We start from the raw sequence: 55,098 nt of genomic DNA on the forward strand, positions 1-55,098 counted from the left end.
CCTCCACAACTACCGCATCAAGGAGACCACCGTCCCCGTCGCGATGGGCGACGGCCGGGAGCCGTGCGCCGCGTGCCTGCCCGGCCTGCGCGCCGCGCTGTACCGCGGCAACTCCGAGCACGACTACGGCCACGAGCCGGTCGCCCTGGGCTCGGTGATCCACGAGAACTGGTCGCGGTTGAGCGCCTGCCGCACCTGCCGCGCTCGCACCACCGGACTGGTCTGCGCCCGCTGCATGGAGTTCGACGCTAACGGCATGTGGAACATCCCGGCGCACCCGGTGCACTGGCCGTGCGCCTCCGCGGTCGTCCTCGGCCTCGCCCGCCGCCCGGGCCCCGAAGGGAGCACCAGTGCAGACCCTCAGTGACCTCGTCCACGCCCTCCTCGACGGCTACGCGATCAGCGACGGCCACGAGCCCGGGCCCGGACTCCTGCGCCGCCTCGACGACATCGCCCTGCGCACCGCGCAGCCCCACGAGCCCGCCGGCCGTACCGCGCCCGGGTCCCGGCCGCCGACCCCGCTGGAAGCCGTGTTCTGGAGCACGCGCATCAAGACCGAGGCGGTCGGCCTCGACCGGGGCCTGCGCAACTCCGCGTACGCCCAGCACTGGGAGAAGGCGCTGCGCGCCATCCCGCACAACGCCGAAGCCGCCGACCAGGCCGGGCACGCCACCAGCCTCGTCGGCACCTGGGTGTCCACCGCCGAGACCGTCCTCGGCCTGCGCTCCCCGAGCGAGGAGTTCCGCGGCGTGCTGTGCCTGGTGTGCGACGGCGGCCCCGACCGGCAGCCGACGATCTACGGCCGCGCCGACGGCGACCGGCCCCGCGCCTGGTGCGTCAACATCCACTGCGCCGACGAAGAGACCGGCCGGCCGGCCCGCTACGAAGGCCCGCGCCTGGTCCTGCTCAGCGAGAACCGCATTCCCCAGGAGGACACCGCCATGACCCGCGACACCCCCGCGCCCGCCGCCCAGCTGCTGCGCCTGCTCCACCAGAGCGAAACCCTCGCCGGCGGCGTCGGCGGCGTCGCCCACCGACTCAAGCAGGCCGGCCACCCCCGCGCCGCCGAACTCGCCGCCGACGCCACCGAAGCCGTCGAGCAGGTCGTCACCCAGATCCTCAAGGACCTGGAGGACCTGGAAAACGAAGCCCGCGCGGCCGGGACCGGGCGATGACCATCAACGCGCTGCGCGCCCTCCTCGACGAGGAGCAGCCGCACGCCACCCGCCCGCCGGCGCCCCGCCAGCCCCGCAGCAAGCCCACCGCCAAGGAGAACCACGTGCACGACCCGGCCCCGCCTCCCGCCCCGAAGCCCGCACCGCCCGACGACCCGCAGGAGCAGGACACGCCCGTGTGGGCGCTCCTCGCCTGGGGCGACGAACACGTCGCCCCCGAGGTCCGGGACCAGGCCGCCGATGCCCGCACCGCCATCACCGCCCTCCGCGCCCGCAGGGACGCCGAGCAGGAGCTGACGGCCATCGCCGTCGAGACCGAGACGCTGGAGCAGCGTCTTGCCGAACTCCGCGCGCGGGAGGCCGAGCTGGCGCCGCCCAAGACCAAGCGGAAGAAGCAGCCGCTCGGCTACCCGCCGGCCGACGTCCGCGCCTGGGCCGCGGAGCAGGGTATCGAGGTCTCCCCGGTCGGCCGCGTGCCCAAGGCGATCGTCGAGCAGTGGCGGGCGGCCACCGGCGTGAGGCCTGGGCTGGGGACTGCGCGCCAGTGATCACCGCGACCGACCTGTTCTGCGGCGCCGGCGGTTCCACCACCGGAGCGCTGCAGATCCCCGGCGTGCGTGTCGTGCTGGCAGCCAACCACTCCCGGCACGCCATCGACACCCACCAGAGCAACCACCCCGACACGGACCACGACTGCGCCGACATCTCCCAGGTCGTCCCGTCCCGATACCCGACGACGGACATCCTGTGGGCGTCCCCCGAGTGCACCAACCACACCCGGGCCAAGGGGAAGAAGCGCGGTCACGGTGAGTTCAGCGGCGGCCTGTTCGCCACCGACGGCACCGACGAAGCTGCTATCCGGTCCCGGGCCACCATGCACGACGTCGCGCGGTTCGCCGAGCACCACCGCTACCGGGCGATCGTCGTCGAGAATGTGCCCGACGCCCGCTGGTGGGGCCCGGACGAAGCGCCCGGCTTCGCCTTCGACAACTGGGTGCGCAGCGTCGCCCTGTGGGGCCCGTACGAGCACCGGATCATCTACCTCGACTCCGCCCACGCCCAGGCTGCCGGCCCCGGCTCGCGCTCGCGGCGCCCGCGCATGTACGTGATCTTCTGGCGCAAGGGCGACCGCGCTCCCGACTTCGACAAGTGGCTGCGCCCGTACGGCACGTGCCCCCAGCACGGCCGGACACGGCTGATGCAGTCCTGGAAGAAGACGAAGACGTGCAGCCCCGAGCGGCCGTGGGGCGTGTACGGCATCAAGACCGGCCAGTACACCTACCGCTGCCCGCACGTCGAGTGCCGGAACACGGTCGTCGAGCCGCACACGCGGGCCGCCGCCGAGGCGATCGACTGGACGCTGCCCGCCGAGACCATCGGCGGCCGCCGCCGGCCGCTGGTCGCCAACACGATGCGGAAGATCCGCGACGGCTGGGCGAAGTACCAGCGCACCCTGCTAGTGCCGTGCGGCGGCACGTGGAACACCACCGCCTACCCGGTCGACCGGCTCATGCGGACCCGCACGACGACCGAGTCCGAAGGCGTCCTCATCCCGCCCTTCATGGTCGAGCTGCGGGGCGGCGGTTCCACCCACCGGCCCGCCAGCCGGCCGATGTCGACGCTCACCACCGGGGGCATCAACCACGGCGTCGTGTACGCCGACCCGGCCGCGCACGAGCTGTTGCCGTACTACGGCAACAGCAAGACGCAGCCCGTCACCGCCCCGATGCCCACGCTCACGACCCACGACCGGCACGGCCTGGTCGGCTACGCCACCAGCGTCGAGGAGTGCCGCTACCGGATGCTCACCGTCCGTGAGAACGCGAACGCCATGGAGTTCCCCGGGCACTACGTCTTCCTCGGGGATCGCGATCAGCAGATCGAGATGATCGGGAACGCCGTCACGCCGAACGCCGCACGAGACCTCGTCGGCATGGTCGTGGAATCCCTGACGGGCGAGGACATCAGCCGGCACGAGGCGGTGGCCTGAGAGATGCCCTGTACGCACAGCCGCTGCCCACGTCACCCCTCCGTCACGTCCGCGTTCTTGGCTGCGTCCGCTGCCTCGGGCAGCCGGCGCGCTTCGAGCACAACCTCACGGTCCGGGCGCTGGGGGAGCTTCGGACCAGGCGGCCCGGGGCGGGCGCTCGGGAAGCTCCGCCCCCGGCTCGCCGAGCCACCACGCGATCATGGCTGTGATGGTCGCGCCTCGCGACGTGGCTGCAGCCTTGGTTGCTGTGTAGAGGGCCTGCCACGTAGGCGTGGCGATGCGCACCTGCCGTGGTTTGGCGTACGGGCTGCGGTACTCCGTGCTGGCGTCGCCGCGCACCCGGGTCGTGGACTGCTCGACGTTGTACCGGGGCTTCTCGGTGACGATGGCGTCGGTCTCGGCTCGCTCTGCCGCCGCCCGGTCAGGGTGCCACTCGATTTCGTGGCGCACGACCTCGTGCCACCACGTCTTCTCGCGGGAGTGGACCCGGAGCCTGACCTTCGGCTCGACCGTGATGCCGACGTACAGCAGCACGTCGCCAGACGTGAAGAGCCGGTACAGCGCAGTGGGCTTCGTCGGGTCCACTCGGGGCATGTCTTCCTCCGGTCAGCCGGAGGACGTGCCCCCGGGCTTCTTCTTGGGCTTGATCGATCGGACGGTCGGTTTCCGCCTCGGCGGGACGCCGTACTCGCGGGCGATCCCGCGGACGGTCTCTGCGGACCAGGGCAGGTGGTCGGCGACGACGTCGTTCGTGACGTCGTACGCCTTGAGGTCGGCGGCGACTGCTTCTCGCAGTGCCCGCCGGCGCTCCTCGACCTCGGTGAGTGCTTCCTCGAAGGCGGTGAGGGCTGCGGCGAGCTGCGGGCTGGGGGAGTAGTCGCTCATGGCCGCATGTTCCCACAGCTCGCTTGGCCAAGGTGCTTGGGGAGGGGATCGCATCGGGCCTCTCATGCCTCCCAAGGTAGCAAGCCCGTTTGGGCAAATCCAGTTGTCCAACTTGACTTGTCCAAGTTCGTTTGGATAAAATGGAGGTGTTCCGAAGGGCACAGAAGGAGGGGCGCCATGGAGGGCGGGCAGCGGAAGTTCACGGTCGCTGAGTTCCTGGTCGCGGGCGGGCTGCCCTTGGACTGGAAGTACCGGAGCCTCTTCGGCCGTGCCGCTGCCGCCGTCTACCGCGGCCAGTACGGGCGCGACCCGGAGCGGGTCACCGAAGCGGTCGACGGCGTGGCCCGCACGGTCTTCGCCTACCGGCCCTCGGAGCTGCACGTGCTGGAGGCCGGGTGGCTCGCCTTCCCGCAGACCGCCCACCTGCCAGTCCCGACCCTGGAGGCCGCCATGTCCGTGACGTTCACCGCCGATGGCCACGGCGAGCCGGTGAACATGGCCAACGCCAACGCGGCCGTGGTGCTGGACGTCCTCGGCCTCACCGAGTCGTGCGGCGACGAGGACCCGGAGCAGTTCCTCGGCCGGGTGCTGGTCGCCGTGGCGATCACGCCCGACGACGAGGGCCGCCCGGCGGAGACGCGGGGCCGGTTCACCGACTGCGGGCGGCCGGTCGGCTACCTGCAGCGGCGTCTGGCCGACCTGCGGGGGCTGGCGGAGCACGCCCTCAGGTCGGGCCTGCGGGTCACCTGGGGCTGACACCCCGCTACCCGGCCGGGCACCTGGGGCCCGGCCGGGGGAGCGGCGCCGCTGGAGACGGCGGCGCACGGGCCCGGCGGCCGCTTCCACCATCCCGGCCGCCGGGCCACCCACCACCCACCCACGACACACGGACGAGACGGACAGATCCCGAGGGGGAGCAGAGAGATGGACCAGGGAACACGGCAGCCGGAGCGGGGCGTGGACGTGAACGCTGCGTTCGCGGGGGAGAAGGCCGCGCAGATCGCGGCCGTCGAGGACAAGGCGGCGCGCAGCCGCGAGTGGCTGGACGGGCAGCTGGCGTCCGGCGCTGTGGGGAAGCTCGGCGGCGGCTGGTACGAGTACCTCACCGGCTGGGACCGCGGCGAGCGGTTCCGCGTCGAGCTGGACGCGGCGGGCCAGATCGCGGCGATCGTGAACCAGCACGGTCTGGACGTGGACACCACGGGCCGCGTGGCGCTGTACGCGTCGTCCCCGGCGTGGCACGGCCTGGGGCAGATCATCCCGGGCGGCACCACCGACGTCGACAAGGTGCTGGCCATGTCCGGGCTGGACTTCACCGTCACCACCGTGCCCGCGATGTACGAGTGGCTCGGTGAGCTGCGCCGACACGACGGCCGGTTCACGACCGTGCGGGAGGACACCGGCGAGGCCCTCGGGTCGGTCGGCAAGAAGTACGTCCCGATCCAGAACGCGGACGGCTTCGGCTTCCTTCAGGAGCTGGTCGGCGAGACGGACGTGGTGTGGGAGTCCGCCGGGGCGCTGCGCGGCGGGCGCCGGGTGTTCGTGTCGATCCGCCTGCCGCAGACCGTCACGGTCGACGCCGACGGCATCAACGACGAGATCGTCCCGTACGTGGCGATCTTCAACGACCACACCGGCGGCGGCGGGTTCACCTGCGTCGTCACCCCGTGGCGGCCCGTGTGCGCCAACACCGAGCGGTTCGCCGTCCGTGACGCGCACACGAGCTGGACCGTCCGCCACACCCGCGGAGCCACCGCGGCGATCCGCGAGGCCCGCCGCACCCTCGGCCTGTCCGTGCGCTACTTCGAGCAGTTCACCGCCGAGGAGAACGCCCTCGCCCGCACCGACATCGCCGTCGCCGACTTCCACGCCGTGCTCGGCGCACTGTGGCCGCTGGAGGAGGACGCCACCGACAAGGTGAAGGCCAACCACGCCGAGCGCACCGAGCAGCTCGACGCGATGTTCCGCGCCGAGGCCGGGCGCCTCGGGCGCACCGCCTACGCCGCCGAGCGGACGATCACGGACTTCCTCGACCACCGCACCCGCGTCGTGCCCCGGAACCTCACCGAGGACCTGGCCCGCGCGCAGCGCGCGCTGGAGGGCGGCTACGACGACGAGAAGTCGAGTGCCCACCGCCGCCTGATGCTGCTGACCACCCGCTAGCCCACCGACCGGCGGCCGGGCACCCCGCCCGGCCGCCGTGCCCGACAGCACCGGACAAGGACCCCGATGACCAACCACACCCTCTCCCGCCACCGCTGGCGCGACCCGCGCACCGGCCGCTTCGAGCGGATCTACTTCCTCAGCCACGAGGACCCGGACGGGACGGTCCACACCCGCCGGATGCCCGGCCGCGGCGTCGAAATCTTCGGCCGCACCCTCGCGGCCAAGGCCGCGCGCGGCGAGGCGTACAACATCGCGGTCACCGACACGGCGGGCGGCGACGTCACCTTCGACTTCACCTGCTTCCAGTCCTGACCCCACCGACCGGCGGCCGGGCAACCCGCTCTGCCCGGCCGCCACGGGCCCGCCCCGCCCCGAACGCCCCTCCCGGGCGCGGGCGGGCCCACCCCCTCGCCTGAGTAGCTCAGCGGCAGAGCAGCCCTCTTATAAGGGGCCGGTCGCGCGTTCGAATCGCGCCTCAGGCACGCCGACCAGGAGACCAGCAGAACTGACAGGAGTACCAGCCGTGACCAACCCCGATCTGCGCCACATCGCCGTCGTCCTCGACCGCTCCGGCTCCATGCACAGCGTCAGGTCCGACACCGAGGGAGGGCTGAAAGCGTTCCTCGACGCTCAGCGTGAGGCGCCCGGCCAGACGACCGTCAGCCTGTACACCTTCGACGACCGGTACGAGGTCGTGTACGAGAACAAGCCGCTGGCCGAGGTGCCCGCGTTCACGCTGGAGCCGCGGGGGATGACCGCGCTGCTGGACGCGGTGGGCCGCACCGTCACGGCCGTCGGTGAGCAGCTGGACGCGAAGCCCGCGGACGAGCGGCCGGGTGAGGTGGTCGTCGTCATCCTCACCGACGGGCACGAGAACAAGTCCCGCGAGTGGACCCGTGAGCAGGTTAAGGCGCTCACCCGCCGGAAGGAGAAGGAACACGGCTGGACGTTCGTCTTCCTCGGCGCCGATCAGGACGCTTTCGCCGCCGCCGGCGGCATCGGCATCGGCGAGTCCACGACCCTCTCGTACTCCGGGACGCGCACCAAGGCGGCGGTGACGAACGCGGGCCGCATGGTCTCCCGCGGCACCGCCACCGGCGTCTACGCCTTCACCGACGACGAGCGCGACGAGAGCGACGAGACCACCTGACCCCGCAGACCGCTGGAAGGCGCGGCGGCGGCAACCGCGCGCGGCCTCACGGCCCGGTAACCCCGGGGGTCACCCCGGCGGGATCCCGAGCGTAGACCCGCCCCGCCCCTTCCAGCCCCGGCCCGGCGGCCGGGCACGCGACCCGAGCCGCTCCGGACGGCTCACCGACTCGCTCCCGCGCCGCCGGGCCACCTCGACACCTTCAAGGAGTACCCCATGAACGACACCGCCGGTATCGACAACCCCAGCGGGCTGAGCGACTACGACTGGCTCGAACTGTTGGCCTTCCACTGGAAGATCGGCAGCGAGGGCTTCACGTACGCGGCCGAGGAGTACCCGCCCCGGTTCGAGAACCCGGAGCTGCAGGCTCAGACGGGGTCGCTGGACCGGCTCCGCGGCCTCCACGGCGACCACGAGGCCGCGATCGGGCGGTGGCTCGACCACGTCGGCATGCAGCGCGCGGTCGACCTGCACAACGCCCACCTCGACGAGGTGCGCAAGCGCGAGAAGGACGCCTGCCTGTTCGGTATCCGCTGCACCGACGGCCACGTGATCCACCTGGAGACCCGCGAGGCCCGCGAGCGGTGGGCCGCCAGCCTGAAGGCCGGCGCCGGCGAGCCCGGCCGCCGCACACCGGCCGCGCTGCTGGAGCGCAGCGAGCCGGGCGGCGCCTGGACCGAAACCCCCGTCTGAGAACCCTGGAGAACCAACCATGTCCCGTGAAGTGCGCCGCGTGCCGCTGACGTTCGACTGGCCGCTGCGGCAGGTGTGGCAGGGCTACCTGATGCCCGAACGCCTCCGCGAAGACCCCTGCCCGGACTGCGAGCGGGGCTACACGGCCGCCGCAGAGTGGCTCCACACCGTCGCCGGCCGCCTGGGCATGGTCGCCGAGGACATCGGCGAGCAGCGGCGCGGCCGGCCCATGCACCCGTGGCTGGCCGAGGACGGCTACCCGCCCCTCAACCGCACCCACCGGGTGGCCCGCCCCACGGAGGACATCCTCGACCTGGTGGCCGGCCTCACCGGCGAGGACCGTGAACGGCCGACGCACTGGCTGGGCAGTACCGGTGGCGGCCGCATCGCCGTGAAGATCGTCAAGGCGGCGGGGCTCGATCCCGAGGTCTGGGGTATCTGCCCCACCTGCCAGGGCCACGGCACTGTGGAGAAGTATCCGGGGCAGCGCGCCGAGGCAGACGCCTGGGAGTGGACCGAGCCGCCCGAGGGCGACGGGTTCCAGCTGTGGGAGACCGTCTCCGAAGGCTCCCCGATCTCCCCGGTGTTCCCGGCCCCGGAAGGGCTCGCGAGCTGGATGTCCTCCCCGGCCTACACCTGGGGCGCCGTGAAGACGGACGCCGATCGGCCCACCTACGAGGCCGCTCTGCGGTTCATCGACGCCGGATGGGCACCCACCTTCGTGTCCACCCCGACGACCGGAGTCGTCTCCGGGGTGGAGTGGGTCGGCAACCGCGAGGACGGTGAGACCCGGTGAGCGCCCGCCAGCCCGAGCCCGGCCGGCTGAACGACATCATCGTCGGCGGCAAGCCACTGCTGGAGCACGACGTGCTCCGCCGCATTCGATTCGCCATCTTCGACCCGGGAGCGGTCACCCCGCGCGGTGACGACTACGCCGAGCAGCTGCACGCCTGGCAGGCCCGCGCGATCGCCGCCGTACTCCCGGAGATCGCGGCGTCGCCCTCCGCCGTGCTGGACAGGGCGGAGATGCACCTGCGGCGCCTGTGCCCCGAGCACGGCGACCTGAAGACCCGGTTCGCCGACTGCAACTGCGATGCAGCCGCCGCCGTGTGGCGCATGTCGGACGAGGCGCGCATCACCGCCGCCCTGCCGCCGGGGGGTGAGCCCGAACCTCCTCGGAGTGACCGGTCGCGGTGGCAGGCCATCGCCGACGCGCTCAACGCGGTCGCCGCCCTCGGCATCGACCTCGACGGCACCATCACTGACCACCTGATGTGGTCCGTGATCTGGGACCGGGAGGCGGAGCGGTGGGTGGTCGACGCCGCCGACGAGCGTGACGCGCAGACGGGCGGCGAGTCCGGCACGGCGCCGCTGTGCCGCTGCGGGCACGGCAAGGCGTACCACGACGCGAAGTACAGCGACCCGCAGTGCCGCCTCTGCCCCGAGGACGGCGAGCGCATGTGGCGCCACCCCTACATCCCCGCGGGCGGTGCCTCGTGAACGCCCGCCGGACCTTCGAGCGCGAGATCGGCCAGGAGCGCCCCGCGCACCGCGTCCCTGAGGGCTGGCAGATCCGCACGATGCCGGACGAGTTCGGCCGCGAGCCGGTGTGGCTGACGGTGACGGACATCCTGCGCGTGTACGCGCCGATGGACTTCGTCCGCTTCACGTTCGACGACGGCACGAACGCCACGGTCGGACCGCACACCCCGGTGTTCTGCCGTACCACCACCGAGGTCAAGCGCGCCGCGCAGACGGGCGGCGAGTCCGGCACGGCGCCGCTGTGCCGCTGCGGGCACCCCGAGGGCGCGCACGTCGAGCAGTGCTCGCTGTGCACCGCCGACTGGTTCCACGCCTACACCCCCGCGGACGACGCCGGCAGCATCGACGACGCCCGCCAGTGGGCGCAGGCCCTCGGTATCGAACTTGACGAGCGGCGTGTCCTCTCCGGTCTGGAGACTGTGCACGGGGCGTGCGACGTAGACGGCGTGACTGTGGAGCTGGACGGGTACCGGCCGCGCACCCAGGACGAGCGGCAGGCCGCCGGGGGTGACGGCTGTGGGTGACCGCATGATGCGTGACCGCCGGTTCACCGCGATCGTCCGTACCGGACTGGTGCTGCCGAGGCCGACGGGGACGGGCGGCACGTGGCGACCGCACACGGACGCCGAGCGGCACCTGCTCACCCAGGCGCAGCAGCTGGACGCCGCGCGCAGGTGGCTGGTGGAAGAGGTCGCCCGGCTGCGGCAGGTGATGCGCGATCTGGGCATCTCCGACGGCGCCGGGCGCCCGCAGGTGTCCCAGTTGCACGGGACGGACCTGCCCCAGCTGGAGCTGAAGGTACTGGCCGGCGCCGCGGCGGGAGAGCCGACGCCCGAGACCGCGACGCGCCTGCACCTGAGCGAGGACGGCGTCAAGAACGCCCGCCGCCGGATCGCGAAGCGCCTGGGCGCGCGGAACACCAGCCACGCGATCGCGCTCGCCGTGGGCGCCGGGCTGATCACCGTGCCGCCGGCCGGAGGTGAAGACCGGTGAGCGGCCGGACGGCGATCCTCGCCGCGGGCCTGGCGTGGCTGTACGAGACCGAGCAGCCGGACGACGCGATCCTCCAGCACCACGGCGAGACCCTCAGCCGCCCCGACAGCAACCGCTGGTACGGCTTCTGCCCCGCGGGCTGGGACGGCCGCGTCGTCATCTCGACCCACGTCGGCAAGGTGGAGTGGACCGGCGAGGGCGGCGGCCGCCGCCCGGCCAACCCCCTCGGGCCCGGCGAGCTGGACGCCATCACGGCCGAGCTGGCCGGCCTCGGGGCCGAGGTCGTGTCGACGTGGAACGGGCACCCGGGCACCACCGGCAGCCTCGCCCTCGCCCGGCCCGCGCACCCGACGCTCCTCGCCGCCGTCGACCGCTACCGGCGCGGCTGCCCCAACCACACCGGCCCGCTGTGCTCCTGGGACGGCTGCCCCTGGTACCCGACCGGCAACGCCCGCGTCGCGCACCTCAAGGACATCGCCGCCGGCGCCGCCGGCGCGCGGGTGGGGGATTAGCCGTGCCGTCGCCGACCGGCGCGCCGCCTGGCGGCCCAGCTCGCGCCGCGCCCGTACGCCCGTCGAGCAGCTGCCCGTCATCGCCATGCCCGGCCGCTGCTGGTGCGGCGAGCCCACCGACCCGACCACCAACAGCCACCCCTGGCCCGGCCAGGAGCACGGCGCCCCGCACCCCAAGGAGATGACGGACTGATGGGCAACGGATCACACCTCAAGGCCGAACCGCGGCCGGCCGCCGACCGCGACGAGCCCGCCCGGACGCACCTCGTGTGCCCGTGGTGCCACCCCGCCGTACCGCCACCGCTCGGCACACCGGCCGTGTGCGGCGAGAAGGTCCTCGGCGTCGTGCCCGACGAACGTGCCGTGGCCTGCGGCACCTGCCAGGAGATCGAGGAGCGGCCTGTCTGGCCGTGCGGGCACGGCTGGGCTCTGACCGGGCTGGAGGGCTGATGGGCATCTCTGCCGCCCCCGTCGCGCGCTGGAACTCCGACAAGAAGACCCTCATCCTCGGCGGCTCCCGCCACTACACCGACCGCGACCGGATCTGGCAGAAGCTGCACGGCCAGGTCCGCTACGAGGGCCCGTTCGTACTGCGGCACGGCTCCTGCCCGGGCGGCGCCGACGAGCACGCCCACGCCTGGTGCGCGGCGTACGCCGCTTCGCTCGGCGTCATCGAGGACCCGCGGCCCGCCGACTGGGACAACTGCGGCCCGGAGTGCCCGCCCCCGGGCACCCGCCCCCACCGCCGCCGGAAGAAGCCCGGCGACATCTTCCACCCCGGCAGCCTCGACACCTACTGCCCCGGCGCGGGCCCGCGCCGCAACGTCGGCATGGTCGCCGAAGGAGCCGACGCCGCCCTGCTGTTCTTCGAGCCCGGCGCCCGCAACCTCGGCACGAAGAACCTCCGCCGCCTCGCCCACGACGCGGGCATACCCGTCATCGCCCACGGACCCTGGGGGGTCTCCATCTCATGACCGACACACCCGCCCTCGCGGCACTGGACACCGCATGCCCCGCACCGCCGGAAGGCTGCGGCTCCCCCGCCGGGGAGCTGTGCACGAGCCACAGCGGCACCCGGGTCCGCCGCGACAGTGTCCACCAGGCCCGCACCGCCGCGCACCGCATCGCGATGATCGCCGCGAACCCGGCCGCCCGCCTCGTCGCCGAGGCGGCCGCCACCCGCAGCGGCATGCACGGCAGCCACGCCGCCGACCTCCTCGACGAGCACGGCCACACCGAGGCCGCCGCCCTCATCCGCGATGTCGTCGCAGGACGCCGCGGCCACCTGTCCGCCAAGCAGGCCGTACAGCTCCTCCTCGACACCGCCGACCCGAGCTTGGGCGGGAGGTCGTGATGGCGGACACCACCAGCCTCGGCGACCGCATGAAGGCGTACGAGGCGCCCTACCGGCACCTCCTGCCGCGACGCACGTACGCGATCCTCAGAATCGACGGCCGCGCCTTCCACCAGTACCTGCGCGGCGCAGACCGCCCGTTCGACATGCGGTTCATGGCCGACATGGACAAGGTCGCCGAGGCGCTGTGCGCGGAGATCAGCGGCGCGAAGCTCGCTTACACGCAGTCCGACGAGATCTCCGTCCTCGTCACCGACTTCGGCACCACGAACACCCAGGCGTGGTTCGGGGGAGTGGCCGCGAAGTGGCTGAGCATCTCCGCCGCCCTCGCCACGCAGGTCCTCAACGACCGCCGGCCCGGCCGCCGCGCGCTGTTCGACGCCCGCGTCTTCACCATCGGCGACCCCGTCGAGGTCGCCAACTACCTGCTCTGGCGGCAGCGCGACGCCGTCCGCAATTCGATCAGCATGGCCGCGCAGTCCTGCTTCTCCCCGCGCCGCCTCCACGGCGTCAGCAGCGACGGCATGCAGGAGCTGCTGCGGGCGGAGCGCGGCATCAACTGGAACGACTACCCGGCCGGCTGCAAACGCGGCCGGATCACCACCCGGAAGGTCGGACCGCGCGAGACCACCTACACCGACAAGCGCACCAGCAGCCTCAACACGGTCACTGCGATGCGCTCCTGGTGGGAGACGGAACCGGCCCCGCACTTCACCACCGAGCCGGGCGACTGGCTCGCCCGCACGATCCCCCCGCTGCCCACCCTCACCCCCGAGGCAAGCCGATGACCGGCATCGGCGGCACCCGAACCCAGGAGAACACGATGGATCTGGCCGCACTCAACTCCGCGACCAAGTACCCCAGCATCCCCACGTACCACCAGATCGACCCGAAGAACGGCAGCCTCCTCGACGAGGTCACCGCCTTCGACGGCGACGTCATCCTCACCGAGAAGGTCGACGGCTGCAACGGGCGCATCGTCCTCATGCCCGACGGCGACTACTTCCTCGGCTCCCGCGAGGAACTCCTATACGCCAGGGGCGACCGCATCGAGAACCCCGCCCTCGGCATCGTCGCCGCACTCAAGCCCGTCGCCGAGCAACTGCAGCCCACCGAGCACGGGCAGATCCAGGTGTTCTTCCTGGAGGTCTACGGCCGCAAGATCGGCGCCGCCGCCAAGCAGTACACCACCGGCTCCGCGCTGGGGCACCGCATGTTCGACATCGCGTGCATCCCGCTCGACGTCCTCGACTGGCCCCGCGAGCGGATCTCTTCCTGGCGCGAAGCCGGTGGCCAGTCCTTCTGCACCGAGGCGGTCCTCCAGCGGGCCTCCGCCGCCGAGGGCGTCCCCCTCACCCCGCGCCTGGGCACCATCCCCGCCCACGACCTGCCGAGCGGCATCGAGGACACGGCGGAGTTCCTCGCCGCGCAGCTCCCCACCACACAGGCCGCCCTCGACGACGGCGCCGCCGGCCGCCCCGAAGGCATCGTCCTCCGCTCCGCCGACCGGGAGGTCATCGCCAAGGCCCGCTTCCAGGACTACCAGCGCACCCTCAAGCGCCGCGCCCGCCAGGAGACGTCGGCATGAGCCACCGCCCGTACCCCGACGCCGGCCGCGCGCGGCGGCAGCTGGACCGCCACCCCCACCCAGCGCCGCCGCCCCGGGCGGGTATCCGTCTCGACCCCGTGACCGCCGCCGCCGTGCAGAGGGTCAGTGACGGCCTGGCCGAGTTCTTCGCGCGCCTCGGCCCGCTGGAGCGGCACTGCCCGTTCTGCAAGATCGTGCGCGGCGAGGAGCCGGCGACGATCGTCCGCGAGTGGCCGCACGCGCTGGCGATTGTCCCGCTCAACCCCGTCGTCGACGGTCACCTCCTGGTGCTCCCCAAGCGGCACGTTGTCAACGCTGCCGAAGACCTCGACGTCACCGCCGGCACCGCGCGCTGCGCCGGCGAACTCGCCCGCGAAACCGGCAACGGGAACCTGATCACGTCCATCGGCCCGGAGGCCACCCAGACCGTGTTCCACCTGCACTGGCATGTCGTCCCGCGTGCTGAGGGCGACGGGCTGCACCTGCCGTGGACCGGCCAGCACACCAGCAAGGAGCCCGCATGAGCGACATACCCGAGCGCGAGCAGCACCTCCAGGAGGACCCGGAGCTGCGCGCACGCCTGCTGAAGGGCCTTCAGGACGCCGAGCGCGGGGCCGTCCACGACCTCGGCGACTTCACCCAGTACGCGGGCCCCTCGCTGGTACTCCGGTGCCCGGACTGCGACCAGGACGTCACGGTCCCCGCCGACCACACCCTCCACTCCGGCCACCCTCTGCCCGGCCACTCCTGCCCGGACCAGACCCTCGCCTTCGTACGCCGCGTGCTGGAGCTGTTCTCCCTCACCCACGCCGACTGCGCCGACACCCTGTTCTGGCGCGTCGACGACGGCGAGATCCACCTCTTCGCGAACGTCTCCGACATCTTCTTCTGGGGCGCCGCCGACCTCGAAGAGATCACCCCCGCGCGGCTGCCCGACCTCGAACGCGCCTACGCCGACTGCAAGGCCGCCGGCGGCGCCGAGTACATGCCGGAGCTGTACGCCGCCCGCATCCGCGGCGAACGCCCCCAGGGAGCCGCCTACCCCGGCCGCAGGCCGGTCGGCCCCGAGCAGCACCGCGACCTGATCGCCCTGTTCGACGCCTGCGGCCCCGAACGTCCGACCGGCCTCGGCAACCCCCACCGGGCACCCGCGCCCGCCGACCGCGAGGAGCGCCCGTGACCGGCCTCCCCGACTTCCTGATCTCCTACGTCGCCGAGCGGGACGCCGCGCGCCACGCCGCGGTGGACGCGTTCCTCGCCCGGCTCACCGACCGCGAACGGGCCCTCATGCGAGAGGCCGCCGTCATGGCCTACGTCCACGGCCGCCAGCACCCGCGAGACGAGAAGCACCCCGAGGACAGCCACGTCCTTGCCGGAGTAATCGAAGCCTGCCTCGCCATGCCCGACCTGTACCCGACCATCCACGCCGTGAGCAACGAGCACCCCGGAGAAGACGTGACCGACCGGACTCCCGCATGCACCTGGCCCGCCTGCCTGCCCGAGGATCAGCAGCAGGCACTCGCCGAGGCCGTACACAGCGAGATGACGACCGGCGACTCCCCGCGCGGCGGCACCCGCTGCCCGTCCTGCGAGCACGGCTGGAACATGCACACCGACCCTGCCGGGTGCTGGTTCACCGTGGCCGCTGGGAAGGCGGGGGAGAACCTGGTGTGTGCGTGCTCCCGCCGCCCGCTGACGGATGCGCCCGGCCTGCGCGCGCTGCGCGATGCCATGGCCCAGGCTGCGGCAGCAGGGCATGCCGAGTGGATGCGGCCCGGCTCGTCTGCCGGGGACCGCCCGCTCGCCGAGGCCCTCGTCGACGCCGTCCTCCCCGCCGTGCACGCCGAGCTGGCCCGCGTCCAGGCGCTCCACGACGACACCGTGCGCCGGCTGCACGCCGCCCTCGCCGACCAGGTGCAGAGGCGGGAGGCGGCCGAGCAGCAGACCGCGCTCGTGCGGACCCTGCATCGCCCCGTCGTCTGGGCCGCCGAACCTCCACCCGACGCCCACCCGGACGCGGAGGCGTTCGACGGCGACATCACCGTGTGCGCCCACTGCTCCAGCCCGCCCGACATCCGCCACCACTGGGCGCCCTGGCCCTGCGAGACCGTCCGCGCCTTCAACGGCGACGACATCGACCTCCCGAAGGAGCGACGACCATGACCCCCGCCGTCCGTTTCGCCGCCGTCTACGCGGCCCTCACCGCCGCCCACGAGGTCGCCGACCACTGGGTGCAGCGCGACACCGAAGCCGTCGCCAAGGGCGAACCCGGCCCGGAAGGCGCCCGGGCATGCGCCGTGCACGTCGCGACCTACACGGCCACCCAGGCCGCCGCGCTCGCCGCCGTGAACCGCGTGTGCGGGCTGCGCCTGCCGCCCGCCCGGGCCGCCGCGGCCCTCGCCCTGTCCGCGGCCACGCACTACGCCGCGGACCGGCAGGGCGGCCACTGGCGCGACGAGAAGCCCCGCGGCGTCGTCCGTCTCGCCGCCGCCACCGGCAGCGCCAAGTGGCTTCAGCGCGACCCGAACGCCGGCTACCTCCTCGACCAGTCCTGGCACAAGGGCTGGATCTTCATCGCCGCCCTGCTCGCCGCCCCGAAGGAGTGACGACCGTGCCCGACAGCCCGCCCGCCCCGGTGACCGCCGAGGACATCGCCGAGATCATCCGCGCTTTCCCGTTCGACGACTACGGCATGGACGACGTCGACATCGCGCTGCACGACGACCCCGAAACCCAGGAGTGGGTGCCAGCCCTCGCCGCCGCGGTCATGGCGCTCCTCGCCGACCGTTGGACCCCGCCGCCGCCCGGCGACCGCCGCGAGCAGCTCCCCGACCGCATTCTCGCCCTCGTCGACGTGCCGGCGTACACCTCGACCGCGTGTGAACTCGCCGACCTCCTGGCGGCCGCCGCGGCCGCGCACCCGGAGCACGCGGGCGAGCTGCACGAGTGGGCGGCCCGGCTGCGGGCCCGCTGCCGTGCCAACAACAAGTACACCGGCGCGCTGTGCGCCTCCCCCAACCACCCGGAGGCGGCCGGTGAATGAGCTGATCGGCTTCCTGCGGGCGAGGCTGGTAGAGGACGAACGGTCAGCGAAGGCGTGTGCGGGTGCTCCGTGGGCCGTCGAGATTCCGCCCATGGTCCACGTCAGCGTTGAGGCGAGACGTGACGAGAAGTGGAGGCTCGGGCGCCTCGGCTACGTCGCCACGGTCGAGCGTGACGAGGATCGGGAGCACATCGCCCGGCACCCCCCGAAGCGAGTACTCGCCGAGGTGGCGATCGACCGTGAGCTGCTCCGCGACTACGAGCGGCTGCTCCGCGCCCACGAGCAGCACAAGGCGGCCGTCGCCGAGCTGGACGCCGACCTTGAGCACGAGGCGCGCACCGGTAAGTGGGAGGGATTCGGGCTGCCAGACGTGCGGCAGCAGGCCCTGCGCCGCGAGGCCGACTACCTGCCCGCGCAGCTGCGCACCTTGGAGGGGTGGGCCAGGGGGAAGGCATCTGTGTACTCCGACCACCCCGACTACCGCGAGGAGTGGCGGCCGTGAAGCCGGCCGCTCCGGGAACCGCCCGTTGTACCCCGATGCGCCCTACCGCGGGCGCCCGCGACGAGAGGACACTCCGCCCATGACCGACCAGCTCAGCACGACCGAGACCATCGACGACGTCTGCCCCTCCGGGCTCTGCGACGAGCAGCAGGAGTGCACGGCCTGCGACGGCAGCGGTGCCGACATGGAAGGCGGCAGCGACGGCGGCTGCTGGCACTGCCACGGCGCCGGCCAGGTCGCCCCCGAGCACTGCTACGCCTGCGGCGGCTCGCCGTACTGCCAGTGCTGCCGCACGTGCGGCCTGTACGCCGGCACGTGCTCCTGCCCGCAGCCCGTCACGCTGTCCAGCGGGCGTGTCCTGACGCTGACCGGCGGCCATGCGGGCGCCACCCCCCACGACCCCGAGATCAGGTACTCCACCGAGCCGCCGGTCGATAGCACGCCGCCGAGGGGGGACACCTCCTACTTCCCGCCCCTCTGACCCAGCCAAGGGGGTGCTCCTCGCCGTCGCGTGCGCGGCCGACGTCCGGCTCGCGACCCGGCGGTGAGCACACAGGGAGGGTGCGCGCTGTGGCCGACGCGCACCCTCTCACGATTACCGGGCTGGCTGGACCTGGTACAGGAACGTCCCGTCGACCCCGAACGGATTGTGGAGCTGGCACAGGAGGAGGCCGACGTCTCGCTCTGCGTCCACTGTGCAGACCGCAGGAACGACTCCTCGACATCGGCGACGTCTGGGAGGCCGTACAGGGCGACGACGGCAAGTCCGAGATCAGTAACCACACGACGGAGGAAAACATGCCCGCAGTCCCCACCACACCCGAAACTCTCGCCGCCGCCATGGACCCCTGGGAGGCCGCCAACGGCCCCGACGACCTGTGGCACGAGCTGGTTGCCGCGGTCGGCGACACCGAGGCCAACCGGCTGTGGGCCATCGCGTGCGGGCTGTACGACGAGAAGCACGCCGCGTGAAGTCGGGCTCGACAACCGCCGTTGGGCCCCTCGCTGATCGTCATACCAGAGCAACGCGCCGGCTGTGAGAAGGCCACTGGGCGGCCGGCGTGCCGCCGACCCTCGACGGCCCGCGCCCACGCGGCCCGGCCTCTCGGGCGGCCTGAGGCGGGGCCGCGCGTCGTACGGGCGGGGCCGGTTCCGGCCGCGCTGGTGCACACTGATCATGTGACCCACCTCTACGGCCGCGACGGGCGCGAGCTGGTCGACACCGCGCAAGCTGCCTACCTCATGGGCATGAAGCCGTCGTCGTTCCGCGGCTGGGCGAAGCGCCACGGCGTCCACGCGAAGGTGTACCGGCCGAACTTCAACGGCGGGCAGTCCCTCGCCTACTGGGACCTCGCCGACCTCGCCGACGCCCGCGTACAGCCCGCCGGAGCCGCCCGCGCCGGCACCTGACACGCGCCCCCCGTCGTGGGCCGGCCCGCGCGGCGGACTTGACCACCCGCCGACTGCAGCGCATGATCAGTCATAGTGCACGTAGTGCCACGTCAGCCCCATCGCACTACCTGAACCCCCGAGCCCGGCCATGGAGCCGGGCTTTCGCATGTCCGGGAGGTGCTGATGTCCTCCCTGGTCCCCGCCGTCCTCACGCCGAGGGAATGATCATGGCCAGCATCGTTTTCACCATCGCCCTCGGCCGCATCGCCCACTACGCGTCGCTCCCGGCGGCCAGCGACGGCCTGGTGATGATCCCCCTGGAGGCGTCCGGACTGGAGGCCGACAGCGTGCTCCGCGACGCGGACACCTTCGCCGCCGTCGTCGCCGGCACCACCACCGAGCAGACCACGGCGGGACGCAAGGCGCTGACGGACGTGACCGTCACCGTCAACGACACCGACAACCGCGTCGACATCGACTGCGCCGACGTCACCTGGACCGCCCCCACCGGCAACCCGGTCGGCGCCGTCGTCATCTGCTACGACCCCGACACCACCGCGGGCACCGACTCCGACCTGGTCCCGCTCACCAAGCACGACACCGTGTGGACCCCGGACGGCAACGACTTCACCCTGACGGTCACCGACTTCGCCCGGGCCAGCTCCGCCGCCTAGTACCGCCGCCTGCTGGGAGGCCGCCGTGACGTCGTACATCGACCAGGCCAACACCGGCAGCGACGAGTTCGTCTCATCCCGCCAGGTGACCAGACCCGCCGGCGCCGGTGCCGGCGACGTCGGCGTGTTCTGGCTCGTGCGCTGGAACGGCGACAGCGACTTCCCCCCGGTCACACCCCCCGCGGGCGCCGTACTCCGCGGCACCGTCACGACCGGCGACATCCAGACCCTGTGCTACCTGCAGCGGATCACCACCGAGAACTCGTTCGCGTTCTCGTGGACCGGCTCCCGGTGGGCGGCGCTCGCCGCCGTGTTCCTCTCCGGCGCCGACCCGCTCCTCGACCTGGCCACAACGCCGTTCGACTCAGCGACCGGCTCCGGCACGTCGATCACCACCCTGTCGGTCACCGCCGCCGGCCAGGCGGCGCTGGCATGGCACGTCAACACCATGGAAAGCGCCTCCGGCGTCACCCACACCCCGCCCGACGGCTTCACCGAAGCCGCCGACGTCCCCCCGTGGGTCACCGCGTACCGCATCGCCCCCGGCGACGGCCCCCAGCCCGCGGCCGGCGCGGCACTCAGCGGCAGCCGCCTGTGGGCCGCCGCCCTCGTCGCGCTCGACCCGCCGGCCGCCGGCACCGAACTGGCGCTCACCGCCGCCGCCGAGACCGGCACCGCCCGGCCGCTCGCCGCCACGAAGACGACGATGCCCGCAGCCGCAGCCGCCCTCGACGCCGCCCTGCCCGTCCCGGGCGCCAAGACCGCCGCCCCCGCCGCCGCGGCCGGCCTCCACACCGCGCGGCCCCTCACCGGCGCCAAGACCGCAGCCCTGCAACCCGCCCACACCACCGACACCGCGCGGCCCCCCGCCGCGGCCCTCACCGCGCCGCTGGCCCCGGCCGCAACCTCCTCGACAGCCGCGGCGTTCCACGCCACCACGACGGCCACCCTCGCCCCCGCCCACGAAACCGCCCTGGCCGTCGCTCTCCACGGGCCCGACGTCCTGCCCGACCACGACTACGGCATCAGCACCCCCTACAGCCTGTGGGCCGCCGCCGTCGGCAACCCGCACGGCACGGGCTGGGAGGTGAGCGCACCCGCATGAGGATCGCCGCCACCTCCACCGAGTACGTCCACGTCACCGTCACCGCCCCCGACGGCGCCGACCTGTCCGCCGCCACACCACGGCTCGCGGTCCTGCCGCTCACCACCGCTGCCAACCCGGCCCCCGGCGACTGGCACACCGGCGCCTGGGAAGCCGGCACCACCACCGCCCGCCTCCTCATCGGCCCCGACGGCGGCGCCCTCACCCTCACCGCCGGCACTTACTGGGTGTGGATCGGCTTCGACCCCCCGGGCGCCGAGAACATCGTCCGCCGCTCCGGGATCCTCACCATCCACTAACCCCCTCGCTGCGCCCCCGTCCCCCCTGTGACGGTGCGGGCGCTGGCGGGCCGCCCGTTCGTGGGGCTCGGGCGGCCCGCCACCCACACCCAGCCCGCCCCGCCGAACACGGCACCACCATCCAGGCCCCCGGGAGCGGCACCATGCCCGAAGCGAAGAAGACCACCAGGCGCCAGCCGGCGAAGAACCCCACCAAGACCACCAAGGCAGCGAAGACGCCCGGCACCGGAAAGGCCCCGGAACGCACCACGCAGGCCACCCCGCCGCCGCCCCCGGCTGCACCCGCCCAGCCGCCCCGGTTCGCGATCACCGGCACCGGCCGCTCCGGCACCGGCTACCTCGCCGCCCTCATGGAAGCCAACGGCATCACCTGCGGCCACGAGGGATGGTGGCGACCCGACGGCATCGGCCGCCACACCGGCGGCCTCACCGGCGACGCCTCCTGGCTCGCCCTCCCCGCCATCGAGACCGGCGCCTGGAGCGGCCCCGTCGCCCTCGTCGTACGCCACCCCGTCAACACCGTCCGCTCCCTCGTCGGCACCAAGCTCTTCGAGCCCGGCGACCACGACACCCACCTCACCACCGCATACCGGCGGTTCGCGCACACTCACTGCCCCCAGACCGCGAGCCTCGACCCCCTCCAGGCCGCCGTCGAATTCTGGAGCGACTGGAACACCCGCTGCGCCGCCGTCGCCGACGTCAAGCTCCGCATCGAAGACCTCAACCAGCCCTGGGCCCTCGCCGAACTCGGCGACGCCCTCGGCGTCCACCTCGACCCCACCGCCTGCGCTCGCGTGCCCACCGACACCAACCACCGCGAACGCGCCGCCGTCCCCGCCACCCGCATCTGGCAACTCCTCGACGGCCGCGCCGCCCACTTTGGCTACCACCCCTGACAGGAAGGCCCGCGCCATGGCCCGCATCCAGATCCTCGACCTCCCCGATGAATGGGACGGCGACACCACCAAGGCCGCCTTCGTCGTCATCGTCGACCAGGCCGACAACGACAGCCCCCTCTTCACCGACGGCGCCGACATCTGGCCCATGTTCAAGGCCGACACCGGCGCCCGCCACGTCCTCGTCACCACCGACACCCTCGACATCCCCGCCAACTGGGCCACCCCCGACGAAGACGGCCGCGTCGCCACCATCAGCATCCAGCCCGACTTCACCGGCTTCCGCGACCAACTCGAAACCCAACTCGCCCAGGCCCGCCACCCCCCAGCCCCCAAAGGACGCGGCATGAACGAGTTGAGCGACGAGGTACGCCGCGCCGTCTCCGACATCGCAGGCGAGGGCCACGACGAGTACGGCGGCGAGGAAGCGTTCCTCGCGATGGCCGAGACCCTGGCCGGCCAGGGCGTCGACGACGACAGCATCATCGAGTCCGTACGCGCCGCCTGCGGGGAAGGCCACGTCGCCGACGCCTGGCACGACGGCCCCAGCCCCACCTGACGAGGAGCCCGCGCCCCATGCACTTCTTCTCCGTCGACTACTCCCGCGACCGGCCCGACCGCTGGACCTTCGTCAACCGCGGCTTCTGGCTCAGCGACATCCCGCGCCCCCTGCTGCTGTGCCGCCTACTCGGCCACAAGCCCATCGTCGACGGCTTCGGCCCCGACCGGCCCGGCCTCCGCGCCGCACGCTGGGTGTGCTGCGACCGCTGCGGCGTACGCCCCAACCCTCAGGGCTCCCTCGACCCCGACACCTTCCAAGTCGGCGACCGCTACGCCGGCCCGTACGGCGACTCCGCGGACCCCGCGCACGGCACCCGCACCCCCGGCGCCTGGCCGAAGCTCCCCGCCTTCACCTTCGGCGGACAGCTCATCCTCGGCCGCAGCTTCCCGGGCTGGTCCGCCGAGTTCAAGGTCGGCAACGCCGGCAGCGAACACACCCTCGAAGCCCACCTCAAGCTGTGGCCGCTCTTCGCCCTGTACCTCCACACCGAGCGCCTCGGCACCTGGCTCCAGCGCCGCCTCAACCCCACCGGCTACAACTCCCGCGTCACCGGCCTCGACATCAGCTTCGGCCGCCTCTGGTGGAAGCTGTGGGCCAAGCGCGACGACACCAGCCGCAGCGACCCCTGGTGGCAGCACGGATCCATCCCCCTCGACCCGCGCAACAAGCTCCTCGGCCGCCGCCACTACGAGTACGAGAACGTCGGCGACCCCGTCACCGCCACCGTCCGCATGCCCCACGGCGACGACCACACCGTCACCCTCCAGCTCCAGCGCTGCACCGCCGGCCGCCGCCGGCGCCGCTTCCACTCCTGGACCGCCGACTGGGACTGCCGCCCCGGCATCCCCACCAAGCCCCACGGCGGCGAGGTCCTCGGCTCCGGCGTCGACGTCACCGCCTCCGCCGTCGAGGAAGGCACCTGGCCCGCCGAGGCTGCCGCGAACATCGCCGCGCAACTGACCCGCGACCGCACCCGCTACGGCCTCCGCGAGATCACCACCGCCTGACCGACCTGGAGACCCGCGCCGTGACCCGCTACCTCGTCCTCGCCGACAAGACCGACGCCCTCGTCATCGAAGATGACCCCCTCGACCTCAAGCTCACCGAGCACTGGGTCGTCTTCTCCGACGAACACGGCCCCGCCGTCATCTACCCCACGACCCGCGTCCTGCGCATCACCCGCGTCGACGAAGACCTCGGCGACGCTGCCCCCGCACCCGAAGACCACCCGTGAACCCGTCACCCCAGCAGGCCGGGAAGCAGCGGGACGTGTACGTGGTGTGCGCCAAGACCGCAGACGAGGCGCGCACGTGGGCGCGCCAGCACGGCATCCCCAGGAGCCGCGTCGTATACGCCTGCCATCCCGGCAACAACGTCATCAAGATGCGCGGCTTCATCACCGTGGTCCTGCCGAGCTTCTACGAGCGCCGGGACTGGCACGTGGTCCAGGCCGTAGTCCACCGCAGCCAGAAGAAGACTGCCGAGCTGACCACCCGAGAATGCTTCTGACCAGGTAGAAGGCGACAAGCTGCTGATCGAATGGAAGCACGCACGGAGGTGAACCACCGTGGCCGATACCAACCCCGCAGACGGTGCCGGCGCCGAACGCCTCCGCATCTACTGGACCACCGGACCCGGCGGAGCCAAGATCGCATGGGGCACACCAGGCGACTTCGACCGCTGCGTCAAGCTCCTCGACGAGCACATGCCCGGCAGAGCAGAGGGCTACTGCAACCTCCTCCACAAGCGCGCCACCGGCATCTACCCCGCCACCCACGCAGCCCAGCTCAGGGGACGCGACTGATGACCGCCTGCGCCCACGTCCACCCCACCGACGACGCCATCGCACACGACACCAGCAGCGACCAACCCGACTGCATCTGCGGCCCCACCCTCCGCCTCCTCCCCGCCAACGACGGCGCCCTCCCACCCGCGCAGCTCATCGTCCACCACTCCCTCGACGGCCGCGAACACCACGAGCACGGAGCACCCTGATGCCCCGCCGCCGCGCCCTCCCCATGCCCAAGGGCTGGGACCGCATCCGCGCCCGCATCCTCCGCCGCGACCACCACCGCTGCCAGTGGCCCACCGGCACCACCCCCGCCGGCATCTGCGGAGAGCCCGCCAACCAGGTCGACCACAAGATCGGCGCCGCCACCGGCACCGACGACCACAGCGACACCAACCTCTGGGCCCTCTGCCAATGGCACCACGACCGCAAGACCGCCCACGAAGCCTCCGCCATCGCCCACGCCCTCCCACCCCGCGACCGCCCCCGCGAACCCCACCCCGGCCTGATCAACCCCACCTGACCACCAGCCCCCCGCCACGCCCCACCGAGTGATCGACGATCACCCCGGGGGGAGGCCCCCAAGATCATCCGGATCTTCGGAACGGGCTCGTTAGCTTCTCGCGGTGCGTACGACTCTGGGGACTTCGCGATCATGTGCTGACCTGCGGTGATGTGGTCCCCGCTTGGCGGGCCCTTCGGCCTTCCCCCGGTGCCTCTGAGACGATTGAGCACGTCAGAGCGCTAGAACCGTTACACATCTTCGGGTAGTCTGAGAGGCATGAAGACGAGGCGCTGCGAGCACTGCCGGGGCGACATGCCGCTCACGGCCAGGGCGCACGCGCGCTTCTGCTCGGGCCGCTGCCGCACGGCGGCGTGCCGGCGGCGGGCGCGCGCGGTGGACCCGGTGCCCGTGGCGATGACGCGGCGGCGGCAGTGGGTCAGGTACACGGCCCGGAAGGTGCCGCTGACCGCGGCCGGGAAGGTCGCGTCCTCGACGGACCCCGCGACGTGGTCGACGTATGGCAACGCGCGGCGGTCGACGGCGGGCGCCGGGTGCGGCTTCGTGCTCACCTCGGGCGACAACCTGGTGTGCCTGGACCTGGACCACGCGCTCGACGAGCAGGGCCGGCCGCTGCCGTGGGCGCGCGAGCTGCTCGGCCAACTGCCGGACACGTACGTGGAGATCAGCCCGGGCGGCCGGGGCCTGCACGTCTGGGGGAGGGGCACTGTCGGCCGGGGCCGCCGGATCCGCCGCGGCGAGGAGGCCGTCGAGGTCTACGACCGCGGCCGGTTCATGACGATCACCCGCCGCCCGTACGAGGGCGCGTCGTCGGCGCTCGCCGACCTGTCCGAGGCCATCGCCTCACTCACCTGACCTGGCCGCCCCACGGCCACCTGCCCTGAAGGGAGGTGGCGGCCATGGCTGGGAACGGACCTCCTCCTGCGGAGAACAAGCGCCGCCGCAACAAGGACACGCACGCCGAGGGCGTCGTCACCGTGCCGGCGGACGCCGTTGTCGAGGCGCCGGAGCTGCCGAACGCGGGGCTGTACAGTCCGCAGACGCTGGTCTGGTACGACACCTGGTGCCAGGCGCCGCAGGCGTCGCTGTTCACGGTGACGGACTGGCAGCGGCTCCACATGCTGGCCGCGCTGGTGAACGACTTCTGGGAGAACCCGCGCAAGGACCTCCTGGCGGAGATCCGGCTCAACGAGTCGCTGCTCGGCGCGACGCACACGGACCGGCTGAAGGCCCGGGTGCGGATCGAGCAGCCGAAGCCCGAGCCGGCCGCGCCGCCCGAGGGGGTCGCGGACTTCAAGGCCGCGCGCCGCCGCCGGATGAACGATGCCTCGTGAGCTGCTCCACGCGCCCGATCACGACCGGGAGCGGTCGCTGGGCCAGCTGGGGTGGGCGTGGGTCGAGCACTTCTGCGTGCACGGGCCGGGCGACGTGCAGGGTGATCCGGTCGAGCTGGACGGGGAGTTCGGCGGCTTCATCGTCGACGCCTACGCGCTGAGGCCGGACGGGCGGAAGCTGTACGACTCGGCGGTCATCTCCCGTGGCAAGGGCCGCGCGAAGAGCGAGCTGGCCGGGTTCATCGGCCTGTTCGAGGCGTTCGGGCCGTGCCGCTTCGCCGGCTGGGCGCGCGGCGGCGAGGTGTACGAGTGGCGGGACTTCCGGTACGAGTTCGAGCCGGGGGAGCCCTTGGGCCAGCTCGTGACGTACCCGTTCATCCGGTGCCTGGCGACGGAGGAAGACCAGTCGGGCAACACGTACGACAACATCCACTTCAACCTGACCCAGGGTCCGCTGGCGGAGGGGCTGCCGAGCGGTGCGGCGGGGCTCACCCGTACGTACATCCCCGGCGGCGGGGAGATCGTGCCGTCGACGGCGTCGTCGTCCGCGAAGGACGGCGGCAAGGAGACCTGCACGATCTTCGACGAGACCCACCTGTACGTGACGCCCGAGCTGCGGCGCATGTACAAGACGGTCGACCGCAACTGCCGCAAGCGCAAGGACGCGCAGCCCTGGGCCCTGCAGACCACGACGATGTACCAGCCCGGTGACGAGTCCGTGGCGGAGAAGTCCCACGAGCGCGCCAAGGCGATCATGGAAGGGCGGACGCGGGAGACGCGGCTGCTGTTCGACCACCGCGAGGCGCCGGCCGAAGTCGACCTGGCCGACCGGGAGCAGCTCGTCGCCGCGCTGCGCGAGGTGTACGGGCCGTTCGCCGACGTGCTCGACCTCGACGGGATCGTTGAGAACGAGTTCTGGAACGTCGAGAAGGACGTCGAGGAGTCGAGGCGGTACTTCTTCAACCAGCCGACCGCCGCGCGCGACTCCTGGATGACGAAGCCCGGCTGGGCGGCGTGCGCCCGGGCCGACATCGTGATCCCGGACTCCGACCCGCTGGTGCTGTTCTTCGACGGCTCGAAGAGCGACGACTCCACCGCGCTGGTCGGCTGCGATGTGGAGACCGGGCACGTGATGACCTTGGCGGCTTGGGAGAAGCCCGCCGGTCCGGCCGGGAAGGACTGGCAGGTCGACCGGGCCGACGTCGACCGCGTCGTCCGCGAGGTCTTCGCCAGCCGTGACGTGGTGGCGTTCTTCGGCGACACCAAGGAGTTCGAGTCCTACATCGACACCTGGGGCCTGGACTTCGGCGACCAGCTCGTCATCCAGGCCACGACCGGGAAGAACGCGCACCCCGTGGCGTTCGACATGCGCGGCCGGGTCCGCGAGTTCACCGAGGCGTGCGGCCGGGCGCTGATCGACATCACCGAGGGCGACCTCACCCACGACGGCGATTCCCGGCTCCAGCGGCACGTCCTCAACGCCCGCCGCCGGCCGAACAAGTACGGCGTGTCCATCGTCAAGGAGTCCCGCGAATCCCCGAAGAAGATCGACTTGGCCGTCTGCATGATCGGCGCCCGCATGGTGCGCCGGCAGCTGCTGGCCTCCCCGGACTGGACGAAGCGCAAGAAGAAGCGGCAGCGCACGGGCCGCGTGTACGGATTCGCGTGAGGCGGGGGGCGGGCGGCACGTGGTGATGGACCGGGATGAGGCGGTGAAGACTGCCCGCCACCTGCTGAAGGCGCGTGACGCCGAGCAGCCGCGGCTCAACCGGATCGCGAACTACATGCGCGGCCAGCACAGCTCCGTGTACGTGCCGCGGGGGGCGCGCGCGGAGTACCGGTGGCTGATCGAGCGGGCGAAGCAGAACATCCTGCCGCTGGTGGTGAAGGTCGTCGCGCAGAACATGTACGTCGACGGCTACCGGCTGGCGGGTGAGGACGAGAACGCGGCGTCGTGGGCGATCTGGCAGGCGAACCGTATGGACGCTCGCCAGCACGGCATCCACCGCGCGGTCCTCACCTACGGCGCCGCGTACGCCGTGGTGATGCCGGGCGAGCCGAAGCCGGTGATCACCCCGTTCAGCCCGCGCCGGTTCACCGCGCTGTATGCCGATCCCGTCAACGACGAGTGGCCGTTCTACGGGGTCGAGGACCGGATCGAGAACACGGCCGAGGGCAAGCGGCGGGTGGTGCGTGTCTACGACGACACCGCGCGCTACACCCTCGCCGGCAAGCCTGACGGCTCCCAGCTGGAGACCGACGGCGACCAGTGGGTGATGGAGCACGGGCTCGGCGTGTGCCCGGTGGTCCGTTACGTCAACTGCGCCGACCTCGACGGCGACGGCGTGATCGGCGAGGTCGAACCGCTCATCGACGTTCAAGATCAGCTGAACATGACGACGTTCAACCTGCTGATGGCGCAGCAGTACAGCGCCTTCCGGCAGCGCTGGGTCACAGGCATGGCGCCGCCGCTCGACAAAGACGGCAACCCGATCGAGCCGTTCCGCAGCAGGGTCGACGGCCTGTTCGTCGCCGAGGACCCCGACACGGAATTCGGCGAGTTCGGGCAGACCAACCTCGACGGCTACCTGAAGTCCCGCGAGGCCACCAACCGGCACATCGCCACGGTGAGCCAGGTGCCGCCGTACCACCTGCTCGGCGAGATGGTGAACCTGTCCGCGGAGGCTCTGGCCGCCGCCCGGGACGGCCTCGACCGGAACATCGACGAGCACGAGAGCCTGTGCGGCGAGTCGCACGAGCAGCTGATGCGGCTGTGCGGCCTCGCCTCCGGCGACAGCGCCGCGTGGGAGGACACCGCCGCGCAAGTCGTGTGGCGCGACACGTCAGCGCGGTCCCTCGCGCAGACCGTCGACGCCCTCGGCAAGCTCGTCGCGATGCTCGGCGTCCCTCCGCAGGAGGTGTGGGAGAAGATCCCGGGCATTACCCAAACTGACGTCGCGCGGTGGAAGAAGGCCGCGAAAGAAGCCGACGCCATGCAGCGGCTGAACGACATCATCGGCAAGCAGATGGGCGACGGCGCCGAGCCCGGGCCGCCGCCGGACGGCGACGAGAGCGGCGAGCCGCCGGCAGAGGCGGCCTGAGCCGTGGCCAACGCGGCGCTCGCCCTCGCGTTCCGCCGCCGGCAGGCGCTCCTCGTCGCCCGCATGATCAGCCGCGTCGTGCAGGCGTGGCGCGACCTGGTCGACCCCGCTCGCGTCGACGCCGCGTGGCCGTCGCTGCGCGCGCTGCTGGAGGCCGAGGTGCGGCAGACCCGCCTCGAAGCCGGACGCGACGCCCGCGACGCCTACCTCCAGGCCCGCAGTGACGCCGGGATCCCCGGCACCCTCATCCTCCCCGACCCGCCGCCGCTCGCCGAGACCCGGTTGCGCGGGACTCTCGACGTGACCGGGCCCGTGGAGTTCAAGAGGGCCGTCGCCGCCGGCAAGACGTCGGCGCAGGCCGTCGACGCCGCCGCCGTGCGCCTCGCCGGCTCCGCCCAGTACCTCGCCGCCGAGGGCGGCCGCAGCGTGATACGCGACGCCATCGACACCGACGAACGCGCCACCGGCTGGGCCCGCGTCACCGACGGCGACCCGTGCGCCTGGTGCGCGATGCTCGCCTCCCGCGGCCCCGTCTACAAGTCCGCCGGCACCGCCGGCCGGGACCAGAACGCCCGCTTCGAGGGCGACGGCGAGTTCAAGTACCACGACCACTGCGTGCCCGCGGGGACGCTAGTCGATGGGCCTGCCGCGGAAGTCGGCTATCGACGGCACTACGAGGGTGAAATGGTCCTCGTCCGCACCGCCGCGGGCCATGAGCTGCGCATCACCCCGAATCACCCGGTACTCACCGACGCGGGGTGGGTGCCCGCCGGTCTGCTGCGCGAAGGCGATCGCGTACTCAGCAGCTTCCACGCACAGGGGAGCCTTCTGCAGGTCCCAGACGAAGAGCAGGTGCCAGCCCGCGCGGAGGATGTATGGGGTGCGCTCAGCGTGTTCGGCCTTGTACGCGTGCCAGGCACCCCCGAGGACTTCCACGGCGACGGCACCCATGGCGAAGTCGACGTTGTACGGGCCGACGGCCTTCTGCGGGATGAAGCTGGCACCCAGGCGGCTGAGCTGGTCGCCGAACTGGAACTCGCGCTCGCTGGCATGGCTCAGGGTCTGCTCGCGACGCCGCGCCCTGGCGACGGCCTCTTCCAGTCGTACAGCACGGCCACGGGCGGCGGTGTTGGCGGCCTGGACCTGCTTACGGCGTTGCTCCTCGCTGAGCCTTCCCATGACGAGCTGGGTGATTTCGCTCGCCGTTCGCCGCTCCACGCCAGCTTCATCGAGCACGCGCGTGATCACGCCGCGGGCGACGCCGTGCTGCTCGGCGAGCGCGAGCACGGACACCCCAGCCTGATAGGCGGCCGTGATCTCGTCGACCGGGACCACCATGCGGTTGCTGCGCCGGGCGATCCCTCGCTTCTTCAGTTCCCGCGTGAGCACGCTGCGGGCCACGCCGGTAGCGACCTGCACCTGCTCGCCGGTTTTGCCGGAGAGGTAGAGACTCACCGCCTGGTCGAGCCTGACGGGATCGGTCTTGGGCAGCGCACGCGATTCGATCCCCCGCCGCTTGACTTCCTTGCAGAGGGCGCCAGCGCTTATGCCGGTCTCGGCCGAGACCTGCGCGAACGTCTTGCCGGCCGCGTAGAGCTGGACCGCGTGGTCGACCTTCACCGGATCGAGTTTTCGGGGCACGTCTACAACTTCCAGACAGTCGAGGGCTGGTACCGCGCGAGCAACATCATTGTATCTAATTGCGCCTGCCAGGCATGGCCCGCGTTCACTATGAACGAGCCGTTCATCGGCATCGCCGAGCAGCTCTACGACGACTGGCTCACCCACACCCGCGGCCGCGGCGGCCGCAACGCCGTGAACGCCTTCCGCCGCTGGTGGGAAGCCGAAGGCCGCGCCGCCTACACCTCCCCCCGCACCTGACCCCCCTGATTTTCCCTGCCCGACCGCACCCTCCGGCCCTGCCCGGCCGCCGACAGGCGACCCCGCACGGCCCTGCTCCCGGCCCGCCGCCATGGCGGGCCATTCCCATTTCCGCCGCGCCCCGGCCGACAGGCTGCGCGCCGACCCCGACACGGGAGTCACCCATGGCCACACCCACACCCCCGCCCGCCGCTCCCGAGCCGGTAGCGCAGCCCCCGGCGGCAGCAGCGCCGGCAGCTCCCCCGGCGCCGCCTCCGCCGCCCGCCGCTCCGCCGCCGGCCCCGGCGGCCGCCCCCGCGCCGCCGCCCGCCGCCGCGCCGCCGAACGGCGGGCAGCCCGAGCCGCAGGACTGGGAGGCCGAGGCCGAGAAGTGGAAGGCCCTCGCGCGCAAGCACGAGAAGCAGCACCTCGGCGCCCTCGGCTTCAAGTCCAAGGACGAGATCGAGGACCTGCGCGCCGCGGCCAAGAAGTACGCCGAGTTCGAAGAGGCGCAGAAGACCGAGATCGAGAAGGCCACCGACCGCGCCCAGCAGTACGAGCAGCAGCTCGCGGCCGAGAGGGCCGCGAACGCGCGGCTCATGGCCGCGGCGACCCACGGCATCCCGCCGGAACTGATCGAACTCCTCGGCTCCGGCAGCCATGAGGAGATCAACGCCCGCGCCGAGGTGCTCGCCGAGCGCCTGAACAAGACCGCCGCGCCCGCACCGCCGGCTGCCGGCCCGGCGCCGCAGCGGCCCGTGGAGTCCCTGACGCCCGGCGCCGCCCCGGCCAGCACACCCGCCGCCGACCCGGACGCGTGGATCCGGAAGCTCGCGGGCCGCTGACCCTCACCACCGCAGCACCCGGATCACGCCCGTGGCACGGGGCCGGACCGCTGCCCTGAGAAATCGGAGGTATCCCCGTGCCTTACAACACCCTCATCAGCCGGGATCCCAGCAACGATCCGCTGGTGCCCACCCCGGTCTCCGCGGAGATCATCCAGCAGATGCCGGAGCAGTCGGCGATCCTGCAGCTCGCCCGCCGCGTACCGCTGTCCACCAAGACGCAGCGGCAGCCCGTCCTGGACGTGCTGCCGCTCGCGTACTTCGTCGGCGGCGACACCGGCCTGAAGCAGACGTCGACGCAGGACTGGAAGAACGTCGACCTGATCGTCGAGGAGATCGCGGCGATCGTCCCGATCCCGGAGGCGTACCTGGACGACGCCCAGATGCCGATCTGGGAGCAGGTCCGCCCCCGGCTGGTCGAGGCCCTCGGCGCGAAGCTCGACGGCGCCGCGATGTTCGCCACCGACAAGCCGTCCACGTGGCCGACGGGCATCTACCAGTCCGCGGTCGCCGCCGGCAACGTGGTCGTCGCCGGCGCCGGCGACGACTTCGCGCAGGACGTCACCGCAGTCGCCGAGATGGTCACCCAGGACGGGTTCAGCGTGGACGGCTTCGCGTCCCGGCCGGGCCTGAACTGGAAGCTCGTGGGCATGCGGTCCACCGACGGCACGCCGATCTACCAGCCGAACCTTCAGGGCCGCCCCGGCGGCAACCTGTACGGCTACCCGCTGGCCGAGATCAAGAACGGCAGCTGGGACCTGTCGGAGGCCGAGCTGCTGATGGGCGACTGGTCCAAGGCGATCGTCGGCATGCGGCAGGACATCACGTTCAAGCTGTTCACCGAGGGCGTCATCTCCGACGACTCCGGCAACGTGGTGCTGAACCTGATGCAGCAGGACAGCGTCGCGCTGCGCGTTGTGATGCGCGTGGCGTTCGCCACCGCCAACCCGGCGACCCGCCTCAACACGAACTCCGCCACGCGGAGCCCGTTCGGCGTGGTCCAGGCGGCCACCGCGGCGAGCTGACCGCCGCTCCTTCCGGGCACACGCCCACCCCCTCTCATCCCGCGCGCCGGAGCGGCGCGGGCGCCGCCGTGCGCCCGCGCCGCTCCCGGGAGATCGGAGAACACCCCTGTGCATGTCCTGGCGATGCTGCACGCCTACGTGCCGGGTCACAACGCGGGCGCCGAGTGGGCCGCTCACGCGCTGCTCCGCGAACTTGCCGCCCGCGGCCACACCGTCGACGTGCTCCTGTCGCGCGCCGACGCCGGCCGCGAGGCGTACGACGTCGACGGCGTCACGGTGCACCCGCACCGCGGCAAGAACGATGTCGTGCCGTGGCTCGCCGGCCCGGGCCGGGCGGACGTCATCGTCACCCACCTGGAGAACACGGCCCGCGCCTCCCTCCTCGGGCAGCAGCACGCGATCCACGTCGTGCACCTGCTCCACAACACGTTCCCCAAGAGCAAAGAGTGGCTGGTCAAGGGCACCCCGTCGCTGGCCGTGTACAACACGGAGTGGATGCGGGACGACGCGGAAGCCTGGTGGCGGGTGAACCGCGGCGAGCGGCAGATGCCGCAGGGCCTGGTCGTCCACCCGCCGGTCGCGGGCGCGGACTACGCCACCACCCCCGGCGACCACGTCACCCTCATCAACCTGACCGTCGAGAAGGGCGCCGGCGTGTTCTACGCGCTCGCCGAGCGCATGCCGAAGCGCCGGTTCCTCGGGGTGATCGGCGGCTACGGCACCCAGGTCGTCCGCGACGACCTGCCGAACGTCGAGATCGTCGACCACACGCCGGGCCATCTGATGCGGGAGCGCGTGTACGGCCGCACCCGCGTGCTCCTGGCGCCGAGCGTGTACGAGTCGTACGGCCGCGTCGCCGTGGAGGCGATGTGCTCCGGCATCCCCGTCGTCGCGCACCCCACACCCGGGCTCAAGGAGGCGTGCGGCGACGCTGGCGTCTTCGTCGACCGCGACGACGTCGACGCCTGGGAGCGCCAGGTGACGCGCCTGTTCTCCCCGAAGGTCTACCCGGCGGCGAAGAAGGCCGCCCTCGCGCGCGCCGCGGCCCTCGACCCGGGCTCCGAACTCGACATGTGGTGTCGCACGGTGGAGGGGGTGGCTGCACGTGCCCGCACTCGCTGACCCCGCCGAACTCGAACGCCGCCTGGGCCGGCCGCTGACGCCGGTGGAGGCCGCGCGTGCCGGCGCCCTCCTCGACGACGCCTCCGCGTTGGTCCGCGCCTACACCGGGCAGACCTTCAGCCGCGTCGACGACGACCAGGTCGTGCTGCGCGCCCAGCAGGGGGAGATCCGCCTGCCGCAGCGGCCCGTCCACGACGTGACCGCGGTCGTGGCGATCGGCGCCGGAGGCGCCCCTGACCTTCCCGTCGTGGGCTGGCAGTGGGACGGCCTGGACATCCTCCGCACCATGACCGACAGCCCGGTGATCAACCTGCCCGAGCTGTGGTACGAGGAGGACGTCGAAGCCTATCCGGGCACGTATCGGGTGACGTACAGCCACGGCGACGCGACCGTCCCCGCCGACGTGATCGCGGTCGTCGCCCGGATGGCGCTGCGGACCCTGACCGCGCCTACCGTGGCGGCGACGGTGACGAGTGAGACCCTCGGCCCGTACTCGTACCGCACGGACGGATCCGGCGCGGGCACCGCGGTCGTCATGACCGACGACGACCGGCAGATGCTGAAGCTCGCCGGCTACCGGCCGGCGGCCGGCATGTCCCTGGTGCGGCGGCGGTGACCCGTCCGCTGCGGGTCGTCGCCCGCGTCCACGCCTACCCGCCCACGCACAACGCGGGCGCAGAGTGGACGCTGCACGAACTGCTGCGCGCCCTGGCCGCGCGCGGGCACCGCCCCGAGGTGTGGCTGTCGCAGTGGACCCCGGACGAGGATCCGTACGACGTCGACGGCGTCCACGTCATCCCCGCGGCCGCCGCCGGCACCAGGTTCCCGCGGGCAGCGGCCCGCGCGGACGCCCTCGTCTCCCACCTGGAGTGCGTCCCGGAGACCGCGTGCCTTGCCCGCGGCCACGGCCGCCCGCTGGTCGTCCTCGCGCACAACACGTTCGAGCTGACGTGGGAGCCGCTGATCGCGGGCACCGTGGCGCTGGCCGTCTACAACAGCGAGTGGATGCGCACCGCCGCCGGGGAACGCCTCGCCGGCGCCCCGCGGCGCCCGGACCGCGAACTCGTCGTACGGCCGCCCGTCCACCCCGGCGACTACCGCGTACGGCGCGGCGGCGGCCGGCACATCACCCTCATCAACTCGACGCTGTCCAAGGGCGCCGGTGTCCTCGGCGAACTCGCCGCCCGCATGCCCCAGCGGCGGTTCCTCGCCGTGCGGGGCGGCTACGGCGAGCAGGTGCCCCCGGACGCCGCGAACGTCGAGGTCGTCGACCAGGTGCCGGGCCGCGACCTTCCCGCCGCCGTGTACGCCCGCACCCGCATCCTGATCATGCCCTCCGACTACGAGTCGTGGGGGAGGGCCGGCGTCGAGGCGATGGCCTCCGGGATCCCCGTGATCGCCCACCCCACCGAAGGGCTGAAGGAGTCCCTCGGCGACGCTGGTCTCTTCTGCGACCGCGGCGACATCGGCGCCTGGCACAAGGCCATCGAGCAGCTGGACGACCCGGCCGTCTACCGGGCCGCGTCCGCCCGGGCCCGCGCTCGCTCCACCCAGCTCGACCCCACGGCCGAACTCGACACGTGGTGTCGCACGGTGGAGGAGGTGTGCGGTGCGCGCACTGCCGCACGGTGAGACCGTCACCGTCGTCCGCCCCGGCCCGCCCACCCAGGACGAGTACGGCAACGACCTGCCCGGCGTGCCGACGGAGACGGAAGTCGCCGGCTGCGGCATCGCGCCGCGCGACGGCAACGGCGCCGGCGGCAACGAGATCACCGACGCGCGGGACACCGTCATCATCGGCCTGACCCTCTACGCCCCGGCCGGCACCGACCTCCGCGCCACCGACCAGGTCCGCGTCGGCGGCATCCTCTACGACATCGACGGCGAGCCCGGGTGGTTCACCTCGCCGTTCACGGGCTCGTTCGGGCCGGTCGTCGCCGCGCTGGAGCGCGTCTCCGGCTAGGCGGCCCCGAGCTGGGGCGGGAATGCGCGTCAACGGAATGACCGGATCAGCGGGAGAGGCCACCTGCCCGGCACGGCACCCTTTCCCGCCCCACCCTCTTCTTCACCCGCCCGAACCGCCGCGGTCCCGCTCGACCGCCGCGACCAGCTTCGCCGCGGCCGCGTTGCTGCGCCGCGGAATGGACAGGCTGTGCGGGTCGGACTGCGGCGGCCGGCCGCCGAGCAGCGGCCCCTGGACCTCCTCGGCCGGCGCGGAGCCGGGCAGCACGAACTGCACGTAGCCGTGGAACAGCCGGGTACCGGGCTTCAGCCGGGTGCCGGTCACGTCCTCCGCGCGGATACGGAACTCCCGCGGCTCCCCACCCACCTGCTTCTTCCTGATGGTGATCCATCCGGCCTCATACCGGATCGAGCCCTGCACGCCCTTGACATCCATCTGCCCCCCTGGGCTTCGTCGGAACGGAGGCCCCCGGTGGCAGCACGGTACCGGCCCAACCGCAAAGGCGTCGGCCACCTCCTCAGGTCGCCCATGATCCGCGCCGATCTGGTACGGCGCGCCGAACTCGTCAAGGCCGCCGGCATCGCGATCGCCCCCGTCTACGAGGGCCCCGGCAACGCCGTCCGCGGCCTGTACAAAGCCTCCTTCGAGGTGTCGTCGACAAGCCGCGGCGGCCGCAACCGGGACCGCGCCGTCGCCTACGTCCGCAACACCGCCCCCTACGCGCGGTTCGTGGAGTACGGCACCGAGCGGGTCCCCGCGCACCACGTGATGCTGCGGGCGGCGCAGGCGGCGGCCGACTGATGTCCCCGATCGACCTGTGGCCCGACGTCGAGGTCGAGCTGGTCGCACTTCTCGGCGCGGCGCTCACCGGGACGCGGCTGTGCACTGAACTGCCGGCGGACCTCCTCGACGTGCTGCCGGTGCTGCAGGTCCAGCGGGTCCCCGGAGGCGGCGACGACGGCTTCCGCCTCGACCGCGCGCTCGTCGACGCCGACGCCTACGCCGCCACCCGCGCCGGTGCCTCGCAGCTGGCCCGCACCGCCCGCGCGGTCCTCCTCGGCCTGCCCGGCACCACAACGACCGCCGCGGTCTTCGGCCGGGTCCGCACCGTCGCCGCCCCCGCCTGGCGCCCGTACGAGAACCCCGGGCTGCGCCGCATGGGCACCACCTACGAACTGCTCTTCCACCCGGCCTGACAGCCGGACGACCCCCAGGCCCGCGCCGGACCTGATCACCGAACCCCGCCGCCGCGCGGGGTTTTCCGCATGTCTGGAGGCCACCACATGGTCAGCATCACCCGCGCGGCCGACCTCACCGTCATCGGCGCCAACGGCGGGGGGTGGGTCGGCGACCTCGGCACCGCCGCGCCGACGACGCCGCTCGCGCAGCCCGCCCCGCCGTGGGAGCCCCTCGGCGCCATCAGCGACGACGGACTCGTCTACGGCTTCGACGAGGACTCCCAGCAGTTCACCCCCTGGGGCCTCACCAGCCCGTTCCGTACGACGATCACCCAGTCGATCCGCACGTTCGGGGTCACCCTGTGGGAGACGTCCCGGGTGGCGGTGCAGTCGGTGATGTACCGCATCCCCGCGGCCGACTTGCAGCCTGAGAGCGGCCTCACGTCGTACGCCGAGACCGCGTCCCCCATCCCGGACCGGCGCGCCTGGTACTTCCTCGTCATGGACGGCGACGTCGCCAAGTCCTTCTACGTGCCGCAGGGCGAGATCTCCGACCGCAGCGACGTGACGTTCAAGCAGGACGAGATGTCGGGCTACGAGATCACCGTGACCGCCTACCCCGACGAAGCCGGCAACACCGTCTACCACGTCGACTCCGTGCCGGCGACGCCGGCCTACACCGGCTCCTGACTCCCGGGCCTCGTCCCGGGACGGGTGGTGGGCCGACCTGGCGCGGGCCCGGCCCACCACCCACCCCCACCTCCCAACCACCTCCTCACCCGAGCCCGCGCACCGCACAGAAAGGCCCGCGCATGCCCACCAACCGCACTTCCCGCCAGCTCGAAGCCTCCGACGAGGCACTCCAGGAGGCCACGGCCCAGGAGGCTGAGGCCGAGCATGACCCCGACGACCCGTACGTCCTCGTGCCACTCGCCGGGCACGACGGCATCACCAAGGACGTGCGCGCCCTGCCCGCCGGGAAGTGGCGGGCGAGCGCGATGCGCGCCCTCGTCGGCGGCGACATGGACGGCTTCATGGACCTCGTCCTCCACCCCGACGACATCGACATCTATGAGGAACTCGACCCCGACATGGACGCCTTCGGGCACTTCGCGCAGAAGGCCAGCGAGGCGGGCGGCGACGACCTGGGAAAGTCCAGTGGGCGTGGTCGGTCTGGCAGGCGCACCCGACGGCGGTAGAGGCCGACCTGATCGACCGCGGCTACGGCATCGGCGAGGTGCTGCGCGGTGAGCGCACCTGGCGGTGGCTGCGCGTCCTCCTCCAGCACCTGCCGCCCGAGTCGCACACCATGACGGCGCTGCGCAACGCCGCGCCCGAGGAGGAACTCGCCGAGGCGTCTGAGGCCGCGGAGCCGGAGAAGGGCCGCTGGTCCACCGCCGAGCAGCTCCTCGCCCTCCTCGTCGACGTGCAGCGGCAGCACCTCTACGCCTTCTCCGTCGCGAACAGCGATCCGAAGAAGCGGAAGAAGGACAAGCCGCCGGAGCCGATCCCCCGCCCCGGCGTCCAGCAGCCGAAGAAGAAGACGGCGCCGATGAGCGACGCCGCCGCCGAGGTCCTCTTCAACCTGATCAACGGCCCGCCGCCGGGCTAGCCCCTCTCTGTCTCACGTCGCACGCAGGAGGGGGGCCCTGTGGCGATCACCGTCGGCAGCGTCGAAGTCGACATCGTCCCCAACACGCGGGGCATCCACGGCCGGCTCCGCTCCGCGCTGGTGCCGGCGGGAACCCGCGCCGGGAACGAGGCCGGAGACGCCGCCGGCCGCTCCTTCGGCCCGGCGATGCAGTCGCACCTCGACACGGTCGGGCAGCGCATCGGGCAGCAGATCGGCGCCCAGATCGCCGCCCGCATCACCAGTGAGGTCCGCGACTCGATCAGCGACGGCGTCACCCAGGGCGGCCGCGCCGCCGCCCCCGCCGCCGCCCGTCCGGGCAGCGAGGCCGGCGGCGCGTTCGCCCGCGCGGCCCGCGCGCGAATCCAGGCGGCGATGCGCGCCCTCCCCGACGTCGACATCGACGCCGACACCACGCCGGCGCAGGCGCAGATCCTGCGGCTGCGCGCCCAGCTCGCGCGGCTGGCCGACCAGGAGATCGGCGTCGACATCGACGCCGGCGCCGCGCTGGCGCAGATCCAGGCCATCCAGGGCCGCCTGCGGGCACTGTCCGCGTCGGATGCCGACGTGCAGGTCCGGATCGACACCGGGCAGGCGATGGGAGAACTCGCCGCCGTCAGCGCGGCGGTGTCCGCGCTCGACGGCCGCGACATCGACATCAACGTCAGCACCCGCCAGGCCGTGATTGCGGTGCTCGTCCTGACCGCCGCCCTTGGCGGCCTGGTCGCGATCCCGGCGGTGCCGGTGCTCGCCGCCGGGATCGGGTCGCTCGCCGCCGCGGCGACCGCCGCGGGTGCGGGCATCGGCGCCGCCGGCGCCGCCGCCGTCCCGGCCCTTATGGACATCGGGAACGCGCTGAAGGCGCAGAAGGCCGCGCAGGACGCCGCGGCGAACGCGACCGCCCGCGGCGGGCAGACCGCGGCGCAGGCCGCGCAGCGCACCATGCAGCTGGAGGCGGCGCAGCAGGCCCTGGCCGCGGCGCACCGCAACGCCGGCCAGCAGATCCGGCGCGCCGAGCAGGGCGTCGCCGACGCCGTCCGGCAGGCCGCCGACGCCAACCGGCGTGCCGCGCAGCAGGTACGCGACGCGAAGACCGGCCTCGCCGCGGCGGTGAAGGCGGCGGCCGACCGGCAGCAGCAGGCGGCCGAGCAGGTCGAGGACGCCGAGCAGTCCCTCGCCGACGCCCAGCGCGACGCCCGGCAGGCGCAGCGCGACCTCACCGCCGCACGGCGGGAGGCCGCCGAGGAGCTGGTCGACCTCGGCAACCGGCTCACCTCCTCGCGGCTGTCGGAGCGGGAGGCGGAGCTGAGCCTCGCCGACGCCACCGCGCGGCTGCGGCAGGTGCAGGCCGCCGGGGCGAAGGCCACCGCGCAGGAGCAGGCCCGCGCCCAGCTGGACTACGACCAGGCCGTCCAGCGGCTGAAGGAACAGCGGCTGGAGACCTCCCGGCTGGCGTCGGACAAGCGGCGCGCTGACCGGCAGGGCGTCGAGGGCTCGGATCAGGTGCGGTCCGCGCAGGAGCGGCTGGCGAACGCGCAGCGGTCCGTGCGGGACCGGCAGGAGGCGCTGGCAGACGCGCAGCGCGAGGCCGCCCGCCAGCAGGTGCGGTCCCAGCAGGACATCGCCGCCGCCCAGCAGCGCGTCGCCGAGGCCCAGCGCAACGTCACGAAGGTCCAGGAGGACGGGGCCCGGTCCGTCGCGCGGGCGCAGGACCAGCTCGTCGCGGCGCAGCAGTCGGCCGCCGAGTCCATCGCCGCGGCGCAGCGGCAGATCCGCTCGGCGCAGCTGTCGGCGGCCGGCGGCGCCGACACCGCCGCGGCCGCACAGGCCAAGTACCGGCAGGCGCTGGCGGCGATGACCCCGGCCTCCCGGGGGACCTTCAAGGCGTTCCTGAGGCTCCGGTCGGCCTTCAAGGGCTGGTCCCGCGACCTGCAGCCGGAGATCATGCCGATCTTCACCCGCGGCATCAACGGCGCCCGGCGGGCGCTGCCGGGCCTGACCCCTTTCGTCCGTGAGGCCGCGGACGCGGTCGGCGAACTCCAGGACCGCGCGTCGCGGGGGTTCCAGTCGAAGGGCTGGAAGACTTTCAAGAACGACCTGGTCGGCGGGGTGCGGCCGGCGATCGTCGGCATCGGCCGCGCGATCGGGAACATCGGCCGCGGGCTCGGCGGGATCATCGGCGCGTTCCTGCCGCACATGGACTCCATCGAGGACCGGATGGTGTCGATCACCGACCGGTTCGGCGACTGGGGCCAGGGGCTCCGCGGCAGCGACGAGTTCGAGGGGTTCCTCTCCTACTCGGCGGAGATGGCGCCCGTGCTCGCCGAGGGCCTCGGCGACATCGGCAGCGCCTTCTACGAGATCTCCAAGTCCCTGTCGCCGCTGTCGGGGCCGGCGCTGGAGATCCTCGGCGCCATGGCCCGCGGCGTCGCGTCCATCGCGGAGACCTTGCCGTGGCTTGTCCAGGGCATCTACCTGGTGATCATCGCCACGAAGGCGTGGACGCTCGCGCAGGTGGTGCTGAACGCCGCGATGACGGCGAACCCGATCACGCTGATCATCGTCGCGATCGTCGCGCTGGTGGCCGCGGTGATCTACGCGTACAAGCGCGTCGGGTGGTTCCGCACCGCGGTACAGGCCACCTGGAACGCGATCAAGGTCGCCAGCCTGTTCCTCTGGAACCGGGTCCTGATGCCGTTCTTCGACTGGGTCGGCCGGATCATGGTCTGGCTCTGGCAGAAGATCATCAAGCCGTACGTCGAATTCATGATCGACTACTGGGGGCGCATCGGGAGCGTCGTGCTGTGGCTGTGGAAGAAGATCTTCGCCACCGCCTTCGACGCCATCGGGAAGATCATCCGCTTCTGGTGGAAGAACATCGTCCTCCGCTACTTCAAGCTGGTCCGCTTCTACGTACGCAACGTCGCCGCGGTGTTCACCTGGTTCTGGCGGAGTGTCATCCGCGTCGTCTTCAAGGCGATCGGCGCGATCTTCTCCTTCTGGTGGAAGCACGTCGTCCAGCGGTACTTCGACCTGGTCAGGCGCGCTATCCGCACCCTCGCCGATGCCTTCCGCTGGCTGCACGCCAAGGTCGTCAAGCCCGTCTGGTCCCAGATCCGCGGCGCCATCCGCGCGGCCTGGCGTGACGGCATCCGCCCGGTATTCGACACGCTGAAGAAGGCTGTGGGCAGGGTGGCCGATGCGTTCCGGGAGGCGAAGGACGGCATCGGCAAAGCGTGGAACAAACTGAAGGGCCTGACGAAGAAGCCCGTTAAGTTCATCATCGACACCGTCTACAACAAGGGCATCGTCGGCCTGTGGAACGCCGCGGCGAAGGTCCTGCCGATCGACAAGCTGAAGCCGTTCAACCCGAAGGGCTTCGCGACAGGCGGCCCGGTCTTCGGCCCCGGCACCGAGACATCCGACTCGATCCTCGCCGCCCTGTCCACGGGCGAGCACGTGTGGACGGCCGAAGAGGTCCGCAGCGCCGGCGGCCACGCCGCCATCGAGGCGATGCGCGCCGCCGCACTCCGCCGCGGCCGCGGCTACGCCCGCGGCGGCCCCATCGAGCCCCGCGGCGCGCACGGCGGCCCGGTCGACTGGGTCGGCGACAAGATCGGCGACGTCGGCGGCAACCTCGTCGGCGGCGGCGTCGGACTCCTCGGCAAAGTCGCCGGCAAGGTCAAGGACCTGGCCCTCGGCGGCGTCTACACCGCCGTCAAGGCCGCAGCGAAACCGCTGCGCGCGCTCATCGACAAGATCCCCGGCGGCGGCAGCGGCTTCGGGAAGCTCGCGAAGGCCGTGCCGAACGGCATCCTCGACGCCGTCCTCGACGCCGTGAAGGGCAAGGAGGAAAGCCAGCTCGGCTCCGGCCAATGGATCAAGCCCGTCGACGCCCCGTACGGCACCCGCTTCGGTGTCCGCGGCGCCATGTGGGCCTCCGGCCGCCACACCGGCCTCGACTTCCCCGCCCCGACCGGCCGACTCGTACGCGCCGTCGACAACGGCTCCGTCGCCTACGCCCGCTCCGGCGGCCCCTACGGCAACCACATCCTCATCCAGCACGGCAAGAACCTCGCGTCGCTGTACGCGCACCTGTCGTCGATCATCGAGCGGTCCGGCCCCGTACAGCGGGGGCAGCGCATCGGCCGCGTCGGCGCCACCGGCAACGTCACCGGCCCGCACCTCCACCTCGAAGCCCGCCGCGGCGGCGTGCCCGTCGACCCGATGCCGTACCTCACCGGCGGCACCGGCGGCTTCAACGCCCGCGCCGTCGGCCGCAACCAGCAGATCGCCAAGACCATGCTCGGCCGCTACGGCTGGGCGGCCACCCAGTTCGGGCCGCTGAAGAAGCTGTGGCAGCACGAGTCCGGCTGGAACCACCTCGCCCGCAACCCCAGCTCAGGCGCCTACGGCATCCCGCAGAGCCTCCCCGCGAGCAAGATGGCGTCGGCCGGCTCCGACTGGCGCACCAACCCTGCCACGCAGATCAAGTGGGGCCTGGGCTACATCAAGGGCCGCTACGGCTCCCCGGCGTCCGCCTGGTCGTTCTGGCAGCGGCAGTCCCCGCACTGGTACGACCAGGGCGGCTGGCTCCCCCCGGGCGGCATCGGCCTCAACGGGCTCCGCGAGCCCGAAGCCGTCCTCACCCCGGCCCAGTTCCGGGCCATGGAGGGCGCCGCCACCGCCGGCGTCACCGGCGCCCGCGGCGGCAGCACCTCGATCACGTACGAGATCAACGCCCGCACCGCCGACTTCACCGTGGCCGACCTCGACCGCGTCCAGCGCCAGCAGTACGCCCGGATGCGCGCCGGCCGCCCGCACTGACCGGCCGCCCACCGGCCCGCCCTTCCTTCCACCACCCACGTGACCCGGGGAGGGCAGCTTGCCGATCATCACGAGCCTCGTCACCGAACCGCCGCCCACCGATCCGCCGCCGGCACAGGCCCCGCCGCCGGCACTTCCGCCGAACCCCGGCCGCCCCCAGGCCACCTACACCGACCCCGCCGGCGGCGTCTGGCCGCTCACCGACCCGTGGCACGGCTGGTTCACCCTCGCCGACGGCGTCTCCGGTATCGACGCCGCACCGTACGAACTCACCCTCGACCCCTACCCGCGCGGCGGCGGCCGGCTCCGCCATGCCCAGCCGCAGGTCCGCGACATCGTCTGGCCCTTGCACGTGTACGGCGCCGACCACGGCCAGTTCATCGACCGCTGGCGGCAGCTGGGACGCGCCTTCACCCGCACCCTGCGCGACGGCCCCGGCATCCTGGAGATCGCCCGCCCGGACGGCACCCGCCGCCGGATCGGCGTGCGCTACCGGGAAGGGTTCACCGGCTCGGGCGAGCAGGGCCACTACCGCATCGACGACACCGCCGTGATCACCCTGGCCTGCGAGGACCCCTACTGGTATGACCCGGTGCCGCAGGTCGTGCACCGCGAGCACAGCGTGGGCGTGCCGTTCCTCGACCCCTTCCCCACGGTGTCCTCCGGGCAGGTCCTCGGCGCCACCACCGTCTTCAACCCGGGCGACATCACGGTGTGGCCCACGTGGGTGATCAGCGGGCCAGCGTCGCTGGTGGAGTTCATGAACGACGACACCGGCGAGTCGTTCACCCTCGATCCGGACGCGGCCGGCATCGCGCACGGGCCGCTGCTGGCAGGGCAGCAGGTGACCGTCCGCACTGACCCCCCGCAGGTCCGCTACCAGGACGGCTCCAACTGGACCGCCGCCCTGGACTGGCCGGACGCCGTGCTGTGGGGCCTGGAGCCCGGCGCCAACCAGATCAGCTTCCAGCTGAGCGGCAGCGGCCCCGGCTCCGCCGTCGACCTGTCGTTCTTCCCGAGATACGAGGTCGCCTGACCTGCCGCAGGCCGCGCTGTGCCGAACCCTGCGGTGCCCGGACGAGCCCCGCCCGGACGAGCCGAGGTTCGCCGCGTCACCTTCGACCTTGCGGGAGGGCCGTGGCGATCACCCTGTTGGTTACCGACAAGTCGCTGAGCCTCCTCGGCGATCCCCTGGACGGCTGGACGGAGCTGTCGGCCGAACTGCTGTGGAACGAGCCCGGTGCCGGCGCGCTGACGGTGCCGGCCCATTCGGAGACCGCCGCGCTGCTCCAGCCCGGCCGCCGCCTGGTCGTGATCCGCGACGAGGACATCTGGATGGCCGGCCCCATCGAGGAGCCGCAAAACTATGAGTGGTCCGTCGATGGCGAACCATCGCCCGGGCTGCTCAAAGTCACCTTCACCGACGACCTGGCGCGCATCGCCGGCTTCGTCACCTACCCGGACCCGGCCCTCGCGTTCGGTTCCCAGGTCACGACGGCGGACGTCAACCGGGTCATCCCCAGCTCGGGCACGCAGAACGCCGAGCTGATCATCCGGCAGCTGGTCGACGAGAACTGCGGACCGGGCGCCATCAGCACGCGGCGTATCGAGCAGCTGGTCCTCGACACCGTCGCCGGTGTCGGCACCGCAACAGCAATCACCACGCGCCTCGAACCCGTTCTTGATGCCTGCCGCACCGTCGCCGCGGGCGGCGGCGGCCTCGGTTTCCGCACCCGCCAGGTCGGGTCGGAGATCCGCTTCGGGGTGTACGCGCCCGTCGACCGCACGGCGACCGCCCGCTTCTCCCGCGACATCGGCAACCTGCGCAGCGTCTCCTTCACGCTCGGCGCGCCGCTGGCCACCTCGGAGCTGGTGCAGGGCGGCGACACCGGCGACCGCGCGTACGTAGAGGTCACCTCCGGGGCGCAGGCCGACTGGTGGCGGGTGGAGAAGCTCGTCGACCAGTCCGGCACCACCGACACCAACGGCGAACTCACGCAGGCCGGAAACCTCGAACTCGGCAACGACAACCCCACCGCGGCCCTGTCCACGGTGTGCGTCGACACCGACGACCTGAAGGCCGGCCGGGATTACGGCCTGGGCGACCGGGTGTCCGTCGTGCCCTACTCCGGCATGGAGATCGCGGACGTCGTCCGCTCGATGCGCCTTGAGGCCACGCCGGACGGCGGCGAGCTGGTGACCACGACCGTCGGCAACGACGACTCCACGACCGAGGCGCAGCTCGTGCGCCAGATCAGAGACCTCGCCCGCCGCCTGGGGCGCCTGGAAACACGGAGGTGATGGGGTGGCGCAGAACTCGTGGCCGAACTCCAGCTACAACAGCGGGGCCGTAACCGAGGCAGAGTACGAGCGCACCGCCAGCCGGTTGTCCGACGACGGCATCGACGGCAGCCCCGTACAGGCCGCGGTGGTCACCGCCGGCACGGGCCTGCAGGTCCTGGTCGCCGCCGACCGGTACGCCATCGTCCGCGGCTTCGCCTGGTCGTCCGGGTCGACGGCGGTGCCGCTGACGATCTCGGCGAACGCGAGCGGGCAGCACCGCACGGACTGGGTCTGCCTGCGCTTGGACCGCGCGGACTGGACCGTCCGCGCCGTCGTCAAGGAGGGCACCCCGGGCAGCGGTTCGCCATCGCTGATCCGAAATAACGCCACGACCGGGGTGTGGGAGATCCCCCTCGCGCTGGTATCAGTGCCCAACGGTGCCGGCAGCGTCACGGTCACCCGCTACGAGCAGTTCATCGGCGGCCGCGTCAGCCCCTGCACCTCCAGTACCCGCCCGATCCTGCCGCGCCGCGGCGATCAGATCCATGAGACGGACACGGGCCGCTGGCTGGGCTGGGACGGCTCCGCATGGCGCGTGCTTTACGACGATTCCGGCGTCGTTGTCGTCGACGGGAGCGCGACCCCGTGGAGCATCAACGTCGCCACCGTGCTGGAACGACGCACGGGCGTCGTGTGTCTACGGCTCGGCGCGTTCGAGCGGACGGGCGGCAACCTCGGCGGGGGGACGGACTCGCGGCTGCCGGTGGCGATCCCGTCAACGTACCGGCATCCCAACCGCGACATGCACGGGATCGTCTACGGCGCCACCGGCGCCGGCAGGGTGACCGTTTACGCCGCGAACAACACCAACGGCCGGGCCGGCGAGATCTGGCTGACCAACCACTCCGGGGTGCCCTCGGGGACATCGGTCACCGGCTCCACGATCTCCTGGGTGGTGGGCTGAGTGGCCCGGCACCTCTTCGGCGGCGTCGCCGACTACGTCATCACCGCCGGAGACGACAACGTCGCCACACTGCAGCCCGGCGCATCGGTCACCTGCTGGAACGCCATCAGCGGCGGCAGCCAGCACACGGACCTGCTGACCGCGGGTGACAGCACGCCCATCGAGGGCGGCATCCTCACCGCCGATGTCGTCGGCGCGGTGCCCGAGTTCCTCGGGCCCGACACCGTCGCGGAGCTGTACTTCGACGCCAACGGCGGGTCCGGCCCGCGCCGCCGGGCGGTGGCGACAGACCTCGGCAGCGACATATCCGGGACGCGCACAGACCTCGACACCCACACCGGGGCAGCCAACCCGCATGGCACGCAGCTGTTCGACCTCGACGACATCTACGACCCGAGCATCGCGAACCTGATCGCTACCACGCCGTTCGCGATCGCGCACAGGGGCTCCGGCGGGGAATTCGCCGAGCACACCCTCGCCGCCTACAAGTCGGTGCTCGCAGCGGGCGCGAAGGCTATCGAGGTGTCGGTGCGTCTGACCGCGGACGGCGTCCCGGTGTGCTTCCACGACACCACGCTCGACCGGATGACGGACCACACCGGGCCGATCAGCGACTGGACGTACGCGGCGCTGCGCGAGCAGGTCCGCGTCACCCCGCAGGGCCTCCTCGGCGCCGGCTGGGCCAACCAGCCCATCCCCACCCTTGCCGAGGTCCTCGACGCCCTCTACGGCAGGGCCGTGATCTTCCTCGAAGCGAAGAGCAACGAGGCGATCGTGCCGCTGCGCGACCTGATGCTCGACCGCTACCCGGGCTACGCCCGCAGCGTCGTGTGGAAGGCCCACTACGGGCAGGGGGGTTTGGCTACCAGGGCGGCGGAGGGCTGGACGGTGTGGGCGTACATGGACGCCGGCACCACGGACGCCCAGCTCGACGCGGTCGACGCCAGCGTCGACATGTGGGGCGTGCCGTACGGCATGACGGACGAGCGGATCAGTGAGGTGATCGCCCGCGGCAAGCCCGTCATCTGCTGGGAGGTCCACCGACACGCCGAGATCACCCGGCTGACGGGTCTCGGCGTCACCGGGCTGATGGAGGCCCAGTGGGTGTACCTCAACCAGGACCTCACCCTGGCAAAAGACCTGTTTGACGCCCGGGTCAGCCAGCCCGGCACCCTCGGCATTGCCAACTACAGCGAGGACTACGCCCCGAAGTACGACGGCGCCGGCGGCATGTACCTCGACAAGGTGCCCAACGACTCGATCCTGATGGGCGGGCACCGGACACCGGCAGCTGACGGCTACGTCATCGGCTTCTCCATGAAGTGGGACGTGCTGCCTGCGAGCAACCAGCACTCCGGGGCCGCGTTCGGGAAGCTCTCGGACGACAAGTACCAGTTCAGCATGGAGAACGCCTCCGGCGGCTATCACGCGCTGGTCCGCGGCAACGGCGACATCCAGATCTACACGCACACCGCCGGGGTGACCTCCGGCACGCAACTGGGCACCCTGGCCACCGCCGCCCCCGTCGCCGGCGTCTACATGACGTTCGAGATCGAGGTCACCGCCAGCCAGGTGATCTTCCGTCGCACCGACGTCGGGCCGTACGAGCTGGCCGTGAGCAACGTCGCCTACCGCGGCCGGTACTGGCACTTCACCGTTGGCTCGGTCAACACCCTCGCCAGCAAGCCGACGTGGTCGAACATCTCCGTTACCTGATCCTCGGCCGTCCCCTCTCCACGCCCCTCCAGCGGGGCGTTTTTCGTGCCCGAAAGGCAGGCCCGCCCATGGACCCGCTCACCCGCATCCGCATCGGCCTGGCGTACGTAAGGGACCACTACCGGCTCCGGCCGCCGTCGGCCGCGGCCCCGCCGCCCCGCGCGTACGACCGCGGCGGCCAGCTGCCGCCGGCCAGGCACGTGGTGGACATGGACACCGCGTGCATCACCCGCGAGGACATCGAGCAGGCGATACGCCTCCAGAGGGCGCGCAGCGTGGGGAGGCTGTGATGGCCCGCACCGGCCCTCAGTACTACCCGCCGGCGAGCAGGGCGTACTGGTACGAGGACAACTACGGCGGCGACGCCATGGAGATCAACTGCGTCTGCTGGCACTCCACCGAAGGGATGTCGCTGCCGTCGTACGGCGGCGGTTCGAGCGCCCCGAACCTCACCGTAAAGCCGGACTTCGCGGCGAAGAAGATGCGCTGGTACCAGCACTTCCGCATCGACACCTCCAGCCGCGCGCTGCGGAACCTCGGCGGCGGCGTGGAGACCAACACGGCGAACGTCGTGCAGATCGAGGTCGTCGGCACCTGCGACTCCCGCCATGCCAGCAGCTGGCGGCTCGGGTCGCGTACGTACCGGGCGGGCCGCGACTACCTGTACATGGGCGACCTGCCTGCCTGGGCGGTCCGCGACCTCGCCGACTTCGCCCGGTGGCTTCACCGGGAGCACCGCGTGCCGCTGACCAGCGGCGTGACGTTCAAGCCGTACCCCGCGTCGTACGGCGCCAACGGCGTGCGCATGAGCCACGCCAAGTGGCGCCGCTTCTACGGGCACTGCGGGCACATGCACGTTCCCGAAAATCTCCATGGCGACCCGGGAGCGTTCCCTATGGCGCCCATCCTCGCCCGCGCCGCGGGCAGCACACCCCAGGAGGACGACGTGCCCGAAATCGTGGGCCGCACCGACGACGGTAAGAAGACGCGCACGCCGGGCGAGTGGCGGACCCTGTCCATCGACGGCCCCACGTTGGTCCCCAAGGGCTCGCAGGCGTACAGCGTGCGGGTGAGCGTCGCCCTGGAGGCCCCCGTCGACGGCACCCTTCAGGGCCGGTACGTGCACGAGCGGCCGGACGGGTCCCGCTGGAAGGACAGCATCACGGAGCGGCTCACCACGGCCGGCAGCACCTTCGCCGACTTCTTCGGCGTGGGCGGCCTGCACGACGACGAGACCGTCACCTTCGAGCTGTGCTACTACCCGGCGGACTCGTCCGACACGGAGCCTGCCCGGATCAAGAGGAGCCGCGTCCGCGGCCTGTACTGGAAGGCGTGAGGACCCTGATCCTCAACCTCACGCCGCACCCCATCCGCCTCTACGCGGCCGAGCGGCAGGATGGGCTCGACGACTTCGACGCCCATCTGCACACCGTCATCGAGCCCGAGGCCACCCCCGCGCGGCTCGCCACGGTCGAGCTGGGCACCCAGCACGACGGCACCGAGCTGGTCGAGTTCGGCCACCGCGCGGACATGCCGCCCAGGCGGGACGGGGTCCGCTACGTCGTCTCGCTGCCCGTCGCCCTGGCCCTCGTGCCGCACGGCCGCGACGACATCCTCGTCCCGTACCGCGAGGTTCGCAACGCGGCCGGCACCGTCATCGGCTGCAGGCAGCTCGCGCAGCCCGTCTGAGCCCTTGAGCCCTTTCACACAGATCGGAGACGTCATGTCCAACGTCAGCAGCATCGCACGCACCGCAGGCACTTACGCCCGCGACCTGTTCGAACGCGTCCTCGCCACGTTCGTCGTCACCGCCGCGGGCCTCCTCGTCGCCGCCGGCCCCGCCGACATGCTGTCCGCCTCCTTCTGGGAGGGCGTCGGAGCCGCGGGGCTCGCCGCCGCAGGGTCGCTGGTGAAGGGCATCGCCTCCCGCGTCGTCGGCGACCGGAACAGCGCGTCGGCCGCGCCCGGCGTCTGACCTGGGAGCGCTGAGTGCCGGATGAGCCGACGCTCGGTGAGATCGCCCGCCGGTTCGAAGACCGGCTCGGCGACGTCCGCGACGACATCCAGCAGCTCGGCCGCCGCCTCGACGAGAAAGTGGATCAGCAGATCTATGACCTGCGGCACGAGACGCTGATGGCCCGGGTCACCGCGCTGGAGGCGCTCCGCGAGAAGGACGCCGAGAAGCTGGTCGCCACCCGCCGGTGGCTCATCGGCGCCGTCATCATCCCCCTCATCGGCGTTCTGCTCCCGGTCCTGATCATGCTCACCCAGGGGGGCGGCACGTGACGCGCGCGCAGCTGCGGGACGACGACCGCCGGTGGCGGCGCGGCGACCTCATCGCCGTCGGTGTCGCCGTCGCCCTCGGGGCGGTCGTCGCGTGGATCGTCTGGGCCATCCAGGACATGCAGCACGACCTGCGCACCGCCACCGAAGCCCGCGACGCGCTCGCGGGCCAGGTCGAACGCCTCGGGGGTGAGCCGGTCGCCGGCCCGCCCGGCAGCCGCGGCGAGCCGGGGGAGTCCGTCACCGGCCCCCGCGGCCCCAAGGGCGAGCCCGGCGCGGACGGCCGTGACGCCCCCTCCGCGAGCCCCGGCCCGCGGGGGCCGCGCGGGGAAGCCGGCGCGGACGGCGCGGACTCGAACGTTCCCGGCCCCTCCGGCAGCCCCGGCGCACCCGGCGCCGACTCCACCGTGCCCGGGCCGCCCGGCCCGTCCGGTCCACCGGGCCCGGCCGGAGCGGACGGCAAGGACGGCACCGACGGCCAGGACGGCGCCCGTGGAGCAACAGGCCCCGCGGGACCGCCAGGCCCCACCTGCCCGGACGGCTACACCCTCCAGGCACCCGCGTGGGACCCGGATGCCCTGGTGTGCCGGCGTACCGAGACGCCTCCGCCTTCGGACGACCCTGACGCGCCGGCCGCCCTGTCCATGGGGCTCGACCCGCACCGCCGCCAGTACCTGTGATGGCCCGCATGCTTGGTGTGTGCCGCCACGCCTGGTGCCCGTACTGCCGGGCGCTGGCCGGAGCGGACTGCCCGTCGACCGCGCGGGAGAAGGGCGCGGCCCGGGCCGAGGAGAAACGCGCCTGGCGCGCGTCTGCGATGCTAGAGGCTGCCCTTCGTAGCTCAGGCGGTCGGGCAACGGCCCATGGAGCCGACCCGAGAAGAGCACCGAGCCGGCCTTAGCGTAAACGGTTGTCGCGGGTTCGAATCCCGCCGAAGGGCACAACGAGAAGCCCCGGCCGCCTTCGGGCGGCCGGGGCGTTCCGCGTTGCTGAGGGACCGAGACTGCACGCGAAGACCGGCAGTTGGCAACCGGAGCGCGCCCCGCCGCGGCCATCTCACGGGTGCAGAAAAATTCGAACGCCCTTCCGGGCTGAGCCTGTTACTGTGTAGCTGTCCAGGTGCGCAGGAGACGGTTACTTCGCCTCGAAAGCGGGAGGTCCCGGGTTCGAATCCCGGTCGCCGGGTACCCCGGCGGTAGCTCAGCGGCTAGAGCACCTAACGTGCCCGTCACCGACCTTGATCTCTGGACTCACAACTCCACATACTTCTGCACCTCCCGGTGCGAAGGCCCCGGTTACTTCTTGGCAATGAAACGAACCGGTGCCGCTACTGATCTCGGGAGGCTACGCATCGGGGCGCCCGGTGCGACGCAGACGGGTACTTCAACGAAGTTCGGGTTCGAATCCCGCCGGGACTCACCACTGGTGCGGCCCCGGCAGCCTCACTGGCAGGAGGCACCCCGCCTGCACTCCGATCTCGGGCGCCCCAACGCAACGCCTCCCCCTCCACCCAGAGGGGGTTTTCTCATGTCCCGCTTCAACACCCGCACGGCACGCCCCAACGCGACTTCCCCGGTCACCACCACGGGGGAGCGGACCGTCACCTTCGAGGGCGCCACCGGCCACGTGCGCGACGCGAAGAGCGAGCTGTTCCTGCTCGCCGTGGCGAACATGGTCGGAACCGACACCTTCTACGAGAAGGCCGGCGACCGCGACGACCGCTACGAGCAGCTCGTGCGGCAGCTCGCCGTCGACGACCCGCAGTGGACCGCGGGCCTCCTCGGCTGGCTGCGCACCGAGGGCAACCTGCGCACCGCGGCGCTCGTCGGCGCTGCGGAGTTCGTCAAGGCGCGCCTCGCCGCCGTCGCGCGCGGCGACCTGGCGCCGGACGCCCAGGCCGCGTCCCGCCTCGGGGGCGGCTTCAACCGCACGGTGATCTCCAGCGTGCTGCGGCGCGCGGACGAGCCCGGGGAGCTGCTCGCGTACTGGACGTCCCGCTACGGCCGGGCGATCCCGAAGCCCGTCAAGCGCGGCATCGAGGACGCGATCGGCCGTCTGTACACCGAGCGGGCGCTGCTGAAGTACGACACGGCCGGGTACGGGTTCCGCTTCGGCGACGTCGTCGAGCTGGTGCACCCCGCGCCGGCCAAGGTGTGGCAGGGCGACCTGTTCCGGCACGCCATCGACCGGCGCCACGGCCGGGATGCGGCGATCCCGGAGTCGCTGCAGACCCTGCACGCCCGCGCGCACCTGGCGGCGATGCCGGTCGCCGAGCGGCGCAAGCTGCTGACCGGGGCGGCCGCGCAGTCGGCACTCCGCGACGCCGCGATGACGTGGGAGGCGCTGGCCGGGTGGCTGCAGGGCCCGATGGACGCTACGGCGTGGGAGGCCGTGATCCCGTCGATGGGCTACATGGCGCTGCTGCGGAATCTGCGGAACTTCGACGAGGCCGGAGTCTCGGACGAGACGGCGGCGGCCGTCGCCGCGCGCCTCTCGGACCCCGAGGAGGTGGTGCGTTCGCGCCAGTTCCCCTTCCGGTTCCTGGCGGCGTACAAGCACGTCCCGTCGCTGCGGTGGGGTCACCCGCTGGAGAAGGCGCTCGGATCCTCGCTGGTGAACGTGCCTGCCCTGCGGGGCCGGACCCTGGTGCTCGTCGACCGGTCCGGGTCGATGTTCGGCGGCATCTCGGAGCGGACCCAGCTCAACCGCGCCGACTCCGCCGCGATCTTCGGCACCGCCGTCGCGCTCGCCGCCGAGGAGGCCGACCTGGTCGAGTTCGGCACCGGCAGCCGGCCGGTGCCGCTTCGCCGCGGTGAGTCGATGCTCCGCGTGCTGGCGAAGTTCGGCGAGATGGGCGGGACGAACACCGCGGACGCGGTGCGCCAGCACTTCCGCGGCCATGACCGGGTGCTCATCGTCACCGACGAGCAGGCGCACTACAGCTACTACGGGGACCCGACCGAGCAGGTCCCGGCCACCGTGCCTGTGTACACGTGGAACCTCGCCGGGTACCGTGCCGGGCACGGGCCGTCGGGGCAGCAGAACCGGCACACCTTCGGCGGGCTGACCGACGCCGCGTTCCGGATGGCGCCGCTGCTGGAGGCCGGGCGCACCGCTGCGTGGCCCTGGAAGAGCTGACCGTAGGCCGCTGAGCCCCTGCCGCCTCAGGGCGGCGGGGGCTCTCGTGCTCTGTACGCGCGCCGGGCGAATGTCCAATGCGCCCTGGAAACCGCGGCGCTGTCGGTAACGCCCGCTACCATCTTCGTCAACCGGATCGCAGTTCGACCCGGGCCCACACGCATGTAAGCCCCCGCGCGGGTCACATCCGCCGGGGGCCGGCACCAGGAGGTAAGGACTCCATGGCACACAACAACCCTATCCAGCCCGGATTGAATGGCAACAGCGGGGGCACGCCTTTCGACCGGATCAAGCGAATGGGCGACGACGGAGAGTGGTGGTCCGCCCGCGACCTCATGCCGCTGCTCGGCTACCTGAAGTGGGAGCGCTTCGCCGACTCCATCGAGCGCGCCAAGGTGGCCATCACCAACAGCGGACAGACGGCCGAGCTGCACGTTTCCCGGCTCCGGGAACCCGTTCCCACCAGCGGGAACGCGCCTCCCGGTGAGCGGATGAACTACAAGCTGTCTCGGTACGGGGCCTACATGGTCGCCATGAACGGCGATCCGCGGAAAGCGGAGGTTGCCGCTGCGCAGACCTACTTCGCCGTCCAGACCCGTCGGGCCGAGACTGCGCTCCCCGACAGCCCGCCCGACGAACTGGAACTCGCGGAACACGCCGTGCGCCTCATCAGGGAGAAGCGTGCGCTCGCCGCCCGGAACGCCGAGCTGGAGGCCGTCAACAAGGAGCTGGAGCCGAAGGCCGGGAAGTGGGAACAATTCCTCGACGCCGAGGGCCTGATCGGCATGAGGGACACCGCAGACCTGTTCAAGGTCGACGTGCGGACGCTCACCGGCTGGCTCGTTGAGATCGGCATCTTCCGCAAGATGACCTCCCGGTCCGGAGGCCGCAGGAACCTGCCCCGTAGGGCGTACCAGAACTCTGGGCACTTTGAGGTGAAGGCCGAGGCCCACAACGGATGGAACTGCTCGGTCGCCTACGTGACCGCCCAGGGCC

At 72.3% G+C, this 55,098-nt stretch carries 71 protein-coding genes and 3 tRNA genes (2 of these 74 running past the window's edge); 71 read left to right on the plus strand and 3 right to left on the minus strand.

Annotated elements, in window-relative coordinates; all coding sequences use genetic code 11:
- The 4 genes in view from ABD317_RS01745 to ABD317_RS01760 are tightly spaced (each overlapping or abutting the next) and all read left to right on the plus strand, a layout consistent with a single transcriptional unit that may run on beyond the window.
- Positions 1-367, plus strand: partial view of a hypothetical protein gene (locus ABD317_RS01745; protein ID WP_344287072.1) — the 3' portion only. It extends 101 nt beyond the left edge of the window; only the last 367 of its 468 coding nucleotides appear in the window; the start codon falls outside the window, past its left edge; the stop codon is at positions 365-367.
- A complete protein-coding gene (locus ABD317_RS01750) occupies positions 351-1,175 on the plus strand; it encodes a hypothetical protein (RefSeq protein ID WP_344287074.1) in 825 nt (274 codons plus the stop codon). The genes ABD317_RS01745 and ABD317_RS01750 overlap by 17 nt, the downstream gene beginning before the upstream one ends.
- Positions 1,172-1,723, plus strand: coding sequence for an Lsr2 family DNA-binding protein (locus ABD317_RS01755; RefSeq protein ID WP_344287076.1), 552 nt, complete (start codon positions 1,172-1,174; stop codon positions 1,721-1,723). The genes ABD317_RS01750 and ABD317_RS01755 overlap by 4 nt, the downstream gene beginning before the upstream one ends.
- Positions 1,720-3,165: a DNA cytosine methyltransferase gene (locus ABD317_RS01760; protein ID WP_344287078.1), complete on the plus strand. Its 1,446-nt coding sequence runs from the start codon at positions 1,720-1,722 to the stop codon at positions 3,163-3,165. Before ABD317_RS01755 ends, ABD317_RS01760 begins: the two co-directional genes overlap by 4 nt.
- 105 nt (positions 3,166-3,270) lie before the next feature.
- Here the strand turns inward: ABD317_RS01760 and ABD317_RS01765 are convergent, their stop codons facing one another.
- Together ABD317_RS01765 and ABD317_RS01770 are read right to left on the minus strand one after the other, a co-directional pair.
- On the minus strand, positions 3,271-3,759 hold the full coding sequence (locus tag ABD317_RS01765) for a GIY-YIG nuclease family protein (RefSeq protein ID WP_344287080.1): 489 nt from the start codon (positions 3,757-3,759) through the stop codon (positions 3,271-3,273).
- A gap of 12 nt (positions 3,760-3,771) precedes the next feature.
- The gene (locus ABD317_RS01770) at positions 3,772-4,050 is read right to left on the minus strand and encodes a hypothetical protein (protein WP_344287082.1); all 279 of its coding nucleotides are present in this window, start codon (positions 4,048-4,050) and stop codon (positions 3,772-3,774) included.
- Between the two features lie 177 nt (positions 4,051-4,227).
- On the opposite strand from ABD317_RS01770, the gene ABD317_RS01775 reads away from it, so the two are divergent.
- The 47 genes from ABD317_RS01775 to ABD317_RS02005 all read left to right on the plus strand — a co-directional run bounded on the left by ABD317_RS01775 (position 4,228) and on the right by ABD317_RS02005 (position 36,083).
- Positions 4,228-4,806, plus strand: a complete 579-nt coding sequence (locus ABD317_RS01775) for a hypothetical protein (protein ID WP_344287084.1) — start codon at positions 4,228-4,230, stop codon at positions 4,804-4,806.
- Positions 4,807-4,974: 168 nt separating this feature from the next.
- Entirely contained in the window at positions 4,975-6,213 is a 1,239-nt protein-coding gene (locus ABD317_RS01780) for a DUF932 domain-containing protein (protein ID WP_344287086.1), read from the plus strand.
- Between the two features lie 66 nt (positions 6,214-6,279).
- Positions 6,280-6,528, plus strand: a complete 249-nt coding sequence (locus ABD317_RS01785; RefSeq protein ID WP_344287088.1) for a hypothetical protein — start codon at positions 6,280-6,282, stop codon at positions 6,526-6,528.
- A gap of 98 nt (positions 6,529-6,626) precedes the next feature.
- Positions 6,627-6,698: transfer RNA gene (locus tag ABD317_RS01790), tRNA-Ile, on the plus strand.
- A 41-nt stretch (positions 6,699-6,739) separates the two neighbouring features.
- Positions 6,740-7,366 (plus strand): vWA domain-containing protein, encoded by a 627-nt coding sequence (locus ABD317_RS01795; RefSeq protein ID WP_344287090.1) that lies wholly within the window; start codon positions 6,740-6,742, stop codon positions 7,364-7,366.
- 216 nt (positions 7,367-7,582) lie between these two features.
- Positions 7,583-8,059: a hypothetical protein gene (locus tag ABD317_RS01800; RefSeq protein WP_344287091.1), complete on the plus strand. Its 477-nt coding sequence runs from the start codon at positions 7,583-7,585 to the stop codon at positions 8,057-8,059.
- 19 nt (positions 8,060-8,078) lie between these two features.
- Positions 8,079-8,855: a hypothetical protein gene (locus ABD317_RS01805; RefSeq protein WP_344287093.1), complete on the plus strand. Its 777-nt coding sequence runs from the start codon at positions 8,079-8,081 to the stop codon at positions 8,853-8,855.
- Positions 8,852-9,559: a hypothetical protein gene (locus ABD317_RS01810; protein WP_344287095.1), complete on the plus strand. Its 708-nt coding sequence runs from the start codon at positions 8,852-8,854 to the stop codon at positions 9,557-9,559. The genes ABD317_RS01805 and ABD317_RS01810 overlap by 4 nt, the downstream gene beginning before the upstream one ends.
- Positions 9,556-10,125 (plus strand): hypothetical protein, encoded by a 570-nt coding sequence (locus tag ABD317_RS01815; protein ID WP_344287097.1) that lies wholly within the window; start codon positions 9,556-9,558, stop codon positions 10,123-10,125. Before ABD317_RS01810 ends, ABD317_RS01815 begins: the two co-directional genes overlap by 4 nt.
- Before the next feature lie 4 nt (positions 10,126-10,129).
- Positions 10,130-10,594, plus strand: a complete 465-nt coding sequence (locus ABD317_RS01820; RefSeq protein WP_344287099.1) for a helix-turn-helix transcriptional regulator — start codon at positions 10,130-10,132, stop codon at positions 10,592-10,594.
- Positions 10,591-11,106, plus strand: coding sequence for a hypothetical protein (locus tag ABD317_RS01825; RefSeq protein WP_344287101.1), 516 nt, complete (start codon positions 10,591-10,593; stop codon positions 11,104-11,106). The genes ABD317_RS01820 and ABD317_RS01825 overlap by 4 nt, the downstream gene beginning before the upstream one ends.
- A 192-nt stretch (positions 11,107-11,298) precedes the next feature.
- Entirely contained in the window at positions 11,299-11,556 is a 258-nt protein-coding gene (locus tag ABD317_RS01830; RefSeq protein ID WP_344287103.1) for a hypothetical protein, read from the plus strand.
- Positions 11,556-12,080 carry a hypothetical protein gene (locus ABD317_RS01835; RefSeq protein ID WP_344287105.1) on the plus strand — a complete coding sequence of 175 codons (525 nt, stop codon included), beginning with the start codon at positions 11,556-11,558 and terminating at the stop codon, positions 12,078-12,080. Before ABD317_RS01830 ends, ABD317_RS01835 begins: the two co-directional genes overlap by 1 nt.
- Positions 12,077-12,460 (plus strand): zinc finger domain-containing protein, encoded by a 384-nt coding sequence (locus ABD317_RS01840; protein WP_344287107.1) that lies wholly within the window; start codon positions 12,077-12,079, stop codon positions 12,458-12,460. Before ABD317_RS01835 ends, ABD317_RS01840 begins: the two co-directional genes overlap by 4 nt.
- Positions 12,460-13,248, plus strand: a complete 789-nt coding sequence (locus tag ABD317_RS01845; RefSeq protein ID WP_344287109.1) for a tRNA(His) guanylyltransferase Thg1 family protein — start codon at positions 12,460-12,462, stop codon at positions 13,246-13,248. The genes ABD317_RS01840 and ABD317_RS01845 overlap by 1 nt, the downstream gene beginning before the upstream one ends.
- 35 nt (positions 13,249-13,283) lie before the next feature.
- Complete coding sequence (locus ABD317_RS01850) at positions 13,284-14,048, plus strand: RNA ligase family protein (protein WP_344287111.1); 765 nt, start codon at positions 13,284-13,286, stop codon at positions 14,046-14,048.
- The gene (locus ABD317_RS01855) at positions 14,045-14,572 is read left to right on the plus strand and encodes an HIT family protein (RefSeq protein WP_344287113.1); all 528 of its coding nucleotides are present in this window, start codon (positions 14,045-14,047) and stop codon (positions 14,570-14,572) included. Before ABD317_RS01850 ends, ABD317_RS01855 begins: the two co-directional genes overlap by 4 nt.
- Positions 14,569-15,228, plus strand: a complete 660-nt coding sequence (locus ABD317_RS01860) for a hypothetical protein (RefSeq protein WP_344287115.1) — start codon at positions 14,569-14,571, stop codon at positions 15,226-15,228. The genes ABD317_RS01855 and ABD317_RS01860 overlap by 4 nt, the downstream gene beginning before the upstream one ends.
- The gene (locus ABD317_RS01865) at positions 15,225-16,211 is read left to right on the plus strand and encodes a hypothetical protein (RefSeq protein WP_344287117.1); all 987 of its coding nucleotides are present in this window, start codon (positions 15,225-15,227) and stop codon (positions 16,209-16,211) included. The genes ABD317_RS01860 and ABD317_RS01865 overlap by 4 nt, the downstream gene beginning before the upstream one ends.
- A complete protein-coding gene (locus ABD317_RS01870) occupies positions 16,208-16,654 on the plus strand; it encodes a hypothetical protein (RefSeq protein ID WP_344287119.1) in 447 nt (148 codons plus the stop codon). The genes ABD317_RS01865 and ABD317_RS01870 overlap by 4 nt, the downstream gene beginning before the upstream one ends.
- A gap of 5 nt (positions 16,655-16,659) precedes the next feature.
- A complete protein-coding gene (locus ABD317_RS01875; RefSeq protein ID WP_344287121.1) occupies positions 16,660-17,091 on the plus strand; it encodes a hypothetical protein in 432 nt (143 codons plus the stop codon).
- Positions 17,084-17,593 carry a DUF6221 family protein gene (locus ABD317_RS01880; RefSeq protein WP_344287123.1) on the plus strand — a complete coding sequence of 170 codons (510 nt, stop codon included), beginning with the start codon at positions 17,084-17,086 and terminating at the stop codon, positions 17,591-17,593. The genes ABD317_RS01875 and ABD317_RS01880 overlap by 8 nt, the downstream gene beginning before the upstream one ends.
- 79 nt (positions 17,594-17,672) lie before the next feature.
- Positions 17,673-18,074: a hypothetical protein gene (locus tag ABD317_RS01885; protein WP_344287125.1), complete on the plus strand. Its 402-nt coding sequence runs from the start codon at positions 17,673-17,675 to the stop codon at positions 18,072-18,074.
- Positions 18,075-18,391: 317 nt separating this feature from the next.
- Positions 18,392-18,565, plus strand: a complete 174-nt coding sequence (locus tag ABD317_RS01890; protein WP_344287127.1) for a hypothetical protein — start codon at positions 18,392-18,394, stop codon at positions 18,563-18,565.
- Positions 18,566-18,772: 207 nt separating this feature from the next.
- Complete coding sequence (locus ABD317_RS01895) at positions 18,773-19,003, plus strand: hypothetical protein (RefSeq protein ID WP_344287129.1); 231 nt, start codon at positions 18,773-18,775, stop codon at positions 19,001-19,003.
- A 209-nt stretch (positions 19,004-19,212) separates the two neighbouring features.
- Complete coding sequence (locus tag ABD317_RS01900) at positions 19,213-19,659, plus strand: hypothetical protein (protein ID WP_344287131.1); 447 nt, start codon at positions 19,213-19,215, stop codon at positions 19,657-19,659.
- 25 nt (positions 19,660-19,684) lie between these two features.
- Positions 19,685-20,764: a hypothetical protein gene (locus ABD317_RS01905; RefSeq protein WP_344287133.1), complete on the plus strand. Its 1,080-nt coding sequence runs from the start codon at positions 19,685-19,687 to the stop codon at positions 20,762-20,764.
- Entirely contained in the window at positions 20,761-21,063 is a 303-nt protein-coding gene (locus ABD317_RS01910; protein ID WP_344287135.1) for a hypothetical protein, read from the plus strand. Before ABD317_RS01905 ends, ABD317_RS01910 begins: the two co-directional genes overlap by 4 nt.
- A gap of 143 nt (positions 21,064-21,206) precedes the next feature.
- Entirely contained in the window at positions 21,207-21,959 is a 753-nt protein-coding gene (locus tag ABD317_RS01915) for a hypothetical protein (protein ID WP_344287137.1), read from the plus strand.
- Between the two features lie 16 nt (positions 21,960-21,975).
- A complete protein-coding gene (locus ABD317_RS01920) occupies positions 21,976-22,518 on the plus strand; it encodes a hypothetical protein (RefSeq protein ID WP_344287139.1) in 543 nt (180 codons plus the stop codon).
- Between the two features lie 17 nt (positions 22,519-22,535).
- A complete protein-coding gene (locus ABD317_RS01925; RefSeq protein ID WP_344287141.1) occupies positions 22,536-23,528 on the plus strand; it encodes a hypothetical protein in 993 nt (330 codons plus the stop codon).
- A gap of 20 nt (positions 23,529-23,548) precedes the next feature.
- Positions 23,549-23,755, plus strand: coding sequence for a hypothetical protein (locus tag ABD317_RS01930; RefSeq protein WP_344287143.1), 207 nt, complete (start codon positions 23,549-23,551; stop codon positions 23,753-23,755).
- Complete coding sequence (locus ABD317_RS01935) at positions 23,752-24,030, plus strand: hypothetical protein (RefSeq protein ID WP_344287145.1); 279 nt, start codon at positions 23,752-23,754, stop codon at positions 24,028-24,030. The genes ABD317_RS01930 and ABD317_RS01935 overlap by 4 nt, the downstream gene beginning before the upstream one ends.
- Before the next feature lie 58 nt (positions 24,031-24,088).
- The gene (locus ABD317_RS01940; RefSeq protein ID WP_344287146.1) at positions 24,089-24,325 is read left to right on the plus strand and encodes a hypothetical protein; all 237 of its coding nucleotides are present in this window, start codon (positions 24,089-24,091) and stop codon (positions 24,323-24,325) included.
- Positions 24,325-24,516 carry a hypothetical protein gene (locus tag ABD317_RS01945; protein ID WP_344287147.1) on the plus strand — a complete coding sequence of 64 codons (192 nt, stop codon included), beginning with the start codon at positions 24,325-24,327 and terminating at the stop codon, positions 24,514-24,516. The genes ABD317_RS01940 and ABD317_RS01945 overlap by 1 nt, the downstream gene beginning before the upstream one ends.
- The gene (locus ABD317_RS01950) at positions 24,516-24,833 is read left to right on the plus strand and encodes an HNH endonuclease (RefSeq protein ID WP_344287149.1); all 318 of its coding nucleotides are present in this window, start codon (positions 24,516-24,518) and stop codon (positions 24,831-24,833) included. Before ABD317_RS01945 ends, ABD317_RS01950 begins: the two co-directional genes overlap by 1 nt.
- 258 nt (positions 24,834-25,091) lie before the next feature.
- Positions 25,092-25,688, plus strand: coding sequence for a bifunctional DNA primase/polymerase (locus ABD317_RS01955; protein ID WP_344287151.1), 597 nt, complete (start codon positions 25,092-25,094; stop codon positions 25,686-25,688).
- A 44-nt stretch (positions 25,689-25,732) separates the two neighbouring features.
- Complete coding sequence (locus tag ABD317_RS01960) at positions 25,733-26,167, plus strand: phage terminase small subunit (protein WP_344287153.1); 435 nt, start codon at positions 25,733-25,735, stop codon at positions 26,165-26,167.
- Positions 26,157-27,836 (plus strand): Terminase, encoded by a 1,680-nt coding sequence (locus ABD317_RS01965; protein WP_344287155.1) that lies wholly within the window; start codon positions 26,157-26,159, stop codon positions 27,834-27,836. The genes ABD317_RS01960 and ABD317_RS01965 overlap by 11 nt, the downstream gene beginning before the upstream one ends.
- Positions 27,837-27,879: 43 nt before the next feature.
- Entirely contained in the window at positions 27,880-29,268 is a 1,389-nt protein-coding gene (locus tag ABD317_RS01970) for a phage portal protein (protein WP_344287157.1), read from the plus strand.
- A 3-nt stretch (positions 29,269-29,271) separates the two neighbouring features.
- On the plus strand, positions 29,272-31,149 hold the full coding sequence (locus ABD317_RS01975) for a VG15 protein (protein ID WP_344287159.1): 1,878 nt from the start codon (positions 29,272-29,274) through the stop codon (positions 31,147-31,149).
- 164 nt (positions 31,150-31,313) lie between these two features.
- Positions 31,314-31,973 (plus strand): DUF4355 domain-containing protein, encoded by a 660-nt coding sequence (locus ABD317_RS01980; protein ID WP_344287161.1) that lies wholly within the window; start codon positions 31,314-31,316, stop codon positions 31,971-31,973.
- 77 nt (positions 31,974-32,050) lie between these two features.
- On the plus strand, positions 32,051-32,998 hold the full coding sequence (locus tag ABD317_RS01985) for a phage major capsid protein (protein ID WP_344287162.1): 948 nt from the start codon (positions 32,051-32,053) through the stop codon (positions 32,996-32,998).
- A 108-nt stretch (positions 32,999-33,106) separates the two neighbouring features.
- The gene (locus tag ABD317_RS01990) at positions 33,107-34,120 is read left to right on the plus strand and encodes a glycosyltransferase family 4 protein (RefSeq protein ID WP_344287164.1); all 1,014 of its coding nucleotides are present in this window, start codon (positions 33,107-33,109) and stop codon (positions 34,118-34,120) included.
- Positions 34,104-34,736 (plus strand): hypothetical protein, encoded by a 633-nt coding sequence (locus ABD317_RS01995; protein ID WP_344287166.1) that lies wholly within the window; start codon positions 34,104-34,106, stop codon positions 34,734-34,736. Before ABD317_RS01990 ends, ABD317_RS01995 begins: the two co-directional genes overlap by 17 nt.
- Positions 34,733-35,752, plus strand: coding sequence for a glycosyltransferase family 4 protein (locus tag ABD317_RS02000; RefSeq protein ID WP_344287168.1), 1,020 nt, complete (start codon positions 34,733-34,735; stop codon positions 35,750-35,752). The genes ABD317_RS01995 and ABD317_RS02000 overlap by 4 nt, the downstream gene beginning before the upstream one ends.
- Positions 35,730-36,083 carry a hypothetical protein gene (locus ABD317_RS02005; RefSeq protein WP_344287170.1) on the plus strand — a complete coding sequence of 118 codons (354 nt, stop codon included), beginning with the start codon at positions 35,730-35,732 and terminating at the stop codon, positions 36,081-36,083. The genes ABD317_RS02000 and ABD317_RS02005 overlap by 23 nt, the downstream gene beginning before the upstream one ends.
- Before the next feature lie 102 nt (positions 36,084-36,185).
- On the opposite strand, the gene ABD317_RS02010 is transcribed toward ABD317_RS02005, so the two are convergent.
- Entirely contained in the window at positions 36,186-36,518 is a 333-nt protein-coding gene (locus ABD317_RS02010; RefSeq protein ID WP_344287172.1) for a DUF4429 domain-containing protein, read from the minus strand.
- A gap of 36 nt (positions 36,519-36,554) precedes the next feature.
- On the opposite strand from ABD317_RS02010, the gene ABD317_RS02015 reads away from it, so the two are divergent.
- From ABD317_RS02015 to ABD317_RS02110, 20 genes are all read left to right on the plus strand, one after another.
- Entirely contained in the window at positions 36,555-36,884 is a 330-nt protein-coding gene (locus tag ABD317_RS02015) for an HK97-gp10 family putative phage morphogenesis protein (RefSeq protein WP_344287174.1), read from the plus strand.
- Positions 36,884-37,279 carry a phage tail termination protein gene (locus ABD317_RS02020; RefSeq protein ID WP_344287176.1) on the plus strand — a complete coding sequence of 132 codons (396 nt, stop codon included), beginning with the start codon at positions 36,884-36,886 and terminating at the stop codon, positions 37,277-37,279. The genes ABD317_RS02015 and ABD317_RS02020 overlap by 1 nt, the downstream gene beginning before the upstream one ends.
- An 87-nt stretch (positions 37,280-37,366) precedes the next feature.
- On the plus strand, positions 37,367-37,951 hold the full coding sequence (locus ABD317_RS02025) for a phage tail tube protein (protein WP_344287178.1): 585 nt from the start codon (positions 37,367-37,369) through the stop codon (positions 37,949-37,951).
- Positions 37,952-38,073: 122 nt separating this feature from the next.
- Positions 38,074-38,460: a hypothetical protein gene (locus tag ABD317_RS02030; protein WP_344287180.1), complete on the plus strand. Its 387-nt coding sequence runs from the start codon at positions 38,074-38,076 to the stop codon at positions 38,458-38,460.
- A gap of 38 nt (positions 38,461-38,498) precedes the next feature.
- Positions 38,499-38,873, plus strand: a complete 375-nt coding sequence (locus tag ABD317_RS02035; RefSeq protein WP_344287182.1) for a hypothetical protein — start codon at positions 38,499-38,501, stop codon at positions 38,871-38,873.
- A gap of 39 nt (positions 38,874-38,912) precedes the next feature.
- Positions 38,913-43,718 carry an aggregation-promoting factor C-terminal-like domain-containing protein gene (locus tag ABD317_RS02040; protein WP_344287184.1) on the plus strand — a complete coding sequence of 1,602 codons (4,806 nt, stop codon included), beginning with the start codon at positions 38,913-38,915 and terminating at the stop codon, positions 43,716-43,718.
- 58 nt (positions 43,719-43,776) lie between these two features.
- On the plus strand, positions 43,777-44,754 hold the full coding sequence (locus ABD317_RS02045; protein ID WP_344287186.1) for a phage tail family protein: 978 nt from the start codon (positions 43,777-43,779) through the stop codon (positions 44,752-44,754).
- A 101-nt stretch (positions 44,755-44,855) separates the two neighbouring features.
- Positions 44,856-46,019, plus strand: coding sequence for a siphovirus ReqiPepy6 Gp37-like family protein (locus ABD317_RS02050; RefSeq protein ID WP_344287188.1), 1,164 nt, complete (start codon positions 44,856-44,858; stop codon positions 46,017-46,019).
- Between the two features lie 4 nt (positions 46,020-46,023).
- Positions 46,024-46,965 carry a hypothetical protein gene (locus tag ABD317_RS02055; protein WP_344287190.1) on the plus strand — a complete coding sequence of 314 codons (942 nt, stop codon included), beginning with the start codon at positions 46,024-46,026 and terminating at the stop codon, positions 46,963-46,965.
- A complete protein-coding gene (locus ABD317_RS02060) occupies positions 46,966-48,681 on the plus strand; it encodes a glycerophosphodiester phosphodiesterase (protein WP_344287192.1) in 1,716 nt (571 codons plus the stop codon).
- A 68-nt stretch (positions 48,682-48,749) separates the two neighbouring features.
- Positions 48,750-48,971 carry a hypothetical protein gene (locus ABD317_RS02065; RefSeq protein ID WP_344287194.1) on the plus strand — a complete coding sequence of 74 codons (222 nt, stop codon included), beginning with the start codon at positions 48,750-48,752 and terminating at the stop codon, positions 48,969-48,971.
- Positions 48,971-50,017, plus strand: a complete 1,047-nt coding sequence (locus ABD317_RS02070) for a hypothetical protein (RefSeq protein WP_344287196.1) — start codon at positions 48,971-48,973, stop codon at positions 50,015-50,017. The genes ABD317_RS02065 and ABD317_RS02070 overlap by 1 nt, the downstream gene beginning before the upstream one ends.
- Positions 50,014-50,370, plus strand: a complete 357-nt coding sequence (locus ABD317_RS02075) for a hypothetical protein (RefSeq protein ID WP_344287198.1) — start codon at positions 50,014-50,016, stop codon at positions 50,368-50,370. Before ABD317_RS02070 ends, ABD317_RS02075 begins: the two co-directional genes overlap by 4 nt.
- A 34-nt stretch (positions 50,371-50,404) precedes the next feature.
- The gene (locus ABD317_RS02080) at positions 50,405-50,656 is read left to right on the plus strand and encodes a hypothetical protein (RefSeq protein ID WP_344287200.1); all 252 of its coding nucleotides are present in this window, start codon (positions 50,405-50,407) and stop codon (positions 50,654-50,656) included.
- Positions 50,657-50,670: 14 nt separating this feature from the next.
- The gene (locus ABD317_RS02085) at positions 50,671-50,967 is read left to right on the plus strand and encodes a hypothetical protein (protein WP_344287202.1); all 297 of its coding nucleotides are present in this window, start codon (positions 50,671-50,673) and stop codon (positions 50,965-50,967) included.
- On the plus strand, positions 50,964-51,644 hold the full coding sequence (locus ABD317_RS02090) for a collagen-like domain-containing protein (protein WP_344287204.1): 681 nt from the start codon (positions 50,964-50,966) through the stop codon (positions 51,642-51,644). Before ABD317_RS02085 ends, ABD317_RS02090 begins: the two co-directional genes overlap by 4 nt.
- Before the next feature lie 149 nt (positions 51,645-51,793).
- Positions 51,794-51,905, plus strand: a tRNA-His gene (locus ABD317_RS02095).
- Positions 51,906-52,079: 174 nt separating this feature from the next.
- Positions 52,080-52,150, plus strand: a tRNA-Ser gene (locus tag ABD317_RS02100).
- 341 nt (positions 52,151-52,491) lie between these two features.
- Positions 52,492-54,102, plus strand: coding sequence for a TROVE domain-containing protein (locus tag ABD317_RS02105; RefSeq protein ID WP_344287206.1), 1,611 nt, complete (start codon positions 52,492-52,494; stop codon positions 54,100-54,102).
- 221 nt (positions 54,103-54,323) lie between these two features.
- A protein-coding gene (locus ABD317_RS02110; protein WP_344287208.1) for a phage antirepressor KilAC domain-containing protein crosses the window boundary here: on the plus strand, positions 54,324-55,098 show its 5' portion. Its footprint extends 47 nt past the window's final position; only the first 775 of its 822 coding nucleotides appear in the window; it begins with the start codon at positions 54,324-54,326; its stop codon lies beyond the right edge, outside the window.

Origin of the sequence: Streptomyces synnematoformans, from assembly GCF_039531005.1 — a bacterium.
Lineage (GTDB): Bacteria > Actinomycetota > Actinomycetes > Streptomycetales > Streptomycetaceae > Streptomyces > Streptomyces synnematoformans.

Coding starts and splice junctions, on each gene's coding strand:
- ABD317_RS01755 (WP_344287076.1), top strand. CDS start 1,172: ATGACCATCAACGCGCTGCGCGCCCTCCTCGACGAGGAGCAGCCGCAC.
- ABD317_RS01765 (WP_344287080.1), bottom strand. CDS start 3,759: ATGCCCCGAGTGGACCCGACGAAGCCCACTGCGCTGTACCGGCTCTTC.
- ABD317_RS01770 (WP_344287082.1), bottom strand. CDS start 4,050: ATGAGCGACTACTCCCCCAGCCCGCAGCTCGCCGCAGCCCTCACCGCC.
- ABD317_RS01775 (WP_344287084.1), top strand. CDS start 4,228: ATGGAGGGCGGGCAGCGGAAGTTCACGGTCGCTGAGTTCCTGGTCGCG.
- ABD317_RS01780 (WP_344287086.1), top strand. CDS start 4,975: ATGGACCAGGGAACACGGCAGCCGGAGCGGGGCGTGGACGTGAACGCT.
- ABD317_RS01785 (WP_344287088.1), top strand. CDS start 6,280: ATGACCAACCACACCCTCTCCCGCCACCGCTGGCGCGACCCGCGCACC.
- ABD317_RS01800 (WP_344287091.1), top strand. CDS start 7,583: ATGAACGACACCGCCGGTATCGACAACCCCAGCGGGCTGAGCGACTAC.
- ABD317_RS01805 (WP_344287093.1), top strand. CDS start 8,079: ATGTCCCGTGAAGTGCGCCGCGTGCCGCTGACGTTCGACTGGCCGCTG.
- ABD317_RS01820 (WP_344287099.1), top strand. CDS start 10,130: ATGATGCGTGACCGCCGGTTCACCGCGATCGTCCGTACCGGACTGGTG.
- ABD317_RS01830 (WP_344287103.1), top strand. CDS start 11,299: ATGGGCAACGGATCACACCTCAAGGCCGAACCGCGGCCGGCCGCCGAC.
- ABD317_RS01835 (WP_344287105.1), top strand. CDS start 11,556: ATGGGCATCTCTGCCGCCCCCGTCGCGCGCTGGAACTCCGACAAGAAG.
- ABD317_RS01840 (WP_344287107.1), top strand. CDS start 12,077: ATGACCGACACACCCGCCCTCGCGGCACTGGACACCGCATGCCCCGCA.
- ABD317_RS01845 (WP_344287109.1), top strand. CDS start 12,460: ATGGCGGACACCACCAGCCTCGGCGACCGCATGAAGGCGTACGAGGCG.
- ABD317_RS01850 (WP_344287111.1), top strand. CDS start 13,284: ATGGATCTGGCCGCACTCAACTCCGCGACCAAGTACCCCAGCATCCCC.
- ABD317_RS01855 (WP_344287113.1), top strand. CDS start 14,045: ATGAGCCACCGCCCGTACCCCGACGCCGGCCGCGCGCGGCGGCAGCTG.
- ABD317_RS01860 (WP_344287115.1), top strand. CDS start 14,569: ATGAGCGACATACCCGAGCGCGAGCAGCACCTCCAGGAGGACCCGGAG.
- ABD317_RS01870 (WP_344287119.1), top strand. CDS start 16,208: ATGACCCCCGCCGTCCGTTTCGCCGCCGTCTACGCGGCCCTCACCGCC.
- ABD317_RS01885 (WP_344287125.1), top strand. CDS start 17,673: ATGACCGACCAGCTCAGCACGACCGAGACCATCGACGACGTCTGCCCC.
- ABD317_RS01890 (WP_344287127.1), top strand. CDS start 18,392: ATGCCCGCAGTCCCCACCACACCCGAAACTCTCGCCGCCGCCATGGAC.
- ABD317_RS01900 (WP_344287131.1), top strand. CDS start 19,213: ATGGCCAGCATCGTTTTCACCATCGCCCTCGGCCGCATCGCCCACTAC.
- ABD317_RS01910 (WP_344287135.1), top strand. CDS start 20,761: ATGAGGATCGCCGCCACCTCCACCGAGTACGTCCACGTCACCGTCACC.
- ABD317_RS01915 (WP_344287137.1), top strand. CDS start 21,207: ATGCCCGAAGCGAAGAAGACCACCAGGCGCCAGCCGGCGAAGAACCCC.
- ABD317_RS01920 (WP_344287139.1), top strand. CDS start 21,976: ATGGCCCGCATCCAGATCCTCGACCTCCCCGATGAATGGGACGGCGAC.
- ABD317_RS01925 (WP_344287141.1), top strand. CDS start 22,536: ATGCACTTCTTCTCCGTCGACTACTCCCGCGACCGGCCCGACCGCTGG.
- ABD317_RS01945 (WP_344287147.1), top strand. CDS start 24,325: ATGACCGCCTGCGCCCACGTCCACCCCACCGACGACGCCATCGCACAC.
- ABD317_RS01950 (WP_344287149.1), top strand. CDS start 24,516: ATGCCCCGCCGCCGCGCCCTCCCCATGCCCAAGGGCTGGGACCGCATC.
- ABD317_RS01955 (WP_344287151.1), top strand. CDS start 25,092: ATGAAGACGAGGCGCTGCGAGCACTGCCGGGGCGACATGCCGCTCACG.
- ABD317_RS01960 (WP_344287153.1), top strand. CDS start 25,733: ATGGCTGGGAACGGACCTCCTCCTGCGGAGAACAAGCGCCGCCGCAAC.
- ABD317_RS01965 (WP_344287155.1), top strand. CDS start 26,157: ATGCCTCGTGAGCTGCTCCACGCGCCCGATCACGACCGGGAGCGGTCG.
- ABD317_RS01980 (WP_344287161.1), top strand. CDS start 31,314: ATGGCCACACCCACACCCCCGCCCGCCGCTCCCGAGCCGGTAGCGCAG.
- ABD317_RS02010 (WP_344287172.1), bottom strand. CDS start 36,518: ATGGATGTCAAGGGCGTGCAGGGCTCGATCCGGTATGAGGCCGGATGG.
- ABD317_RS02020 (WP_344287176.1), top strand. CDS start 36,884: ATGTCCCCGATCGACCTGTGGCCCGACGTCGAGGTCGAGCTGGTCGCA.
- ABD317_RS02025 (WP_344287178.1), top strand. CDS start 37,367: ATGGTCAGCATCACCCGCGCGGCCGACCTCACCGTCATCGGCGCCAAC.
- ABD317_RS02030 (WP_344287180.1), top strand. CDS start 38,074: ATGCCCACCAACCGCACTTCCCGCCAGCTCGAAGCCTCCGACGAGGCA.
- ABD317_RS02065 (WP_344287194.1), top strand. CDS start 48,750: ATGGACCCGCTCACCCGCATCCGCATCGGCCTGGCGTACGTAAGGGAC.
- ABD317_RS02070 (WP_344287196.1), top strand. CDS start 48,971: ATGGCCCGCACCGGCCCTCAGTACTACCCGCCGGCGAGCAGGGCGTAC.
- ABD317_RS02080 (WP_344287200.1), top strand. CDS start 50,405: ATGTCCAACGTCAGCAGCATCGCACGCACCGCAGGCACTTACGCCCGC.
- ABD317_RS02105 (WP_344287206.1), top strand. CDS start 52,492: ATGTCCCGCTTCAACACCCGCACGGCACGCCCCAACGCGACTTCCCCG.